This is a genomic window from Actinoplanes aureus (genome assembly GCF_015704865.1).
GTDB lineage: Bacteria > Actinomycetota > Actinomycetes > Mycobacteriales > Micromonosporaceae > Actinoplanes > Actinoplanes aureus.
Genome location: NZ_JADQTO010000026.1, coordinates 111,376 through 154,890, shown reverse-complemented (window position 1 = coordinate 154,890; position 43,515 = coordinate 111,376). Strand labels below are relative to the sequence as shown.

General features: G+C 69.1%; 34 protein-coding genes. 19 read left to right on the top strand and 15 right to left on the bottom strand.

The window, feature by feature from the left end; all coding sequences use genetic code 11:
• The coding region (locus tag I4J89_RS38660) for a hypothetical protein (protein ID WP_196419151.1) at positions 1–848 on the bottom strand (848 nt) is incomplete at its 3' end.
• 151 nt (positions 849–999) lie between these two features.
• Complete coding sequence (locus tag I4J89_RS38655; protein WP_230860320.1) at positions 1,000–1,659, bottom strand: TetR/AcrR family transcriptional regulator; 660 nt, start codon at positions 1,657–1,659, stop codon at positions 1,000–1,002.
• Between the two features lie 202 nt (positions 1,660–1,861).
• On the opposite strand from I4J89_RS38655, the gene I4J89_RS38650 reads away from it, so the two are divergent.
• Complete coding sequence (locus I4J89_RS38650; protein ID WP_196419149.1) at positions 1,862–4,636, top strand: TIM barrel protein; 2,775 nt, start codon at positions 1,862–1,864, stop codon at positions 4,634–4,636.
• 110 nt (positions 4,637–4,746) lie between these two features.
• Here I4J89_RS38650 and I4J89_RS38645 read toward each other — a convergent pair whose 3' ends face one another.
• A complete protein-coding gene (locus tag I4J89_RS38645) occupies positions 4,747–5,559 on the bottom strand; it encodes a citryl-CoA lyase (protein WP_196419148.1) in 813 nt (270 codons plus the stop codon).
• Positions 5,556–6,734 carry a CaiB/BaiF CoA transferase family protein gene (locus I4J89_RS38640; protein ID WP_196419147.1) on the bottom strand — a complete coding sequence of 393 codons (1,179 nt, stop codon included), beginning with the start codon at positions 6,732–6,734 and terminating at the stop codon, positions 5,556–5,558. The genes I4J89_RS38645 and I4J89_RS38640 overlap by 4 nt, the downstream gene beginning before the upstream one ends.
• 191 nt (positions 6,735–6,925) lie before the next feature.
• Here I4J89_RS38640 and I4J89_RS38635 point away from each other — a divergent pair, with 191 nt between their 5' ends.
• The 4 genes from I4J89_RS38635 to I4J89_RS38620 are packed head-to-tail and all read left to right on the top strand — an operon-like array spanning position 6,926 to position 11,718.
• Positions 6,926–8,416, top strand: a complete 1,491-nt coding sequence (locus I4J89_RS38635; RefSeq protein WP_196419146.1) for an aldehyde dehydrogenase family protein — start codon at positions 6,926–6,928, stop codon at positions 8,414–8,416.
• Entirely contained in the window at positions 8,413–10,170 is a 1,758-nt protein-coding gene (locus tag I4J89_RS38630; RefSeq protein ID WP_196419145.1) for a thiamine pyrophosphate-binding protein, read from the top strand. Before I4J89_RS38635 ends, I4J89_RS38630 begins: the two co-directional genes overlap by 4 nt.
• A 49-nt stretch (positions 10,171–10,219) precedes the next feature.
• Positions 10,220–10,678, top strand: a complete 459-nt coding sequence (locus I4J89_RS38625) for a type II 3-dehydroquinate dehydratase (protein WP_196419144.1) — start codon at positions 10,220–10,222, stop codon at positions 10,676–10,678.
• Positions 10,669–11,718 (top strand): Gfo/Idh/MocA family protein, encoded by a 1,050-nt coding sequence (locus I4J89_RS38620; protein ID WP_196419143.1) that lies wholly within the window; start codon positions 10,669–10,671, stop codon positions 11,716–11,718. Before I4J89_RS38625 ends, I4J89_RS38620 begins: the two co-directional genes overlap by 10 nt.
• Positions 11,719–11,732: 14 nt before the next feature.
• On the opposite strand, the gene I4J89_RS51125 is transcribed toward I4J89_RS38620, so the two are convergent.
• Positions 11,733–12,542, bottom strand: coding sequence for an IclR family transcriptional regulator (locus I4J89_RS51125; RefSeq protein ID WP_309238663.1), 810 nt, complete (start codon positions 12,540–12,542; stop codon positions 11,733–11,735).
• A gap of 378 nt (positions 12,543–12,920) precedes the next feature.
• Here I4J89_RS51125 and I4J89_RS38610 point away from each other — a divergent pair, with 378 nt between their 5' ends.
• The 4 genes from I4J89_RS38610 (at position 12,921) to I4J89_RS38595 (ending at position 16,769) form a co-directional block, all read left to right on the top strand.
• Positions 12,921–13,487, top strand: coding sequence for a TRAP transporter small permease (locus tag I4J89_RS38610; protein WP_196419141.1), 567 nt, complete (start codon positions 12,921–12,923; stop codon positions 13,485–13,487).
• Positions 13,484–14,764 (top strand): TRAP transporter large permease, encoded by a 1,281-nt coding sequence (locus I4J89_RS38605; RefSeq protein ID WP_196419140.1) that lies wholly within the window; start codon positions 13,484–13,486, stop codon positions 14,762–14,764. Before I4J89_RS38610 ends, I4J89_RS38605 begins: the two co-directional genes overlap by 4 nt.
• Before the next feature lie 33 nt (positions 14,765–14,797).
• Positions 14,798–15,832: a TRAP transporter substrate-binding protein DctP gene (dctP, locus tag I4J89_RS38600; protein WP_196419139.1), complete on the top strand. Its 1,035-nt coding sequence runs from the start codon at positions 14,798–14,800 to the stop codon at positions 15,830–15,832.
• A 61-nt stretch (positions 15,833–15,893) separates the two neighbouring features.
• Positions 15,894–16,769 carry a shikimate dehydrogenase gene (locus I4J89_RS38595; RefSeq protein ID WP_196419138.1) on the top strand — a complete coding sequence of 292 codons (876 nt, stop codon included), beginning with the start codon at positions 15,894–15,896 and terminating at the stop codon, positions 16,767–16,769.
• A 115-nt stretch (positions 16,770–16,884) separates the two neighbouring features.
• On the opposite strand, the gene I4J89_RS38590 is transcribed toward I4J89_RS38595, so the two are convergent.
• From I4J89_RS38590 to I4J89_RS51120, 6 genes are all read right to left on the bottom strand, one after another.
• Positions 16,885–18,075: an FAD-dependent oxidoreductase gene (locus tag I4J89_RS38590; RefSeq protein ID WP_196419137.1), complete on the bottom strand. Its 1,191-nt coding sequence runs from the start codon at positions 18,073–18,075 to the stop codon at positions 16,885–16,887.
• Between the two features lie 40 nt (positions 18,076–18,115).
• On the bottom strand, positions 18,116–18,916 hold the full coding sequence (locus tag I4J89_RS38585) for an oxidoreductase (protein WP_196419136.1): 801 nt from the start codon (positions 18,914–18,916) through the stop codon (positions 18,116–18,118).
• A gap of 33 nt (positions 18,917–18,949) precedes the next feature.
• On the bottom strand, positions 18,950–20,374 hold the full coding sequence (locus tag I4J89_RS38580; RefSeq protein WP_230860341.1) for an alpha/beta hydrolase domain-containing protein: 1,425 nt from the start codon (positions 20,372–20,374) through the stop codon (positions 18,950–18,952).
• Positions 20,375–20,593: 219 nt separating this feature from the next.
• Complete coding sequence (locus I4J89_RS38575; RefSeq protein ID WP_196419134.1) at positions 20,594–22,498, bottom strand: alpha/beta hydrolase family protein; 1,905 nt, start codon at positions 22,496–22,498, stop codon at positions 20,594–20,596.
• Positions 22,499–22,628: 130 nt separating this feature from the next.
• Positions 22,629–25,304 carry an outer membrane protein assembly factor BamB family protein gene (locus I4J89_RS38570; protein WP_196419133.1) on the bottom strand — a complete coding sequence of 892 codons (2,676 nt, stop codon included), beginning with the start codon at positions 25,302–25,304 and terminating at the stop codon, positions 22,629–22,631.
• 19 nt (positions 25,305–25,323) lie between these two features.
• Positions 25,324–26,388 (bottom strand): ThuA domain-containing protein, encoded by a 1,065-nt coding sequence (locus I4J89_RS51120; protein WP_309238662.1) that lies wholly within the window; start codon positions 26,386–26,388, stop codon positions 25,324–25,326.
• Between the two features lie 663 nt (positions 26,389–27,051).
• Between I4J89_RS51120 and I4J89_RS50300 the strand changes: the two genes are divergently transcribed.
• From I4J89_RS50300 to I4J89_RS38530, 7 genes are all read left to right on the top strand, one after another.
• Positions 27,052–27,615: a sodium:proton antiporter gene (locus I4J89_RS50300; RefSeq protein ID WP_309238664.1), complete on the top strand. Its 564-nt coding sequence runs from the start codon at positions 27,052–27,054 to the stop codon at positions 27,613–27,615.
• On the top strand, positions 27,566–28,876 hold the full coding sequence (gene nhaA, locus I4J89_RS38555; protein ID WP_196419131.1) for a Na+/H+ antiporter NhaA: 1,311 nt from the start codon (positions 27,566–27,568) through the stop codon (positions 28,874–28,876). Before I4J89_RS50300 ends, nhaA begins: the two co-directional genes overlap by 50 nt.
• 105 nt (positions 28,877–28,981) lie before the next feature.
• Entirely contained in the window at positions 28,982–29,878 is an 897-nt protein-coding gene (locus tag I4J89_RS38550; RefSeq protein ID WP_196419130.1) for an ABC transporter ATP-binding protein, read from the top strand.
• 47 nt (positions 29,879–29,925) lie between these two features.
• Entirely contained in the window at positions 29,926–31,509 is a 1,584-nt protein-coding gene (locus I4J89_RS38545; RefSeq protein ID WP_230860319.1) for an efflux permease Rv1217c-related protein, read from the top strand.
• A 78-nt stretch (positions 31,510–31,587) separates the two neighbouring features.
• Positions 31,588–32,568 (top strand): integrase core domain-containing protein, encoded by a 981-nt coding sequence (locus I4J89_RS38540; RefSeq protein WP_309238661.1) that lies wholly within the window; start codon positions 31,588–31,590, stop codon positions 32,566–32,568.
• 878 nt (positions 32,569–33,446) lie between these two features.
• Positions 33,447–33,752, top strand: coding sequence for a hypothetical protein (locus I4J89_RS38535; RefSeq protein WP_196419128.1), 306 nt, complete (start codon positions 33,447–33,449; stop codon positions 33,750–33,752).
• Between the two features lie 720 nt (positions 33,753–34,472).
• Entirely contained in the window at positions 34,473–34,742 is a 270-nt protein-coding gene (locus I4J89_RS38530; protein ID WP_196419127.1) for a hypothetical protein, read from the top strand.
• 80 nt (positions 34,743–34,822) lie between these two features.
• On the opposite strand, the gene I4J89_RS38525 is transcribed toward I4J89_RS38530, so the two are convergent.
• The 3 genes from I4J89_RS38525 to I4J89_RS38515 form a co-directional block, all read right to left on the bottom strand.
• Positions 34,823–36,079, bottom strand: a complete 1,257-nt coding sequence (locus I4J89_RS38525; protein WP_196419126.1) for a PP2C family protein-serine/threonine phosphatase — start codon at positions 36,077–36,079, stop codon at positions 34,823–34,825.
• A 229-nt stretch (positions 36,080–36,308) separates the two neighbouring features.
• Entirely contained in the window at positions 36,309–36,524 is a 216-nt protein-coding gene (locus tag I4J89_RS38520; RefSeq protein ID WP_196419125.1) for a hypothetical protein, read from the bottom strand.
• Positions 36,525–36,565: 41 nt separating this feature from the next.
• Positions 36,566–36,742, bottom strand: a complete 177-nt coding sequence (locus tag I4J89_RS38515; protein ID WP_196419124.1) for a type 1 periplasmic-binding domain-containing protein — start codon at positions 36,740–36,742, stop codon at positions 36,566–36,568.
• A gap of 61 nt (positions 36,743–36,803) precedes the next feature.
• Between I4J89_RS38515 and I4J89_RS38510 the strand changes: the two genes are divergently transcribed.
• The 3 genes from I4J89_RS38510 to I4J89_RS38500 all read left to right on the top strand — a co-directional run bounded on the left by I4J89_RS38510 (position 36,804) and on the right by I4J89_RS38500 (position 42,525).
• Complete coding sequence (locus tag I4J89_RS38510) at positions 36,804–38,177, top strand: alpha/beta fold hydrolase (RefSeq protein WP_196419123.1); 1,374 nt, start codon at positions 36,804–36,806, stop codon at positions 38,175–38,177.
• A 273-nt stretch (positions 38,178–38,450) separates the two neighbouring features.
• Positions 38,451–39,983 (top strand): MFS transporter, encoded by a 1,533-nt coding sequence (locus I4J89_RS38505; RefSeq protein WP_196419122.1) that lies wholly within the window; start codon positions 38,451–38,453, stop codon positions 39,981–39,983.
• Positions 39,984–40,812: 829 nt separating this feature from the next.
• Positions 40,813–42,525 (top strand): sensor histidine kinase, encoded by a 1,713-nt coding sequence (locus I4J89_RS38500; protein ID WP_230860318.1) that lies wholly within the window; start codon positions 40,813–40,815, stop codon positions 42,523–42,525.
• Here I4J89_RS38500 and I4J89_RS38495 read toward each other — a convergent pair.
• Positions 42,522–42,956, bottom strand: coding sequence for a sigma factor (locus tag I4J89_RS38495; protein ID WP_196419121.1), 435 nt, complete (start codon positions 42,954–42,956; stop codon positions 42,522–42,524). The two genes, I4J89_RS38500 and I4J89_RS38495, sit on opposite strands and share 4 nt — an antisense overlap.
• Positions 42,957–43,515: the final 559 nt, after the last annotated feature.

The window sequence follows — 43,515 nt, the reverse complement described above, 5'->3', positions numbered from 1 at the left end:
GGGGTGATCGTGGACTCCGACGATCCGTGGACCCGCTTCAGCGGTACGTTGGGCACCTTCAAGCGCATGCCGGTGTCCGGGTCGATCACCGTTAGGTCGCGGATGTCGCAGTTCGTATCGGCACAACGCGTGTGCAGACGCCCGGCGGCGGGGATCTCGGCGACGTTTCGTGCCGCGGAGTCCGGTGCCGACCGCCACGTACGACCGGCGTCGATGCTCACCCACCACTGTCCGCGGTCTTCGATCACGACGGTCTGTGTGGTGACGGCGTGCAGGTCGGCGCTATAGCCCTCAAGCGGTGGAACCTTCGCCAACGGGAGCGCTCGATTCTCGTAGGTGCGACCACCGTCGATGCTGACGGCCAGTCCGTACGAGCAAAGCCGCTTACCGCCGGGGCACGTCGCGGTCAGCGCGAATCCGTGTTCCGGGTCGACGAACTGGACGAAGACGGCATCGAATCGCGCCCCATTCACCTCGCCGGCGTCTACTCCGGTAACGGCATCGTGGAAGTACGTCGCGTCCGCCGGCACCGCGCCGCTGCCCCGGCTGATTCTCCCGCCCGGTGCCACGTGGGTAACCGAAACGCCGATCGCCGCCAACAACGCCACCGCGATGAAGGCGCTACCAGCTCGGCGGCGCCACCTACCTGCGGTCTGCGGCCGCCGGCCAGGCGATAGCCCATCGTGGGGCGGGTTCGCTTCGCTGCAGACGATCAGCTCGCGGCGCGGTGTGGCGGGCATACGGCCACCTCCTCCCGGTCGGGTCTGAATGATCGACACCGCCGGGACGAGAAGGGTTCCGAACCAGAGCCCCAACAACCACATGACACGCCCCAAGAGCGGTTTCACGCGGGCAGGGCAGAGCCCTCCGCGCCTGCGGGTTGGTAGTGGTGGACAAACTCTGGCGATTTGGCCGCCGGGTTGCGGGCGGCGAAGTCAAGGTACGCGCGCGCGAGGGCGGCGACCCGCTCGCGCGGGCCGTCCACGGCGGCTGAGCAGATCAGCCGGAGGCGGTCAGGTACTCCAGCACGAGGTCACCGATCATGGTCCGGTAGTGGTCCCGGCGGGCGGGGTCGAGCATGTCCCGTTTGAAGATCGCGTTGAAGGTGTACCGGTTGGCGGTCCGAAAGACGCAGAACGCGCTGATCATCATGTGCACGTCGATCGGGTCGACGTCGTCGCGGAACCGGCCGGCCGCACGACCACGGTCGAGGATCCGGGTCAGCGCGTCCAGCGCCGGATTGGCCAGGCCCGCCAGGATCTCGGACCGGGCGATGTGCCGGGCGCGGTGAATGTTCTCGATGCTGACCAGCCGGATGAAGTCCGGGTGCGACTCGTGATGGTCGAACGTGAGAGCGGTGAGCTGCCGGATCGCCTCGGCCGGGTCGAGGTGCTCCACGTCAACCTGTTGTTCCAGGGCGCGGATCCCGGTGTACGCCTGCTCGAGTACCGAGATGTACAGGCCCTCTTTGCCGCCGAAATAGTAGTAGATCATGCGTTTGGTGGTCCGGGTCTTCGCCGCGATCTCGTCGACCCGGGCGCCGGCGAAGCCTTTGTCGGCGAACTCGTGCGTCGCGACCGCGAGGATCTCGGATCGAGTCCGTTCGGGGTCGCGTGCGGCGGATGCCGCCACTGGCGAGTCCGGCGTCTGCGTGGCCAATGACCCTCCTTCGGATCGAAGATTCACCTTAGTCCCGGGTTCGCGGACCTTCCTCATCCGACGCCCGGCGAGTATAACTAACTATCTAGTACATACATTGCGGCCGGCAGTGCCCGGCGGCAATCACCTTCCGTCGTCCCATCGGCGCATCGCTGAGCCCGTTCTCGCAGCCGGGCAGAGCCATCGAGGAAGGCAGTGCACCATGCTCATCGCCGATCATGATGCTGCTCAGAGCCCGGCCGCTGGATCGTCCACCGGACCGCACCTGACGATCGCCACCGCCTGCCTGTCCGGGACCCTGGAGGACAAACTCGCGGCTGCCGCAGCAGCCGGCTTCCACGGGATCGAGCTGTTCGAGAGCGACCTCATCGCGTCGGCATGGTCGCCGGCGAGGATCCGGCAGGAGTGCACGCGCCGTGGCCTGACCATCGACCTCTACCAGCCGTTCCGCGACTTCGAAGCCGTCCCGCCCGACACCTTCCGGGCCAACCTGCGCCGCGCGGAACACAAGCTCAGCGTCCTGGAACAACTCGGCGCGGCCACGATGCTGGTCTCGTCGTCCGAGTCGGCCGACGCCGTCGACGACGACGACCTGGCCGCCGACCAGCTGAGAGAGTTGGCCGAGCGGGCCGCGGAGCGCGGGCTACGGATCGCCTACGAGGCGCTGGCCTGGGGCCGGTTCGTGAACACGTACGCCCATGCCTGGCGGATCGTGCGGCGTGCCGACCACCCCGCCCTCGGCCTGTGCCTGGACAGCTTTCACATCTTGTCCCGGGGCGACGACACGGCCGGAATCCGGGTGGTACCGGGATCGAAGGTGTTCCACCTGCAACTGGCCGACGCGCCCCGATTGAAGATGGACGTGGTGGAGTGGAGCCGGCACCACCGGCTCTTTCCCGGCCTCGGCTCGTTCGATCTGACCGGCTTCGTGAGCCGGGTCCTGGCCACTGGCTATGACGGCCCGCTCTCGCTCGAGGTGTTCAACGACGTCTACCGCCAGGCCGACCCGCGGCACGCCGCTATCGACGGGATGCGTTCGCTGCTCGCCTTGCAGGAGTCGGTCAGCGTCGGCGTCCCGCCTGCGCGGCGGCTCCGATCACCCGGCCTCCCCCCGGCTCCGCGCCTCGGCGGCCACATGTTCACCGAGCTGGCGGTCGACGACGTGTCCGGCCCGGTCGTCGCCCGGACCCTGACCGCCCTCGGCTTCGCCCGGACCGGGCTGCACCGCTCCAAGCCGGTGCAGCTGTGGCAGCAGGGCGACGCCCGGATCCTGCTCAACTTCGCGCCGCAGCGGACGGTCCCGCCCGGCACCGCGGCGATCTGTGCCCTCGGAGTGGAGAGCAGCGATCCCGCCGGCTCCGCCCAGCGTGCCGACCGGCTGCTCGCTCCGGTGCTGCCACGCGTACGTCAACCGGGGGAGGCGGATCTGAGTTCGGTGGCCGCACCGGACGGCACGGCCGTCTTCTTCTGCCGCGCGGGCGCGGACGGCAACAGCTGGCTGGCCGACTTCGAGCCCACCGACAGCGGGACCCGCACCGACAGCCTGGTGACCGGCACCGACCACATCGCCCTCACCGAGCCGATAGACGACTTCGACCAGGTCGCGCTCTTCTATCGCACGGTGCTAGGTCTGCAGGCAGGCCAGACGACGGAACTCACGGCACCCTTCGGCCTGCTGCGCAGCCGGTCGGCCACCGACACCGAGCACACTGTCCGGATCACGCTCAATACGGCGCCGCTGCGACGCGGCTCCTGGGCGCCGGTCGTGCCGAGCCCGCAGCATATTGCCTTCGCCAGCGGCGACGTGATCGCCGCAGCCAAGGCCATGCGCGAGCTCGGTGCGCCGGTACTGCGCATTCCGCGGAACTACTACGACGACCTCGACGCCCGGCTCGCCCCGGAGCCGGAGTTGCTCGCGACGCTGCGTGAGCACTCGATTCTCTACGATTGCGATGAGGGCGGGGAGTACCTGCACTTCTACACCGAGATGCTGGGCTCGCGGCTCTTCTTCGAGGTGGTGCAGCGCATCGGCGACTACGCCGGCTACGGCGCCGCGAGCAGCGCACCGGTGCGGATGGCCGCGCACCGCCAACGTCGCCTGCGGCGACTCAGGGACACCCCACAGCAGGCGTACGGTCGTGAGCACGACTATTCACTGGCCCACCTGACGGCGCTCAGCCTGTCCCCACCGGAACTGGTCGATGCCGCCGCGGACGCGGGATACCGGTACGTGGGCCTGCGCCTGACCCGGGTGACGCCGATCGAGCCGCATTATCCGCTGGCCACCGATCCCGCGCTGATGCGCACCACGAAGGTGCGCCTGGCGGCCACCGGCGTCGAGGTGCTCGACATCGAACTGGCCAGGATCGGCCCCGACGAGGATCCGCGTGATTTCCAGCGTGTCCTGGAGGCCGGTGCGGAACTCGGCGCCCGCCACGTCATCACCCAGCTGCCCGATCCGGACCGCAACCGCAAGATCGACCGGTATGTGCAGTTGTGCCAGATGGCTCACCCGCTCGGCCTCACCGTGGACCTGGAGTTCCCTTCGTGGACCGAGACACCGGATCTCACCGAAGCGACCAGGGTGCTCCGGGCGGCCGATCAGCCGAACGCCGGCATCCTGATCGACCTGCTGCACTTCGCCCGATCCGGCTCCAGCATGGCCGACCTGCGGGAGCTGCCGGCCGAATGGTTCCACTTCGCGCACGTCTGCGACGCGCCCCCAGGAGTGCCGCCCACCAAGGAGGAACTCATTCACACCGCGCGGTTCGAACGGCTCTATCCCGGTGAGGGCGGCATCGACGTCGACGGGATCCTGGCAGCCTTGCCGGCTGGAATCCCGTACGCCCTGGAGATCCCCCGCGCGCAGCTGGTGGCGCAGATCGGAGCCAAGGAGCATGCCCGCCTGGCGGTCGCCGCCGCACGCCGCCGCCTCGACGGTGCGCCGGCGAACCGGAAACCGGCCGACGCCGCATAGCCGCGCCGACCGGCGCCGGGGTCAACGGCAGGAGGTTGCGGACCATGGCCGATTCGATGCCGTCGAGCGCGGTGCAGGTGTCGCGGCGGCTGACCGTCTCGACGACGCTGTCAGGCGCCTTCCGTGAAGGTGGGCAGGATGGACGGCGGCATCGGGCCTTTGTTGCGGCGGCCCTGGCCGGTCTCCTCCCAGGCGTGGGCGAGGATGCCGACACTGCGGCTCAGGACGAACAGTCCCCGGGCCAGTGGGGGCGGGAAGCCCAGCTCGGCGTAGACGACGGCGGTGCAGCCGTCGATGTTGATCGGCACCGGCCGGGTGCGGCCTGCGGCGAGGACCCGTTCGATCGCTTGGGCGGCGTGCAGGTAGGAGCCGTCGACGACGCCGTCGGAAACGGCCTGTTCCACCTGCCCGAGCAGTGGATCGCGGCGGGGGTCGACGGAGTGGAACCGGTGCCCGAAGCCCGGCAGGTATTTCGAGCGGGCCTGCCAGGCGCCGACAGTTGTCTCGGCAGCGGTGGCGAGGCCGGCGCCCTGCTGGTGCAGGCGTCGCACGTCGGCCAGCAGGGCCATGCATTGTTCGCCGGCGCCGCCGTGCACGTCGCCGAGCAGGTTCACGCCGGTCGCCACGGCGTTGTTGAGGCCGATTCCGCATGTTGCCGCCATGCGTGCCACCGCGATGGACGGCGCGTGTGGCCCGTGGTCTACCGAGGAGACCAGGGCGGCCTCGAGCAGTCGCTCCTGGCCCGGCGTAGCGGTCTCGCCGCGGAGCATGAGCCAGATGATCCCGGCGAAGCTGATCGAGCCGATCAGGTCCTGCACCGGGCGCCCGCGCAGTTCGATGCGGTTGGGTTCGATACGGGAGACGCTCGTCGACCACCAGTCGGAGACGTCGCGGACAGTCGGGTCGGGCCGGGCATGGCTCATGGCGTCGTCACCTCGTCCGCAGTGGCCTTGAATTCGTCGTTGTGCTCACCCAGCAGCGGTGGCGGCGCCTGGGGGCGCAGGGCCTCGCCGTTGACCAGCACCCCGTTGCCGGTGACCCGCAATGTCCGGTCCGGATCGCCGGGAAACTCCAGGTCGGTGAGGAAGCCGCGGACCTTCAGCTGGTCGAGCTCCATCGCCTGCGGGACGGTGAGGATGCGGGCCGCCGGCACCCCGGCCGCCGACAGGGTGCGTTCCCACTCGATAGCCGGCCGGTTTCGCAGAGCTGTGTTTATCTCGTCGTTGAGCGCGGCACGGTGTCGTTTGCGCGCCTCGCGTTCGGCGAATCGCTCGTCGGTGAGCAGGTCCGTGCGCTCGATGATCCGGCACAGGGTCTCGAACTGCTCCTGCCGATTGGCGGCGATGTTGAGCGGTCCGTCCGCGGCGTGGAAAGTGCCCGACGGTGCGGCGGTGGCGTTCTGGTCGCCCATCGGCTCCGGTGGGACGCCGCTGACAAGGAAGTTCGACGCGGCCCATCCCATCGCGGACAGGGAGGTCTCCAACATGGAGACGTCCAGGCACACACCTTTGCCGGTTCTCGCGCGCCCGGCCAGTGCGGCGGCGATCGTCATGGCGGCGACCAGACCCCCAATGGTGTCGGAGACCGGGAAACCGACTCGCAGCGGAGCGGTCTCGGGTGTGCCGGTGACGCTCATCATGCCGGACAGGCCCTGGATGATCTGGTCGTACGCGGGCGCCTGGCGCATCGGCCCGGTCTGCCCGAACCCGGAGATGGCGCAGTACACAAGGCGCGGGTTGATCCGGTGCAGCACCTCCCAGCTGTATCCGATCCGGCTCAGAACGCCGGCCCGGAAATTTTCCAGCAGGACGTCGGCGCCGTTGAGCAGCGTCTCGAAGGTCGCGCGGTCGGCGGTGTCCTTGAGGTCGAGTTCGACGGACTTCTTCCCCGCGTTCTGGGCGAGGAAGGAAGCGCCGATCGCCGCCCGGTTCAACCCGGGTTCCGGGCCCAGCTTGCGGGCCAGGTCGCCGTCGCCGGGTCTTTCTATCTTGACGACCTCCGCGCCGAGGAGCATCAGTTGGTAGCTGCAGTACGGGCCGGCCAGGACGTTGGTCAAGTCCAAGACCCGGACGCCGTGCAGTGGTCGCTCGTCATCCATGAGACGTGCCCCTCGGTCGTCATTGGGCGAGAAGCCCGGCATGGCGGTCAGGCGGCGAATCAGTGCGGCTTTCATGTCCCCGCAACAACTGCGAACCAGGCATTGCCAGGGAACCTCGCGGCCCGTACGTTACACCTAGTCCACAGAGCGGTCCATATGGACTGCCAAGCGGTTCTGCCGGAGGAGTGGCGATGACTGACAGCCCGGGCCGTGCCGTCCCGGAGGACGCGCTGACCACGGTCGGATGCCTGATCGGCGGCGAGTGGGTGAGCGACGGACAGCGGGCGGACCGTGTCGGCCCCTGGACCCGTGCCGTGGTCAGCTCTGCCCGGCAAGCCACCGATTCCGACGTCGGGTCCGCTCTGCGGTATGCGCGTCGTGGCGCCAAGGTGGTCGCCCGGATGTCGCCGGCGGCGCGCGCCGATGTGCTGGAACGCGCCGCAGCCGTCGCCCTCGCCCGGCGCGACGAGCTGGCCCGGCTGCTCGCTCTGGAGCTCGGTAAACCGGTCAAGGATGGCCTCGGTGAGATCGACCGGGTGGCCGACACCTTCGCGGTCTCCGCCGCCGAGGCTCGCCGCATCGGCGGGGAGGTCCTGCCGGTGGCGGGCTGGGCCCGCGGGGTGGGCAACACGGCCCTGACCCACCGCGCCCCGGTCGGTGTGGCTCTCGCGATCACGCCGTTCAACGCGCCGGCCAACCTGCTCGCCCACAAGCTGGCCGCCTCGTTCGCGGCCGGCAACACGACTCTCGTGAAACCGCCGCCGCAGGCCCCGGCGTCGTCTGTGGCGGTGGTGCGGCTGTTGCTCGACTCCGGGATGCCACCCGAGGCGGTCCAGGTGCTGCACGGCGGCGGCCCGGTCGGCGCGGCACTGAGTTCCGCACCCGAGGTCGGGGTCATCAGCTTCACCGGCAGTCCCGGGACGGGTGCCGCTGTGGCCCGGTCGGCCGGAGCCAAACGCCTGGTCATGGAACTCGGTGGCAACGCCGCGACGATCGTCTGCGAGGACGCGGACATCGCCGCGGCCGCCCGGATCTGCGCCGCCACCGGCTACAGCAACTCCGGTCAGAGCTGCATCTCGGTGCAGCGCGTCTACGTCCACCGCAGCCGGTACGAGGAGTTCCTCGACTTGTTCACCCGCGCGGCCGAGAAGCTCACGGTCGGGGATCCTCTCGATGCGGCCACCGACGTCGGCTCGATGGTCGACGATGACGCGGCCGAACGCGTCGTCTCGTGGGCGCACGAGGCGGCCGCCGCCGGCGCGACCATCACGACCGGCGGCCGCCGCGACGGAGCGACCGTGATCCCGACAGTCGTCGCGTCCCCGCCGGCCGATGCCCGCCTGATCCGCGAGGAGGTGTTCGGTGCCGCCGTCGCGGTCCGGCCGTTCGACGACTTCGACGAAGTGCTGGCCACCTGCAACGACAGCCGCTATGGGTTGCAGGCCGGACTGTTCACCCACGACGTGCGGCGCATCGTCACCGCGTGGCGGGAACTCGAGGTGGGCGGGCTGATCGTGAACGGGTCCTCCAACTTCCGGCTCGACCATGTCCCGTTCGGCGGGGTCAAGGATTCCGGCTTCGGCCGCGAGGCGCCGCGCTGGATGATCGACGACTACACCGTCGTCAAGACCCTCGTGCTGCGCGGCATCTCCCTCTTCGGCGACCAGGAGGACGCCCGATGACCATCGAATCGGACGAGAAGACCGTGACCGCCGCCGAGGCGATGGTCACCCAGCTCGAGTCGTACGGCGTCGAGTACATCTTCGGCACCTGCGGGCACACCAACATCGCCCTGCTCGACGCGATCGGGCGCAGCAGCATCCGGTTCGTCATCGCCCGCCACGAGCAGGCCGCCGCGCACGCCGCCGACGGGTATGCCCGCGCCAGCGGCCGCACCGGCGTGGTGCTCATGCATGTCGGTCCCGGCCTGACCAACGGGGTCACCGGGGTACTCACGGCCGCCCTCGACTCGGTCCCGCTGGTGGCGATCGCCGGCGACATCCCGTCCTATTACCACGGCCGGCACCCGCATCAGGAGGTGAACCTGCACGCCGACGCCGACCAGACCGCCATCTACCGGCCCTTCGTCAAGCGCGCCTGGCAGGTCCACCGTGCCGCCGACCTGACCCGGTTCACCGAACGCGCCTTCTGGACCGCGGCGTCCGGACGGCCGGGCGCGGTGCTGCTCAGCGTGCCGATGGACCATTTCTCCCGCCAAGTGATCGCCGAGACCGGTAGCGCCTTCCCGCTCGCTGTACCGCAACGCCCAGGTCTGGCCGCCGACGTCGCGGACCGCATCGCCGACATGCTGCTCGCCGCCGAGAAGCCTCTCCTCTACATCGGCGGAGGCCTGCGCCGCGGGCCCGGACTGGACGCGCTGCGCTCGTTGATCGAGCATCTCGACATCCCGGTGGTGCACTCGCTGATGGCCAAAGGGACGCTGCCGGACAGTCATCCGCTACTGCTCGGCATGCCGGGCTTCTGGGGCCTGGAGATGACCAACGAGTACACCCGCGAGGCCGACGTCGTCCTCGCCCTGGCCACCCGGTTCGCCGAGACCGACGCCAGCTCGTGGGATTCCCGCTACACCTGGCAGTTCCCGCCGGGCCGGCTCATCCAGATCGACATCGACCCGGCCGAGATCGGCCGCAACTACCCGGTCGATGTCGGCGCGGTCGCTGACGTCACGCACGCCGTACAGGCGATCGACGCGGCCGTGCGCGCCCGCCAACCGCAACCCCGGCACCGGCAGGGGCTGCGGGAGACCATCACCGCGACCCGGCGCACGCTGTTCACCGACAGCCGCGAGCGCGGCGCCAGCGACAACTTCCCCCTGCGCCCGGAACGCATCCTCACCGACCTGCGGGCGATCCTGCCCGCCGACGCGGTGCTGGTCACCGACGTGGGCTGGAACAAGAACGGTGTCGCGCAGTGCTACGAACTGCCCGAGGAGGGCCGGTTCATCACGCCGGGTGGCGCCTCGACGATGGGCTTCGGCCCGGCGGCGGCGGTCGGCGTCCAGATCGCACAACCCGACCGCACCGTGGTCGCCCTGATCGGTGACGGCGGCATGAGCGCCCAGCTCCCGGCGCTGCCGATGGCTGTGGAACAGGGTGCCCCGGTCATCTTCGTGGTCATGAACAACCGATCGCACGGCACCATCAGCGACCTGCAGGCCGCCAACTTCGGGCAGAGCTTCGGCTGCGACTTCACCGGCCCGGACGGCACGTCGTACAGCCCGGACTTCGCCGCTCTCGGGCGTGCCTGCGGCGCCGATGGTCACGCCGTGACCAGCGCCGGCGACTTCGGCGACGCGCTGCGTGCCGCCATCGCCGCGCGCCGGCCGGCGGTCATCGACGTGCCGATGGTCAACGAACCGGTGCCGACGCCGGGGCACTGGAACATCAAGGACATCTACCAGGGCATCTTCGAGTGATCCCCGGGTGCCCGGCCCCGTCCGCCGGGTCCAGAAGGCGAGGCCGTCCGTGGCGGAGCGGTTGTTCATTCTCAACGGTCCCAATCTCGATATGCTCGGCCGGCGCGAACCGCGCCTGTACGGCCGGGTGACGTTGGCCGCCATCGAGAGCAGATGCCGGACGGCCGCCGAAGAACTCGACTTCGACCTGTTCTTCGCTCAGTCCAACGCCGAAGGGCAGCTCATCGACTGGGTCCACCAGGCATATGAGGAGGCGGCCGCGGTCATCGTCAACCCGGCCGGCCTCTCCACTCGCTCCGTGGCCCTCTACGACGCGCTGCGGATGCTCGACCGGCCGATCGTCGAGGTGCACCTCACCAACGTGTTCGGCCGGGAACCGCTCTACCGGGACCTGCTGACCGCAGCCGCCGCGTGGGGATTCCTGGCCGGCTTCGGCGCGGAGGTCTACGAGATGGCAATGCGAGGCCTGGCCGCCCACCTGTCCGGAGGTAGCCGGCCGTGCGGATAGGGATCATCGGCTGCGGCCGGATCGCGCGTAACCACGTGAGCGCCCTGCGCAGCACCGAGGGCGTTCACGTGGCAGCGGTGGCCGACATCGACCCGTGGCGGGCCCGCGCGTTCGCCGCGGAACACGGTGTCGACCGGTCCTTCGGCGACGTGGACGACATGCTTGATGGTGGCCTTGACGCGGTCACCATCTGCACCCCGCACGCTGAACACGAGGCCGGGGTACTGGCGGCCGCCGCTCACGGCACCCACGTGCTCTGCGAGAAGCCCATCGCTCTTCGGGTCGAGCAGGCCGAGCGGATGATCGCCGCCACCGCCGCCGCCGGGGTGCGCTTCGGGGTCCTCTTCCAGCGCCGGTTCTGGCCGGCGGCGGCGCGCATCCGTGCGGCGATCGACGACGGGCGGATGGGCCTGCCGATCTGCGGTGGCGTCGTGGCCCGCCTCAACCGGGGCGCGGACTATTACCGGGCCGAGCCGTGGCGCGGCCGCTGGGCGACGGAGGGTGGCGGGGTCCTGATGACCCAGGTGATCCACCACATCGACCTGCTCCAGTGGTTCATGGGTCCCGCGCGGCGGGTGACCGGCCGGTGCGCGACAGTCGTCCACCAGGGGATCATCGAGGTGGAGGACACTGCCGCCGCCCTCATCGAGTTCGCTTCCGGTGCCGTCGCCACGGTCCAGGCCGGCACCACCTTCCAGCCCGGGCTCGGCGTGCAGGTGTGGGTCAGCGACGCTCATGGCCGTACGGCGAGCGTGATGGAGTTCCCCGAGGGCGTCGGCTTCACCGATGTCCGGACCCTGCCCGGCGAGGAGGCGTTCGCCAGCGGGTACCGCGCCGGTCAGCCCTTCGACATTCCGCTGGCCGAGATTCACGACCACCTCGCGCCGTACCACGCCGCGCAGATCGCTGACTTCGTCGCGGCACTGCGCGACGGCCGACAGCCGGCCGTGACCGGTCGTGACGCGCTGCGGTCGCTGGCGATCGTCGAGGCCGTTTACGAGTCGTCGCGCACCGGCTCGGCCGTGGAGCTGCCGTCGTGACAGCGGGGGAGTGGTCAGCCCCGGCTGCCGAATGGCCGATCGAAACCTCGCTCGGCCATCTGCTGGGCCATCTGCTGCAGGTCGGCGGCGAACTCGGTGACCAGCTCGGGGGTGAAGCGGACGGTGGGCCCGCTCAGAGCCAGTGCGGCGACGACACTGCCCGATTGCCCGAGAATCGGGACGGCCACGGCCGACAGGCCGTCCTCGCGTTCGCCGTGACTCTCGCCGTACCCCTTGGCGGCCGTCTCATCGATCCACTGGCGCATCGTCGCCGCGTGCTGCGGGCCGTGCGGCGATTGCTTGGCGATCCGCTCCAGAAGCCCGGAGGTGGCGTCGCGCAACAGAACCTTGGACGAGGCGCCCGCCCACATCGGCAGCTCGTCACCGACTTGGACGACGTGCCGCAGCGGCTGAGGACTTTCCTGCTGGGCGACGCACACCCGGTAGATGTCCCGGACCACATACAGGTTCACGGTCTCTCGCCGGCGCGCGGCGAGCTCACGCATCCCGCGCTGCGTCTCCGGCGGCAGCTCCCAGCTGCGCCGGGCGAGATGTGCCCATCGCCAGAGCCCCGGACCAGCCATGTATCCGCTGCCGGTGGCCCAGAGCAGGCCGCTCTGTTCCAGAGTCGACACCAGCCGGAGCACGGTGGTCTTGGCCAGGCCGGTCTCCTCCACGATCTCCCGGACCGAGACTCTGGGCCGGTCATCGGTCAGCAGGCCGAGGATGCCCAACGCGCGCTGGACGCTTCGCACCCCCTGCTGATCGGCGGACTCCGTCGCGGACGGTTTAGCCGCGGCATTGCGGGTGGGGGGCGCGTCCACGGTTCTGCACTCTCCTCGTGTCCCGGGAATGGTCCGCTGACCATCCTTCCTGAAGCGCCACGATTCTCGCGTCCGGAGCTCACCTTTCACATATCCGTAACGGTCGGAGCTGAAGCCCTTGCCAGGAACCTGGGCCGCCCGTACTTTACACCTAGTCCATCCAGCGGTCCAATTGGTCCGGCCAGTGGTCGAGCGGCATTCCGACGGCGCCCCGGGTGGATCGCGAAGTTCGATTCCGGTCACCGCCGTGGCGGCAACCCGCGACACCTCGTGTCGCGGCAGACATACACCTGAGAGCGAGGGCGCATTGTTGACCACCCCGTCCCGCATCGCCGGCCCGCTGCCGGCGGCCGGAGCATGTGCCGGGAGCGATGGCCGATGACCGCTGACCCCGTCGCGTCCCCCAGCGGCCCGCAGCCTCTCGTGGAGCCCGGGCCGCAACGACAGTGGCGTGAGCCGAGAGTCCTGCGCATCTGGGCAGCGATCGAGCTCTGGATCGCCTGCCTCGCGGTAATGACGATCTTCCTCAGCGTCCTCTGGCAGGTGATCAGCCGGTACGTGCCGGCGCTCAACTGGCAAGGCGTGAGTGAGCTGGCCAACTACTCGCTGATCGTCCTGACGTTCATCATGGTCGGCTACCTCATCGGCAACAACGGCCACATCGTCATCCAGATCGTCGACTACCTCGTCAAGGGCCGGGCCCTGACCGTCGTCAAGGCGATCTCCGCGGCGTGCACCGCGGTGATCTGCGCACTGATGGTGTGGGAGGCCTACGAACTGATCCGGGCCTATCCGGACCGGCGTACGGCAGCCCTGGAGATCCCACTGTGGCTGCTGTACACGTTTCCGCTCGTCGGCTTTCTGTCCGGTGCCGTGCGGGCGATCGTCCGCATCTTCCTCGCCGGGCAGCCGGACGAGTTCTTCGACGCCGCGGAGGCCCGATGATCCTCGAACTCTGGATGATCGGCCTCGCCATCACCCTGCTGCTGCTGATCCGCGTGCCGGTCGGGCTCGCCTTCATCGGCCCCTGCATGTGGTGGGCGCTCGCCGACGGCAACTCCAACGGCTTCGCCCTGAAGACGACTTTCGACGGGCTCAACAGTTTCCCGCTGCTCGCCGTCCCGCTGTTCATCCTGGTCGGCGTCATGGCGAACGGGCTCGGTATCGCCGACCGCCTGTACGACTTCTGCCTCGCCGTACTGGGCCGCATCCGGGGCAACCTCGCGTACGTCAACATCGGCACCGCCGTGGGCTTCTCGTGGATGAGCGGTTCGGCGCTCGCCGACGTGGCCGGACTCGGCAAGATCGAGGTCCCGCACATGGTGAAGGCCGGCTACCCGTACCGGTTCGCCGCCGGCCTGACCGCGTCGTCGTCGCTGATCAGCCCGGTCATGCCGCCCAGCATCCCAGCCGTCATCTACGCCGCCACGGCGGCCGTCTCCACCGGAGCACTGTTCGCCGCGTCGATCATCCCGGCACTGCTCATGGCGGCCGGCCTTGTCGTGTACGTCTTCATCTGGACCCGGCGCCGCCCCGACATGACCTCGGTGCCGTTCGACCGTACGCGGCTGCGGGCCACCGCGATCGGCACCATCGGCCCGGCGTTCGTCCCGGTCATCCTGCTCGGTGGCATCCTGTCGGGCACCTTCACCCCGACCGAGGCCGCGTCGGTGGCCGTACTCCTGATGATCGTGCTGGGCCTGTTCTACCGCACGCTGACGCCCCGGGTGATGCTCCAGTCGCTGCGCGAGACGGCCGTCATTACCGGATCCATCGGGCTGATCCTGGGCTCGGCCGCGCTGCTCGGCCTGATCCTGACCCGCGCCCACGTCTCGCGGGACGTCGCGGAGCTGGTGACCTCGGTGTCGAGCGAACCGTGGGTCTTCATGATCATGATTAATATCGTCCTGCTCGTCCTCGGCACGGTGGTCGACGCGACGGCCGCCATCCTCGTGCTCGTGCCGGTGCTGCTGCCGGTCGCCATGAGCCTCGGCGTCGACCCCATCTACTTCGGGGTCGTCATGATCATCAACCTGATGATCGGGCTGCTGACGCCTCCCGTCGGCAGTGTCCTGTTCGTCACCGCCTCGGTGACGGGACGACCGGTCGAAGAGGTGTTCCACGGGATCATCCCGTTCCTGATACCGCTCGTCGCCGTGCTGATCCTGGTCACGGTACTGCCCGGCCTCGTGCTGTGGCTTCCCCACCTCCTCGGATTCTGACCGCATCGCCGCCCCAACCAAGAGGGAGACACCATGCGCCAACGTCCAGTTGGGTGGCGCCGAATCACCGCGGCGCTCGCCCTGCCCTTGTCCATCGTTCTCGCCGCCGGATGCTCCACGTCCAGCAACACACCTGCCGCCGAGGGCGAGAATCCCACCCTGTCGCTCAAGATCGGCAGCTCGCAGCCCGAGGCCCAACCGAACTTCTACTGCGGGATGAAGCTGCTCAAGGAGCGGGTGGAGGCGCAGAACCTCGGCCTGACCATCGACATGTTCCCGAACAGCCAGCTCGGACCGGACGCGGAACGCTTCGCCAGCGTGCAGACCGGCGACATCGACATCGACCTGCAGGGCGGCTCGGCGATGTCCACCGCCTTCCCGAAGATCGGTGTGCTCGACGCCGCGTACGCCTTCAACGACATCGACCACTTCTTCAAGTGGATCGACCAGAACGGCAAGGAGTTCTTCGCCGAGTTCAACACCGCCACCGACACCACCATCGTCGACGCCTGGTACTTCGGCATGCGTACCTTCACCGCCACCAAACCGATCCGCAAACCGGAAGACCTCGCCGGCTTGAAGATCCGCTTCCCGAACACCCCGCAGTTCCTGGCCAACGCCGAGGCTCTCGGCGCCAACGCGGTCGCCATCGCCGTCGAGGAGCTCTACCTGGCACTGCAGCAAGGCGTCGCGCAAGGGCAGGAGAACCCGGTCACCGCCACCCACGCCCAGAAATTCGACGAGATCCTCAAGGTCGCCAGCCTGAACAACCACCAGGTCGGCGCGCACTATGTGGTGGTCTCCGACAAGACGCTGGACAAGATGAGCCAGCCGCAGAAGGACGCGCTGTTCAAGGCCATCCACGACATCCGCGCGGAGAACCGCAAGTGCGTCGACGAGGAGACCGAGAAGGTGCTCGACGGGTGGCGGAGCGACTCCAGCCGTACCGTGGTGGAGCCCGACCAGGTCGACCGGGACGCCTTCATCAGCAAGGCGGAGGCCTACTTCAACACCCACTTCACCGGCGCGAACCTGGAGCTCTACAAGAGCATCCGGGCGTCCGCCTGACCGAAGCGAGCGGGCCGGCATCCCGCCGGCCCGCTCAGCCGAGCCCCTGGAAGAGGTACGGGTGACCAGCCCTCAACAAGCGCATGTCCTGGTCGGGCTGATCGGTGCGGGCATCGGGTCGTCGCACTCACCGTTGCTGCACCAACGTGAGGCGGACCGGCAGGGGATTCGGCTCCTCTACACGGTCATCGACTCGAGCGCGTACGGGCTCACCGCCGACGACCTTCCCGGTCTGCTCCGCTGGGCCCGCACACTGGGCTACCGGGGCCTGAACGTCACCTACCCGTTCAAACAGCAGATCGTCCAGCACCTCGACCAGCTCTCGGCGGAGGCGAAGATTCTCGGGGCGGTCAACACCGTAGTCTTCGCCGACGGCGCCACCTGCGGCTACAACACCGACGCCGTCGGCTTCGCCCGCAACTTCGATCGGAACTTCCCCGCCGTGCCCAGGAATGAGGTGGTGCAACTGGGCGCCGGCGGGGCGGGATCCGCGGTCGCGCACGCCATATTGAAACTGGGCGCGCGCCATCTCACCCTCATTGACGTCGACGCGGCCAAAGCGCGCCGGCTCGCCGGCCTGCTCGCCGGAGAATTCGGGACCGACCGCATCACGGTCGGCGCGCACGAGAACCTGACCAGGCTGTTGGCGGGCGCCGACGGAGTCATCAACACCACCCCGATCGGGATGGCACACCATCCGGGTTCACCTGTCGCACCCGAAAACCTGCGCAAGGACATGTGGGTGGCTGACATCGTCTACCGGCCCACCGACACCGCCCTGCTCCAAGCAGCGCGCGCGGCCGGCGCACCGACCTTGTCCGGCGCTGGAATGAGCGTCTACCAGGCGGTTGCCGCGTTCGAGCACTTCACCGGGGTTCCCGCGGCCGCGGAAACGATGCTCGCGGACTCCGAGGAACTGCTGCGGTACGGCCGCTGATCATGTCCACGACGCTGCGGGCCGTCGCGGTCCTACTTGGCGTGGGGGGCAGCGTCGGCGCCGACCGCGCGGAAGGGATACTGCCGTTTCCCTATCGCCCCTCGGGAGGTGGGGGTTATCGGATCGCCTGGGCTGCGGCAGCGCCCTGAGCGATGGCGGCGTCGGCGGAGGCGCCGAAGCCGGCGTCGCCCACCGTGAACCGTTGCCAGCTTCCTGATCCGAGCACGACCGGTGCCGGCACCGTGCCCTGCGAGACCAGAACCGGACCGGACTCGTCGATCCATTGGCGGGCTCCGTCGCGTCCGACGAGGAGGCGATTCGGCTCGATCGCCTCCAGAGTGGTGCCGAGCAGGATCCGCACCGCGGGGTTCGTGGTCAGCCGGGGCACCACGAGGATCTTTTCGCGGCGGCCGGCTTCCGGGGCGAGTTCCTGCTGGGCGCCGAGCAGAAGAACGCGGACTCCGGTAGCGGCGATGGCATCGGCGACGGCGAGTCCCGCCCGGTCGGCGCCCCAGACGGTCACGCTCGTACCGGCGGGCCCGGGGTCGTTTCGCGCAAGCCAGTCGCGCACACCGGCGACCCTCGGCAGGTCGATACCGGGCACCGCGGGCAACGCGTCAACGCCGCCGGCTGCCACGATCACAGCGTCCGGCGCGACGTCGGCGACCACGGCCGGATCGGCTCGTGTGGACAGCCGCACGTCCACGCCGGCGCGGGCCAGTTCGCGCAGGTACCAGGCCATCAACCGACCGAACTCCGGGCGGCTGGGAAGGCCGGCCGCCAGGCGAAACTGACCACCGACGGCGGCAGCCGCCTCGAGCACCGTCACCCGGTGGCCTCGCGCCGCCGCGCGTAGCCCCGCCTCCAACCCGGCCGGTCCCGCCCCGATCACCAGTACGCGCCGGCGCGCGGTCGTCGGCGGGGCGAGCTCCGACTCTCGCGAGGTTCCAGGGTTGACCACGCACCAGATCGGCTGCTGTGTGTGTACGACGTCGATGCATCCCTGGTTGCAGGCGATGCACGGCCGAGGGGCGCCGCCGTCCAGGACGATGCGGGCCCAGTCCGGGTCGGCGTGCAGCGCACGACCGATTGAGACGAGGTCGGCGGCGCCCCCGGCGAGCACGGCCTCGGCGGCGTCACCGGTGGAGATACGGCCTGCGACCGCGACCAGCGGCCCGAACCGCCGGTAGCGCGCGGCGTGCGGCGCCAGCACACCGCGAGGGAACTCACCCGGCTGGACGATCCATTCGCCGGCCTCGTAACTGCCGGCCGAGACGTCGATGACGTCGACCAGGTCCAACCGCATCCGCGCGGCCGCAGCGAGCGTCGCCTCGGCATCGAGCCCGTCAGGTACCCCCCTCCATCGCGGAAATCCGCAGGACGAGCGGTGCGTCCGGAACGGCGTGACGGACCGCGACGATCACCTCGTTCACGAACCGCACCGGGTCGGCGTACCGGTCGGTTCGGTGGTTGGTCCGTGGCGAGAGGAACTGGTGTATCAGGTAGCCGTGAGCGGCATGCAGTCCGACGACGTCGGCGCCCGCATCCACGCAGCGGCGTGCCGCAACGGCGAACGCGTGCACGATCTGGGCGGTTTCGTCGGTGGACAGCTCGCGGGGAACGCGCCCGGCGTAGGGGACAGGCGAGGGCGCCACCGGCTGGTAGCCCGACACGTACGGTTCAGCGACCCGACCGGCGTGATTGAGCTCCACGCCGAGCAGCGCCCCCTCACCGTGGACCGCGTCGCACAGAGCCCGCAGACCCGGGGCCACGTGATCGGCGTGGGCGCCGAGTTGGAATAACCTGCCGCGCCCGTCGGGCCGGACGTAAGTCGCCTCGGTGAACAGCAGAGCGGCACCTCCGGCCGCGCGGGCTCGCAGGTAAGCGATGTAGCGCTCGGTGACCCGGCCGTCGCGCGTGCCGTAGTTACGCTCCATCGGCGCGGCGACGATCCGGTTGCGCAGTAGCAACCGGCCGACCCGCAGCGGCGATGCGAGCAGTACCGGCCTGTTCGTGGTCGCGGAGATGACGTCCTCCCTCGGATCCGCGGGCCGACGCGGTGTGCGTTCCAGCGCCAGGACGGTCTGCTGACCTCCACCTGTCCGATGGGGCGTGGGCCGGTGTGGGAACCGCGTGGTCGCGGTCACCCGGCGAGTGCCGTTCTCATGGACGATGGCGGGTCAGCTGCCAATGCGCGACTGTTCGGCTTCGAGGATCGTGGTGCGGGCGTCCGGCTGCAGGAGGTAACCGGCTCGAACGTTGCGCTGCGTCACGCGGACGACCTGAGCGACGTAGGCCCGGTGCGACGGGTACAGCGTGGCGAGAGTGGCCTGGTCCAACGGCCGGTGCCAGCCGTAGGTGCTGCAGCCGGTCGCGTCGTTGGTCGCGGTGGCCACTTCGTGTTGCGAGAGCCGGATGCCGCCCAGCGCGTTGCCGTACTGGTCGCGGGTGATGTCGGTGGTTCCCGGGACGGTGCTGATCCGCGGTGCGGTGGGGGGCGGTGTGCCTTTGCGGATCCATTGGATCAGGTGCTGGGCGGCTGCCGCGAACACGTAGCGGCTCGGGATGAGCGAGATGGGCTCGGCATCGGGCGGCAGGCCGGTACAGAAGGTGATGGGTGCAAGGTCGTCGCGGGCATTGTTCGGGATTCGGTACTGCACGTTCTGGTAGGTGGTGTGCGGCGCTCCCGCTATCTGCCACGTGCGCAGGGTGCGGCCGTCGGGCTGATCGTTGCTTTCCACGGTGCCGACCGTCAGATCCCACTCGGACATGACCTTGAACACGGGAGTTCCCAGGCGGTCGAACGCGCGGTCGCGGCGGATCACGTGGTCGAAGATCGGGATGGCCAGGAAGAATCCGTCATAGACACGTGCCATCGGGTGCACGGAGTTGACGTAGGGGATCAACCGGGCAGCCGACTGTGAGGCACCCGTCGCGATCAGCGTGGTTCGGGCGAGCCCATGCAGTGGGTCCACCCCGGCCGGCTGCCGCAGCGCCTGACCGACCTGCGACAAGATGTCGTACGCCAGGTTGTTGACCTTGACGTTGCCGGGAGTGAGCGGCGTGTCAGCCGAAGCGGGGCAGCTGCTGCCCGGGAGCGGCTCGACGTTGAGCGCGCCGTACCGGTGGGGACTCCATGCGCGCAGTTGCTGGACGACGTTGTTCTGCAGCGACAGGCCCACCCAGGTGGCGCCGGCGCGTATGTATGCCTCGTAGCTGGTCGCCGCCCATGTTGAGTCGATCTCGTAGCCGCTGGAGGCGTTGAGCCACTCAACGACCACGACGCCGTTGGACTTGTCGCGATCCAGCGGGCGGCGCACGATCATGCGCGTGTTGTACGGGTTGCCGCTCTCGATGACCGTGCCGGTCTGTAGCCGGGGTGTCTCGTAGCAGCTAGCCGTTCCCGAGACGAAGAACTCCTCCTGCACGTAGCCGTGACTGGACAGCCAGGCCGGATCCGTGGATGCGAACGGGTAGTCGTGCGTCTCGTTGCCGACGAGCCCATGCGTCACCGGACCTGTCACCACCGGGTTCGCCACCTCGGTCGGAGCGGTCGACGATCGGCCGTGCGCCGGCGCGGACACCGTAACCTCCGCGCCGGCCATGACGCGGGCCGGCTGTGCGATGCTCGCAGCCGGCGGGAGGCCCACCAGCAGAGCGGCAGCCGCCAACCCGGCCAACGTGCTTGGCACCCGAAGCGATCGGTTGTCCGACATGCGATCCTCCCATCGTCGGAAACTGCCTCGATCACCACTCGGCAAGCGCTGCAGCCGTGTAGCGCTAAGCCGAGAGACTCGAGGCGACCAGGTCGTGAGGTGATTGGATCAGAGCCGCTTCTTGTCCCAGGGGTACCGGAACGCGGAACGGCTGTAGTACCGGACGACGTTTCCGTCGCGGTCGACTTCGCTGCTGTAGTGCTTGAGGAAGTCCCACAACAGCGGTGACTCCTCGGGCATGGTGTTGTGCGAGCGGTACAGGTTCTTGGACAGCTTCAGTACGGGGACTCCGGTGTCGTCGTCGCGCCAGGTCCAGGTCTGGAAGCGGTTGTGCCAGCCATGGCGTTTGCCGGCGACGGTGTCCACGTCGGCGAGTGTGAGCCCGTGGGCGCGCAGGTGGTACTGCGCCCAGCTGTCGAGCGAGTTCTGCGTGTCGTCCCAGAGACCACCGGCGAGGAAGCCGAGGTCGCCGTACCCGTAGATCTGGTAGTTGGGGATCGGCCGGCCGCTGGCCGGAACCTGGACACCGTCGATGCCGACGGTGCCTGCGGCGTCCGGGGCGGTGGTGAACGACGTCGAGGCAACCGCGGCGAAGTACTCCGGGTAGGCGATCGCGAAGTTCTGGGTCACCGCACTGCCGGCGGACTGCCCGGTGGAGTAGAACCGCGTCGCGTCGACCGCGAACTCGTCGATGATCAGGTCGCGCAGCTGCCGGTAGAAGGTGTGCGAGTCGCGGTGGCTGACCGAGACGGAGGTGTTGCTGTACTGCTCGCCGATGACGACCAGAATGCATCCTTCGCGTTCGGCGACCTTCCACCACTGGGCGGCGTCGAAGAACACCTTGGCGGTCTGGCTGTTGCCGGGCCAGACGAACACGACCGGCGCCCGATCGCGCCACAGCCGGCGCGCGGACTCAGGGACGTAGATCAGGTACTCCCGCAGGTAGCTCTCGACCATCATCGTGCGTACCTCGACGCCCAGCTTTGCGTAGTCGGCGCGCTCGAAGAGCTGGTTGCCGTAGGCGAAAAAGTTCTCGTACCGGGTGTACCGGGTCAGGAAGTCGACGATGCGGTGCGAGCTCATCGGGCGCTGCTGGACGGCCACCTTCGAGATCGGGCCGGCGTACGACGTCATCCACCGGCCGGAGTCGTGCCGCTGCGGGTACACGGTGCCGAGGATCCGGTCGTCCCGGGTGCGGTGCCCGGTGTCGTTGGCCCGCTTCCAGTAGGACAGGCTCGCGCCGATCGAACTCCGGTCGGGGTGGATGTACCAGGTGGGCAGGACCGTCTCGTCGTACCTGATCAGATCGAAGCCTTCGGGAAACTCGACCGGGGTGTAGCTGCCGTCGGTCTCGCCGCCGAACTCGCGGCCGGCGTAGGAGCTCAGATAATCCGCACTGAGCCCCGGCGAGTCGACGTACACCTGGCTGATGACCCGCAACGGGTGCGCGACCGCCCATGCCTCCAGAGCCGCGGCGCCGGCACCGTAGCCGACGAGGTAGTGCAGACCGAAGATCGAGAAGTAGCGGTTGTTCTGGAAGAACGCCATCGCGGCCTCGATGTAGGCGGCTTCCTCCCGGGCGCCGTCCCAGCCGTCCGGGCCGGGTTCCAGGACGAACAGGCCCTCCTCTCGCCGGTCCGCGATGCCGGCCCAGCCGGCCCGCTGCAGGAACTCGCCCGTCTCGACGCCGTCGGGAACGGCGATCACCGTGTAGTAGGAGCGGATCGGTGTCTCGGGGGAGATGTACACCTTCGCTGTGCGGGTCGTGCCGGCGATGTCGAAGGACTTCGTCCAGTACCCGGTCATCTCCCGCGGCAGCTTGTTGGCGCGCGAGTAGTCGTACGCCGGGAACGGGCGGCCGTCGAGCGGTTGCGGTTCACTGACCTCGCCCCGGGTCCGCCCGCCGGGGCGGGCACCGGCGGCCGGCAGGGCAGTGGTCTGGCTCGCCAGAGCCGAGGTCACCGCGAGGGCGGCGGTTCCCTGGAGCAGGCGGCGTCGATCGATCGTGCTCATGGCGATGGTCCTTTCGCCGATGATGGTTGGGTGTCCATGCCTGACGGGCGAGGGGGTCATGAGGGCCGGCGGCAGAGACCGAGCCCGGCGAGGCTTGCGTTGCCGCCTCGCCGGGCGCGGCGGCGGTGTCCTACTTGCGGACGCCCACCGTCGCCGTCGACGTGAGCTGCTTCTGGTCCCCGTCATGCAGGAAGTTCGCCACCAGCGTCAACGGCACGGCGTCCCCCTGCGGCACGTTGTTGTCCAGGTCGGCCTTGTCAAACACCACGACCAACGTGCGGCCGATCGCCTTGGCTTGCCTGGCCTTGACGGGTGCCTGCGACAGCGGCGTCCGCAGCTCGACGTCGCCGTCGAGCCGGTAGCCGGCCGGTAGGCGCAGCGTCGCCGTCACCACGCCGTGCACCGCGGTGAAGATCCCGGTCCGCGAGCCCAGGTCGATGGTCGCGGGCACGAACCGCAACGCATCCGGCAGATCCTGTGGTGCCGGATACACCTCGATCTTGCCGGTCGGCCGCGGGTCGGTGCAGTCGTTGAAGTAGTACTCACCAGCGCGGTCGAACGTGAACTCGAAGCGCTCCCCAGGGTCCAGCCGAGGGTTGAAGAGCCCTTCGAAGAACTGGGTCGCGCAGTGCGGCAGCTGGTTGGGGAAGTTCGGGAAGGTCTCCGCTCCCGGGTTCAGGAATGTGACGGTGGTTCCGACCGGCACCCGCAGGTGAGTCGGAGCCATGCCGCTCTGTGAGGTGCTGTCCCGCGCCGCGGCGGTGTCCGCCGTGCGGTTCTGGCGGCCCAGGTAGACAGTGTTGTTCACCGTCGCTCCTTCGACCGGACCGCCTTGGACGGGACGGCGGATCGTCAGCGGAGCAGTGTCCGGCCCCTCCTGGCTACCCGACTCGGTCGTGTAGGTGCCGCCGAGCTTGAACGCCCACAGCGAGTCGCCCTGCGTCACCGAGCCGCCGTACGGGTTCGTGGAACCGGCGGCGAGAACGGCGACGTACTGTTCGCCGTCGACCATGTAGGTGATCGGAGCGCCGGAGATGCCCGACCCCGTCTGGAACTCCCACAGGACGTCACCGTCGCGGGCATCCATCGCCAGGAGGCGGCCGTCGATCTGGCCGGCGAACAGCAGGTCGGTCGCGGTCGTCATCGGGCCCTGGCCGTGCGACATGTCCGTGCCGAGGTGGTTGCGCCACTTCACCTTGCCGCTCGAGGCGTCGTAGGCGAGGATGCCACCGGTCTGGTACTGACCGATCGCCCGCTGCCCGTTGGCCGCGGCACCGTTCCAGTGCGCCACCGGGTTGGTGCCGTACGGGTAATAGACCAGGTTCGTGCTGTGGCTGTAGGAGTTGTTCGACCAGTCGGCGCCGCCGTTCTGGCTGGTCGTCGACAGGATCGGCAGGTTCCACTGAGGGTCGTACATGCAGCCGCGGCGGTGGTCCGAGGGGTAGCCCTGCGGGTACGTCAGGAACGGCTCGTCCGCCGCGACATAGCTGTCCGGGTTGAAAACCAGGTCGCCGTCCGCGTCAGGTTGGTAGCCGTTGTAGTTAGGCACGGCGCGCCACGGGTCACCCGGGACGTTGCGCGGGTCCAGCTTCTGCCAGACGACGCATTCGGGCAGCAGGCGCTCCGTCGGGAAGGGCTGGGTTTCGGCGTTGTGCTGCCGGGAGTCCTGGATCATCGGCTTGTCGACGACCGGAAGCACAGGCTTGCCGTTGGTCCGATCGAGCACGAACTGATGCCCCGACTTGCTGCCGTAGAAGACCACCTTGCGCTTCTGGCCCTTGATCCTGATGTCGGCCAGGGTCGGCGGATGGACGTTGTCCATGTCCCACACGTCGTGCCGGATCGACTGGTAGTGCCACTTGTACGCACCGGTCTTCATGTCGACCGCCACCATGGTGGTGGAGAACAGATTGTCGCCCGGGCGCAGGGAGCCGTCCTGCGAGCTGTTGCAGCTGCGCGGATTCCCGAAGGTCATGTAGTAGTGGCCGAGGTCGGGGTCGACGGCGCCGTGCATCCACGGCGTCGCACCTCCTTCGAGGTTGCACTCTGTGCCGTCGGGCAGCACGGGCCCCCAGGTGGCGCCGGCGTCGACGGAGTTGCCGTTGACGTCGGTGTAGATGGCTCCGCGGTCCGGTCCGCCGAAGAAATGCCACAGGTAGCCGCCGTCACTGGCGCGGACCGCGACGACCGCGGCGCGGTCGCCGTTAGCGGCGTGGGCGTACACCACGCCGTCGTTGTACACCGTCGCGACCCGGTCGAGATTACCCAGGTCGACCCCGGCCTGGATCGCCGGCTGCACGACCCAGACCTGCTCACCGGTGTCCTTGTCGAGGGCGACGATGCGATCGCCGTCGGCGAGCGTGTAGATCTTGCCCTGGCCGATGGAGACGCCGCGTCGCGTGTCCGCCGTCTCGAAACCCTCCGGTGCCCACTTCCACTTCGGCTCACCGGTCGCGCCGTCGACGGCGATCACTTCGCCGCCGGGCGTGTCTAGGTAGATGACCCCGTCGGCCACGATGGGCGTCGTCTGCTGGCCTACGTCGTCGCTGGCCGGCGCGACCGCCGAGACGTGCGTACGCCAGACCGGGCCGAGCTTGTCGAGGTTGCGCTTGGAGATCTGCTTCAGCCCCGAGTAGTGCTGGTTCGCGAGGTTGCCGCCGACGGCCGGCATGTCCGCCCCCGTCGGCTCCAGACCTGGCGGTTCCATCTGTTCGACGCCCTGTCGGGGGCCCTGGGCGACTGCTGCCGACGGCCCGACGGCGACAGCGACGGCGAACAGGATCGGTGCGAGAATTCGTGGTTTCATCGATCGCCTCCCGCTATGGCTACTTGCGCTTGGCCGGTGTGCAGAACGGTTCGAGGCCCATGGCGGACTTGATGCCGTGCTGAAGGTGCGCCTGGAACTCGGCTGCGCCGGGGAAGGTCGAGTTCTGCTGGAAGGCAGCCCCCTCGTGTCCGAGGGTCGTGACCCAGGAACGGCCACCGTCGTAGTACTGGCACCAGGTGACCGGATGGAAGTCGCGATGTCCGGGGTGCGACCCTTCGCCGCCCGCGCCGTCGGCCAGCGTCCGCTCGTCGACGGTGGCGAGGAAGTTCACGTTGGTCGGGAACGGGACGAGGTTGTACCACTCGTCGGAGAATCCCCAGCGTCGCGGAAGGGCCTTGGTCGACACGTCCCGGTCGTTGACGACGACGACGTCACCGGGCTGGCTTCGCCCGTGGTTGTAGTAGTTCGCGTTGCCGAGCAGCCCTTCATACCACTGCCAGCCGTACTCCGTACCGAAAGCGTTGTGGACGCCGACGAAACCGCCGCCGCCTTGGATGTACTTGCGCAGCGACTCCCGGGCCCAGTCGAGGCGGGTGCCTCCCACCGCACCCCGCGCGTGGTTCCACAGGGTGTCCCGGGTGGGGCTCATGAAGATCACGGCTCTGTAGCTGGAATTCAGCCGCTCCATCGCCTGGACGTCCTCGGTGACGTGCACCTCGATGCCGTCGGCCTCCAGCATTCTGACCAGCCCGGCCTGCGCCACATTGGAACTGTCCAGGGGCCGTGGCCAGGCCGCCGGGTCGCTGTGATCGTGCGTGATCACGTAAGGCCGGGGAAGTGCAAGGCCTTGAACACTCGTGTTGTCGGGATCCAGGACGCGCCCGAGGTTCGCGTGCCGCGGTCCCGCCGTCCGGGAGTACACCAGCACCTTGTTGTCGCGCTCAGTACCCCAGTCGCTGTAGCAACCCGGGTCGACTCCGCGGCACACGCCGTACACCGGGTCGATGCGGGTCGGCTTCCCTTGGTGCTCTGTCGGCGAACCCTTGAACGCGAGAGCCGAAGCCGGCGCGAGGATCGCAAGCGCCGCGAGAGGCACCACCGTCTTGAGCCAATTGTTGTTCACGCTGGGAACTCCCGTCTGGAGGCGGATTCCAGTTGCATGCGATCTTGTTCCCCTCATCGACGCCGGACATCGACCGTTTATGTGGAAGCGGCCTTGTCGCGCCAAGCTGACGCACCTGCTTCCGGGCAACGCTGTGCTGGCTGGCGAACTGCGTGCGGTGGGTGGTCCTTCCGCTCGGCGTGCAGGCGGCATCGCCGGACGCCGAGATGTCCTCGGTCCGCATAGTGGACTCGTTGTACCGCTGGACAGACCATAATGGCGAGTGGGCCTTCTCACAAGGTGGCGGCGCACGCCCTTCAGGTATCGATGGGCGCCGTTGGGGTGAGGCGAGACGCGGGCGCTATGGGGGCGGTGCGCGTTGACGCCGACTCTTTCCAGTTCGGGCCGGGTCGGCTATAACTAACCAGCCGGTACATTATTTCGGGTTGAGTTGACCGCCTGGTGGACCAATGGTTGGCGGGATGGCTTCACGATCGACCGGCAGTTCACCCATGCCGCGCAGGAAGGCAGAGCGGTCGTGCTCATCGCCGAACATGATGCTGCGGCAAGCCCGTCGGCCTGGCTCGCCCCCACCCACGCCTCGTCGATTCCGCGGAGCTGCCGCGAATCGGCGGCTGATCCCGGCATGGAGGCTCGCGACGGCCGTTTGCCGGTGTCGCTCTCATCCTCATCATCGCGAACGCCGGGGGCCTGCTCACCCCGATCGGCGACCCGCCGCTCTACCTCGGCTTCCTCAAGGGCGTCCCGTTCGAGTGGACCTTCCGTCTCTGGGCACCACGGCGGCGGCGGTCCGTGCGGGACGGCCGCAGGTGGTGTGTCCGTTCGTCGGCGATCAGCCGTTCTGGGGTGCGCGGATGCGCGCTGGGCGTCGCGCCGGCACCGATCGCCCAGCGGCACCTGAGCGCCCCGAGATTGGCTGCCGCGATCCTCCGGGCGCTCGATGATGCGGCGATGAGCACCGCGGCCCGCCGGCTCGGTGAACAGGTCCGAGCAGAGAGCGGCACCGCTGTCGCGGTCGACGCGCGTTGGAGCGGATCGCGGCCGGACACTGGTAGGAGGTTAGGGCGGCGGGTAGGTGTATCGCTGCAGCCACGGGCCGGGCACGGTAGGTTCATCGGTAGGTGTGCCGGGAAGCCTGGTCGGCGATGTCGTCGCCGTGCCTCGCTGAAGGAGTCCCGTGTCCGGAACCCCGTCTCGTCCCGCCCGCCACCTGTTCGGCCGGGGTAGCTGGCCTGAGGTCAACCGCATCGGTGACATCCTGCGTACCGAGACCGTGGGTGGCGCGCTGCTGCTCGGCGCCGCGGTCCTGGCGCTCATCTGGGCAAACTCGCCGTGGTCGTCGGGATATCAAGATTTGATCGCGTTCAAGGCCGGTCCGCACGCCCTGCATCTGGATCTCACGCTGGCGCAGTGGGCGGCGGACGGGCTGCTAGCGATCTTCTTCTTCGTTGCCGGGCTCGAATTGAAACGCGAGTTCGTCGCCGGCGACCTGCGTGATCCGCGGCGGGCGATGCTGCCGGTCGCCGCCGCGGCCGGCGGCATGGCGGCACCCGCGTTGATCTACACGGCGATCAACGCCGGTATGGCGGGTGGGGCGTTGTCCGGGTGGGCGGTCCCGACCGCCACCGACATCGCGTTCGCCCTCGCGGTCCTCGCGGTGATCTCCACGCATCTGCCGGCGGCGCTGCGCACGTTCCTGCTCACCCTCGCGGTGGTCGACGACCTGCTGGCGATCCTGATCATCGCGGTGTTCTACACCAGTTCCCTGCACCTGCTGCCGCTGGCCGCTGCTCTGCTGCCGCTCGGATTATTCGCGCTCTTGGTGCAGCGGCGGGTCCGCTCGTGGTGGCTTCTGCTGCCGCTGGCAGCCGCGACGTGGGTACTGGTGCACGCGTCGGGCGTGCACGCCACGGTCGCCGGGGTTCTGCTCGGATTCATGGTCCCGGTGATCCGCCGAAGCGGCGGGGAGGGCCCGGGTTTGGCGGAGCACTTCGAGCACCGCTGGCGGCCGTTGTCGGCCGGCTTCGCGGTGCCGGTCTTCGCGTTCTTCGCCGCCGGGGTGTCGGTCGCCGGGGCTGGCGGGCTCGGCGAGACGCTGCGGGATCCGGTCACGATCGGCATCGTTGTCGGTCTGGTGGTCGGCAAATGCGTCGGTGTACTGGGGTCGACGTGGCTGGTGCAACGGTTCACCCGCGCCACCCTCGGTGATGGGGTGAGCTGGTGGGACGTGCTCGGCCTGGCGCTGCTGGCCGGAATCGGGTTCACCGTGTCGCTGCTGATCGGCGAACTCGCGTTCGGGGTCGGCAGTGAGAAGGACGAGCACGCCAGGATCGGCATTCTCGCCGGGTCGCTGATCTCCGCACTGCTGGCCATGGTGGTCCTGCGGGCCCGTAACCGCCATTACCGGCAGTTGTGCGCGGCGGAGGAACGGGACACCGACGCCGACGGCATCCCGGACTTCTGGGACGACGACACCGTGCGGCGCTGAGCGCGCCGGGCCTTCCCGCTGGGGGCGAGCGGGCGTACGGTGAGCGGTAGGTGTGCCGGGAAGTCTGGTCGGCGGTCATGTCCGCACGACCGCGAAGGACCTCCCATGAACAGCGACTTTGCGCTGCGCACCGCCGGCCTGACGAAACGGTACGGACGCCTCACCGCCCTCGACGACCTCACGCTTGAGGTCTGCGCTGGTGAGGTATTCGGGTTCCTCGGCCCCAACGGCGCCGGCAAGTCCACCACCATCCGCCTGTTGCTCGGCTTGGCGCGCCCGACGGCGGGCCAAGCCTGGGTGTTCGGCGTTGGCGCCGCCGATGTCGCCCGCGCGCACCGGCTGCTGGCCTACGTCCCGGCGGACGTCGCATTGTGGCCGCAGCTCACCGGCGCGGAAATCCTGCACCTGCAGGCGTCCACCGGCCCCGGCGTCGACTACGCCTATCAGGCCGAACTCGTGGAGCGGTTCGAGCTCGACCTGTCGAAACCGGCCCGCACCTACTCGACCGGGAACCGGCAGAAGGTCGCGCTGGTCGCGGCGTTCGCCACCCGGGCGCCGCTACTGGTACTGGACGAGCCGACCAGCGGTCTGGACCCGCTGATGGAACGCGTGTTCCGTACCGCCGTCGCCGCTGCCCGCGATCGCGGGCAAACCGTGTTCCTCAGCTCCCACCAGCTGGCCGAGGTCGAAGCGGTCTGCGACCGGGTCGCCATTCTGCGGGCCGGCCGGCTGATCCAGGTCGCGCCGATCGGCGAGCTGCGCGGCCTGCACCGCTCCGAGGTGACACTGACCTACACCGGCCAACCTCCAAACCTGGACACGATCGCCGGAGTGCAGGACGTGCGGCAGCCGGGGGAGGGCCGGCTGCGGTTCACGCTGACCGGACCACCCGGGCCCGCGCTGACAGCGCTCGCCGACGCCGACATCACTGCCCTCGCCGTACGCGAACCCAGCCTGGAAGAGATCTTCCTTGACTACTACGGCACCGAGGCCGTCCGATGACCACCGTCACAGCGCCGGCCACGACCGCCGGTTCCTCAGTGCCTGTAGTGCCCGGAAGGGCCGTCACCCGGCTCGGGGTGCGGCAGATCCGTCGCGGCGCCCTCATCGTGGTCGCCCTGGCCGCGGGCATGACGGCGTTGGTCGCTGCCACCTATGACAGCATCATGGCCGACCCGGCGGCCGCGGGCAGCCTGCAGGCGCTGGCCGGCAACCCCGCCATCCGCACCCTGTTCGGTGAGCCGGTCGCGCTCGACACCACGGGCGGGTTCACGGTGTGGCGAGTCGGCACCGTGATCGCCGTCCTGCTCGGTGTGTGGGCGATTCTTGCCACGACACGTATCACTCGCGGCGAAGAGGACGCTGGCCGCTGGGATGTGCTTCTTTCCGGTCGTGTCACCTTGCGTGCCGCGGTGATCCGGCACGTCGCAGCCGTCATGACGGCCACTGTTGCCGCCGGTGGCGCGGTCAGTGTGGTGCTGCTGCTCGTCGGTGCGCCGTCTGCCGGGGCGCTGGTTCACGGCGCGGGTGTCGGCCTGCTCGGCCTGTATTTCGTCGCGGTTGCCGCGCTCGCTGGGCAGGTGTTTCCGGCCCGTGCGGCGGCGACGGGAACCGCTGTGGCTGTCTTGGGCGTCGGTCTGCTGCTGCGTATGGTCGGCGACGGCATCATCGACCTGGGGTGGCTGCGCTGGCTGTCCCCGTTCGGGCTGCTCGCCCTCAGTAGCCCCTTTCACCAGGACCGGATCCTGCCCCTGCTGGTCCTGCTCGCCGCGACGGCGTTGGTGACCGCCACCGCAGTCGGGGCGGCCGGTCACCGCGATGTCCGCGGCGGCCTCGTCGCGACCAGCTCGGGGCGGCAGGCACGGCTGCTTCTGCTGGGCAGTGTGGAGGCGTTCGCCGTGAGGCGCCTGTCGCGGCCGTGGACCGGCTGGGCGCTCGGTATCGGCGCCTACTACCTGCTGATCGGCGCGACCGCGGTGTCGATCACCGAGTTCCTGGCCGACAACCCGGCCCTGGCCGGCGAGGCGGCGAATGCGGGCTTCGCCGAGCTCGGCGCGGTCGAAGGGTTCACCGCCACCCTGTTCGCCATCCTTGCCCTGCCCGTCGGCGGGTTCACCGCCGTCCGCATGGGCGCGTTCATCACCGCCGAAACCGACCGTCAGATGACACTGCTGTCCGCCCAGCCGGTCAGCAGACTGCGCCTGCTCGGCGCCGAACTGCTGGCCACCGCCGCAGGCGCGGTCGCTCTCGCCACCGTCGCCGGTGCGCTTACCTGGGCCGGTGTCGCCGCCGTCAGTGGCCGGCTTGGGCTGCTTGCCGCGGCGCAGGGAGCGTGGAACATCCTGCCCATCGTGCTGCTCAGCCTCGCCGCGGCCGCCCTGGCGGCCGGCTGGGCTCCGCGGGCGACCGCGGTTGCCGGGGCGCTGCCCGCCACCGGTGGCTTCCTGCTGCTGGTGATCGGTGAGAGCGTCGACGCGCCGGGATGGGTTCGAAACCTCTCGCCTTTCGCGCACCTCGCCCCGGTACCCCTGCACACTGTTGACTGGCCGGCAACGTTGATGATGACCGGAATCGCTGGAGCGATGATCGCCGCAGCAATGATTGGCTACCAGCGGCGAGACCTACGGTCCTGATCCGTGTAGAGCTCGCAAACTCGTTCCAGCAGTCTGACGTGCGCGTGGGACTCCCGGCGGCTGTCAGGCTGCGGGGTCGTGACCGCCGCGTTGGTGTACCTGGTACTGCGCCAGCGACTGCAGATGTTGACCCAGCTCGCCCGAGACGACGGCGCCAAGGACGTCGAACTGCTCGTCTTGCGCCATCAGGTCGCGGTGCTCCGCCGGCAGGTACACCGCCCGAAGCTCGAGCCCGCCGACCGGGTCGTGCTGGCCGCCCTGTCGCGGCTGCTACCCCGGCCACGCTGGCCGATCTTCTTCGTCACGCCGGCGACGCTGCTGCGCTGGCACCGTCAGCTGATCGTGCTGCGCCTCGCCAGGGAGAACCTCGCCTGGGGGCATCGTCGGATCCAGGGCGAGCTGGTCGGCCTGGATCACACGATCGCCGCCAGCACGGTCTGGAAGATCTCGCACCAGGCCGGCGTCGACCCAGCACCGCGCCGGACCGGACCCACCTGGCAGCAGTTCTTGACCACCCAGGCCCACGCCATGCTGGCGTGCGACTTCTTCACCGTCGACACGGTGTTCCTCAAACGGGTCTACGTGCTGTTCTTCCTGGAGGTCGCCACCCGGCGGGTGCACGTCGCCGGCGTGACAGCTCACCCCACCGGCGCCTGGGTTGCCCAGCAGGCGCGGAACCTGCTGATGGACCTCAACGAGCGGGCTGACTCGGTGCGGTTCCTGCTACGCGACCGCGACGCAAAGTTCACCGCGGTCTTCGACACGGTGTTCACGGCGGCCGGCATCGACGTGATCCGAACGCCGCCGCAGGCTCCGCGCGCGAACGCGTTCGCCGAACGGTGGGTGGGCACCGTTCGGCGGGAGTGCACCGACCGGATGCTCATCGTCGGCGAACGGCACCTGACTGCCGTCCTGGCCAACTACACAAGGCACTACAACGAACATCGGCCCCACCGCTCGCTGGGCCAACGGCCACCCGAGCCGCGTTCGGCCGCCGCCAAGGTCAACCGCCGTCCCGTCCTCGACGGTTTGATCAACGAATACGCGCAGGCAGCGTAGTAATCGACTTTGCGAGCCCCACAGGCCGAGCTGTACGCCCGGCTCGGGCTGCGGCTGACCTATCAACCTGGCCCGGAGTCAGTGATCGCCGAGGTTGTCACCCCGGCGGATCTTCGTGTCTTTGATATGTGTCCGGAGCCCGACTTGCACCTTATGCACACGCTAGTTGGGCAGCTTGGCTGCCGCTCGAGTTGTCCTGAGCGGAAAGACCCGAGGCTGCATTTATGGGGTGCGCGGCACAATGCGAAGGGATCACCCCCGCGTACGCGGGGAGCAGTCGGCCTGGCGAAAGAGGGCTCCATCTCGGATCGGATCACCCCTGCGTACGCGGGGAGCAGGCCTGGACGTGCAGGCCGACCCGTCATTGCTGCGGATCACCCCAGGCGCACGCGGGAAGCAGCGAGCGGCGCCGTGCCGGTCCCCGCAGCACAGCGCCTGTCCCGGATGATGCGTACCCGCCCGTTCGAATCTTCGCCCACCCGTGAGCACGCTCGTGCTGATCGGCGTGGCCATCGCCGCGCCTGCCACCTTCGCCCAGTATCTCTGTGCCACGGCGACGGGTCCGGATCAGCGGGACGCCGCGACGTTGATGTACTACGGCGGCGACCTCATCGAACTGCTCCTCGCCTTTGCGGTGATCCAGTCCCGCCGCCCACCGCCGGCAAGCCGCGCGTGTCGACCGGCCCGGAGTGCACAATCCGGCAATCGCGTTTGCGTTCCGTCAGCCCGGGTAACCATAGCCAGGCAACAGCGGGCGTTGTCTGAGCCGGGCTCCAACGTCCTGCCCGCCGGATGTGCTGCGGCATACCGCATGAAACACGCCTCCGCAGTCAATAGACCACGAAGGCCCACGCACGTCAGCCGCAATAGAGGATTGAATGTCTACTCAGATCAGTACAGCTTCTCGGCACGATGCCACCTCTGCGGACGGCGTCATCCGGCGCCGGTCGGCAGAGACCAAGGCCGCGTTCAAAACCACAGAGTTCATCGCGTACGTAGTAATGGTGCTCGGCGTGTTGATCGCTTCCATCGTGGTCGACGGGAACGGCAACGGCGACAACGGTGCTGGTGGCGATTACTTCCGCGCTGACCAGGCCTGGTTCTATGTGGTGCTTCTGACCATCGGCTACATGGCCAGCCGTGGACTGGCGAAGGCCGGCACCCGCGACTCGTCCGACGCCTGACAGAACTGACGACCGCCGCCCGGGACCCCTCTTCAGGGCCGGGCGGCGGTCTCGCTGTGTCGCAGAAACACCTCGGGGCGAGCCGCTAAGCGCCCTTCTCGGCTGCTCTCTCCAACCTGCGGTTTCCTTGCGGCCGGTCGACGTGACGCCCGGACGCATGCGGTTCTGGAATAGATGGTGTTTGCCGCTTCCCGCCACGGGCACACAAATGGCCGAGAGCACGCCACCGGAGTGTGTGACTCCGCGGCCGGAAAATGGTGGGCCGTCCGGACTCCGCGGCGGATCTCACCAGTCCAACCACTTCTCTTCGGCCGCCTCCAGCTGGGCATCGGACTGCGTCGACCACCGTTCTAGGTGGCATGCGCTGAACGCACGGACTTTCCGGTGGGGCCAGTTGACGCCTGATCCGCCCGTACCCCGGCCCCTGAATTGATCCGCCGAGCATCCAGGGTCGGCGGCAGGGGATGCCGGCAAGTGCGACACAGCGGAACCCGTCAGGACCGTCATAGAAGAGGAAGCCGTTGACTAGGGTGGCGGCCCGTCATGGTGAGGGCCATTCCGCTACCCACGCTGGTTGTGCGGATGAAGGACGGCGGCCACGCAGCCAGCATCGGGATCCGATCCGGCGGTCAGCCGTAAGCCGTTTGCCGTTTGTCGTCACCGCCTCCGCGGGGTGATGAGGTCTTCGGGATGTGCACGCCGGTGGTGGAGGCAGCGCGGATGCTGCTCGACCACATGGGCATCACCGCAGAGGACCAGCTGCAGGCACCCGGGATGCGATCTCGGGTACCGACGTTCGCCGAGTACGTGCCGTGGTGCTCGCTGCGGTTGGGGACGGGGCCCGGCGGACGTATTGTTCCGTATCTGCGCCACGCTGCCGGGTACACCGCGGGCATGCGCGTCGGACGTACCGAAATTCATCCCCTCGGCGGCCTCGCCATGGTGCTGCTCTCGGTCATCGGCACCGTCGCGTTGAACCTGATCTTCTGACCGATGCTCGGGCGGGCGCTCACCTGCGGCCTCAGCGAATGAGGTTCTGTTCCACACCGCGGCCGTGGGGTGACCGGTAGTCAGTCCGGTACCGCCGCGCTCGTCCGTGCCTGGTCGGCGCCGGCACTGGCGTCCCGGTCGTCGCTGTGTCCGTCGTGCCAGTCGAGGATCAGCAGGGTGGCATCGTCGGCCAGGACCGGTCCGGCGACCTCGAGTGTGGCGTCGGCCATCGCCCGGACGGCCTCGCGGGGGTGCAGGGCGGTCATCTCGGACAGCCGTGCCGACAGATCCAGGTGGGTGGCCTTGCGTTCGCGCATGCCGTCGGTGAACAGGGCCAGGCGGTCTCCGGGGCGAAGCACGATCTCGCCGTCACGGAAGCCGACCTGGGCGAACATGCCCAGGGCGAGGTTGCGCGGTAGCGGCACCTCCCGGGTTTCGCCGTCGCGTACCAGAAGTGGTGGCACGTGCCCGGCGTTGAGCAGCGAGCATGTGCCGGTACGCAGGTCGAGGCGGCCGAGTATCGCGGTGATGTAGCTGCCGGGCACGACGGCGTTTTCTTTCAGGTCGGCATTGGCGGTCGTGGCCTGCTCCACCAGGCCGGCGTCGCGGCGCCGGCTGTTGCGCAGGCTGCCCACACCGAGGGTGGCGGTCAGCGCGCTGGCAACCCCGTGCCCCATCGCGTCGGTGATGCTGAAGTGCAGCACGTCGCGGCCCAGGCTGTAATCGAAGGTGTCGCCGCCGATACTGGCGGCCGGCTCCAGCCAGCCGGACAGGGTGAACGCGCTGGCCTCGCAGGTGAAGGAAGCCGGCAGCAGACGTCGCTGGATCTCCGCCGACAGGGTGAACGGGGTGGTGCGTTGCCCCCACTCGAACAGGTCGGTGTGCCGCCGGTTGGCGATCACCACGAACGCCAGCGCGTGCGCCGTACGGGTGATATCCCGCAGCACGTCAGGAGAAGGCTCGTCCGGCAAGATCATCTCAAGGAGGCCGATCACCTCACCACGCTCGGTCACCGGCGCCAGCACCGTCCACCCGTCGGCCAGCGCCAGAACCTGCACCGTCTGGGTGCGCAGCGCCTGCTCGGCCGGGCCGCCGTCGAACGGCACCACGGTAGCGGCCTCCTTGCCCTGATGCCGCGTCCCGCCGGCGACGCCGAACGGCACGTGGGCGAGCCGGACCAGCGCCCGGCCGCTGAGATCGGCGATCAGGAACGAGACCGTACGGGCGCCGAGAGCCACGGCGACGTTCCGGGTGACCGCGTCGACGGTGTCCACCGGCGCTGCGTTCTCCGCCGCGTCGAGGATGTCGGCCAGTAGCGGGCCCTGGTCGCTTTTCATCTCCGCAGGGTACGAGACCTGCTGCCGCACGCACGCCGCCAACATTCGGCCGGCGCACCCGGGGGTAGCCGCACCCCATGACACCGGACGCCAGCGCGACCTTCATCGGCAACGCGACCATCTTGCTCCGGCTCGGCACGTTCGCCCTGCTCACCGACGCTGCCGTCGGCGCTTACCGGCCTGATCCGGCCCCGGCTGACCCTGCCGATCCACTACGACGACGACAAGGTCATGAAGTCACCCGGCGGGAGTAGATGCCGTATTCGAGGGCGGCCAGGATCAGGTCGGTGTCGCAGCGATCGGAGGTGTTCCAGCCAACGATCCGGCGGGAGAGCACGTCGCGGACCGCGGCGAGCCAGAACACGCCCTCGCCGAACGGGATCCGGGTGGCATCGGCGACCCACAACCGGGCGCGCGAAAGCTCAAGGTTGCGTGCTTCGAGCACCTCCCGCAACCGGCGTTCACGATCGACCGGCGCCGGTTAGCTCAGCGGCCGAGGTCGAGCAGGCGCTGCCCGGCGATGCGCCCGGCGTCGCTGGCCACCGACATGTCACGCGGGTCGACCGGCGCTCCGTACGCGTAGACCAGCGCGAAACCGTCGGGTATGCCTTGTAGCGGTGGCCGCGGATTGCTGCTGGCGCCAAGGATGATCAGTCCATCCACGTTGCGTTCCAGCCGCAGACGCAGGCAGCAGACGCAGATAGTGCGCCTCCTATTGCCTGGAGTGCGCCAACTGCGGCGCGCTGCGACAGGTCGGCCGGCACGTGGTCGCCCGCATGAGCGTGTGATCCCGAAGGGTTTTGCGGTGAACCATGCCGCCGCGGGGGTACTAGTAGGCGTGTTCCCAACCCGCACCGCACGCATGAGTCCTGCCCAGCGTCGCCTGACCCGTGCCGCCCCCGGCCCCGCCGAAGGGTTTACCAGCGCGACAGCGACGGTGCGCGGGGCAGACCTGCACGTCCGGCAACGCGTCGACTCCAACGCTGCTGCACCGATCTGGGTGCTGTTGCACGGCCTGGCGGTCTCCCACCGGTATCTCATGCCCACCGCTGCGGCGCTGCCCGGCTCGGTGTTCGTTCCTGATCTGCCCGGCTTCGGTCTCTCCGGCACACCGGCCCGTGTGCTGACCACTGAGCAGCACGCCGAGGTCGTCGCCGCCTGGATGGACGCGGTGGGTCTTGCCGGCGCTCACGTGCTGGGGAACTCGTTCGGCTGCCAAATCGCCGTCGAACTCGCGATCCGGCGGCCCGACCTGGTCGCCTCGCTCACCCTGGTCGGCCCGACTGTCGACCCCGCCGCGCCTACCGCCTTCGCACAAATCCGACGCTGGGCGCACGACCTGCTCAGCGAGGACCCGCACCAGCTCCCCATGATCCTCACCGACTTCCGCGACGCCGGACCGCGGCGCGTCCTGCGGACACTCGGGTACGCCGTCGGTCACCACATCGAACGCCGTATACCGCTCGTCGAGGCGCCGATTCTGATCCTGCGCGGCCAGTACGACCCCATCGCGCCGGCCGACTGGACCGCCCATGCCACGTCATTGGCCCGCCGCGGCAGTACCGGTGACCTGCCCGGCGCGGCGCACAACGCCGTGACCACCACCGGCGCGCTCGTCGCCGAGTTGGCCGCCGCCTTCGCCCTGACTCTCACCGCCGGCCATGGTCGCTCGATCGCCCACGCCTCCCAGCGAGCGGTGGAGGTTCCCCTGGATGAGCGTCGAATGCCGGTGGAGCACACCACTTCGGCCGCCGAAGCCAGGCACGTCGCCGAGCAGTTTCTGCACGACTGGAACATGACCGACCGGACCGACGATGTCCTGCTGGTCACCACCGAACTAATTCAGAACCTCACCCAGCACACCGACGATGGCGGCGAGCTGCATCTTCGCCTTCGAGACGATGCGATCCTGATCGAAGTTACCGACACCAATCCGCAACCACCGCATGTACGGCCTCTGTCTCCTGCCGTACCGGGTGGGCGCGGGCTCCTCCTGGTCGCCGCGACCGCACGCCGATGGGGCAGTCGACCCGCTGGGTGGGCCGGCCGGACCGGCAAGGTTGTCTGGGCGGAGATCGCCCGACGACTACCAAGATGATCGCGGCCGGGGATTCCTGCGGCGGCCCGGCCCCACGAGACGGCGGCGCACCGGCTTGGCCGACGAAGATCTGAAGCTGACGCTTGTTCACGAAAGGCGCCGGCCCGTCCGCACCGCCTGCTCGGCGACTACATTCGACCAGCAATCTGAGGTCGTCGGCACAAAAGTGCGAGGGTCGCAAGTGGCGTAGACCGATCGGCCATCCGGGAATTGGGCGTTCGTACCGTCGCCAGGGCACATCGATCAAGCGTTTGAGTCAGTACGGTGATCATCATGGCTGGATCGGTTTCGGGGACTCTACGGTCGCGCAGGACGTTGATCGGTGCCTGTCTCGGTAACGCCGTGGAGTGGTACGACTTCGCCATCTACGGCGCCTTCGCCCCGGTGCTCGCGCGCGCGTTCTTCCCGGACGGCGGCCGGGCGGCGCTCGCGACGACGTTCGCGATCTTCGCGACGTCGTTCATCGCCCGGCCGATCGGTGCGATCGTTGTGGCCAGCCGCTCGGATCATCTTGGGCGGCGTGCCGCGTTCAGTCGTACGATCGCGTTGATGACGTTGGCGACCGCCGCGATCGCCCTAGTGCCGACGTGGTCGGCGATCGGCGTGCTCGCCCCGGTCGTGCTGCTGCTCCTGCGTCTCGTGCAGGGATTCGCGGTCGGCGGCGAGGTGCCTACCTCGGTGGCGTTTCTGATCGAGTCAGCGCCCGACGGGCATCGTGGATGGTACGGCGGGTGGCACATGGGCAGCATCGCCCTCGGCTTGGCGACCGGGTACGCCGTTGCCGCGTTGATCGCTGCGACCCTTTCCGTCGGCGCCTTGCACACCTGGGGTTGGCGGTTGGCTTTTCTCAGTGCCGCGCCGCTGGGGTTGGTCGCCCGCTACATTCGGCGCCGGCTGGCGGAGACCCGGCGGTTCGAGGCGCTTGACGAGCCGTCCCGCCCTCACCTTCGCCGGGACGTCTTGCGCGGGCGCGGTACGCGGGTGGCGCGCGGCGTCGCGCTGGTGGCTCTGCTGTCCATCGCGTTCAACCTGTGCTTCGTCTACCTTCCCAGCCGGCTGGCAACCTCCGGCTCGGTTCCGCTGGCTCAAACCCTCGGCGCGGGCGTCCTCGGCCTGCTGACCGCGGCAGTGGCCGCACCCGTGCTGGGCCGGCTCTGCGACCGCGTCGGGCGGCGCCCACTGCTGATCGCCGGGACGGTGGCCGTCGGCATCTTCGCTGTCCCCGGCTTCGCTCTTGCGGGCGACTCGGTCGGCGGCCTGTTGGTGTCCAATGTCGTGTTCGGTGGTCTGCTTGGGCTGCTGGTAGTGACGGTGTTCGTCGCCGAGCTCTTCCCGACCGCGGTCCGGGCCACCGGGGTCGCCGTCACCTACGGCGTCGCCACGGCCGCGTTCGGTGGCACGGCGCCGCTGATCGCTACCCTTTTGGCGAACGCGGGAGCCGCCTGGGCCGCGCCGATCTATCTCGTCGTGGCAGCCGTGCTCGGCCTGGCCGCCGCGCTCACCGCTGCCGAGCCGGCCAGCGCCGGACCCGCCAGTGCCAAAGCCGCCGCCGGTGCGCTCAGCCGCAGCAGTAGCCGCCCGGTCCACCGGTCGGCCAGCCGGCCGGCCACCGGCATGGTCACGAGCGCACCGACGTCGAGGGCCATGAGGATCGCGCCGACCCGGGCCGCACCGAGGTCGAGCTGGGCGTCGAACGCGGGCAGCGAGGCGCCCCAAGACGCGGTCAGCGCGCCCGCCGCCGCGTACTGCAGTGCCACCGCGCGTCGTGCACCCATCGCGAACCACCTCGATCGTCGTTGTCGGTGATCCGATCGTGGCCTGGCCGGCGGTCCGAACTCCAACACCTGTTCGAGGCCGATTGACGCGCCGTGTGTGTGAATCGAGTACAACGGACGTGTGTCCGAGGATCTCGACATCCGCCTGTTGCGCCACTTCGTCGTGGTGGCGGAGGAGCTGCACTTCAGCCGCGCCGCACAGCGGCTAGTTGGTCCCGGAAGTCCGGATCTTGGCCGAGCGCGTGGCGACCGCTGCGGGCGGGGCGGGCGCGATGTGTCTCGCTCGACGACGGCATCGTGCGGGTCGGGCCGGTCATCGCCTCGGCGCCGCCGACCACCTCCGTACGGTAGGCCGCCCCTGTCTCAGTGCCGGTGGAAACCGGCCGATTAGGAGAGGACGGCTGTCGAGCGGGAGGTAGCGGTGACAACTGGTTACGGGCGTTCCCTGGCCCGGACCATGATCTTCGCCCTCACCTACGCCGCCGCGTGCTACGCAGGCCGGAGCTTCTGGCTGGGCAGCCGCCTGAACCTGGTCTGGCCGGCCGTCGGCGTCGCCGTGGTCTGGTTCTGCGCGCAGCGCCGGGCACCCACCCGCCGCCTCGACATGCTGCTGCTCGCCCTGATCCTGGGCGGGATGGATTGGCTGACCGGAGAGCCCTTGGCGCTAAGCGTGGTCGCCGGGATCGTCGGGCTGATTCAGATCACGGTCTTCCTGTGGCTGCTGCGCCGGTGGGGCCCGCACCTCTGGGGCGCGGGCGGCAACGCGTCGCTGTGCTGCCCCCGCGACCTGTGGGCCCTGCTCGGGGCCGGGTTCGTGGGCGACCGTCGCCACCGGCGTCGTCTACTTGCTGGGCTTCTGGTTGCTCATCGACTTGTTCCCGGTCTTCGCCCTGACCCTGATGGCGGTGCGGCACATGGCCAGCATCCTGCTCATCGGATCCGCCGGGATCTGCGTGGGCGCCGCGCTCACCCGGCTCCGGGCCGAGGACCGCTCGATCGCCGGTTGGTGGCGTCACCGCAGCCCCACCCCGCCCTGGCGGATCGGCGAGATCGCCGGAATCAGCACCCTCGGCATCGTCGGGTACCTGGCCGTGTTCGCGTCCGAAAACCGCTTTCCCATGTCGTTCGCCCTGCTCGGCTTCACCGTCCTGGTGGCCACTCGCCTCAGCACCCCGTGGGTGCTGCTGCACAACACGGTGGTCTGCGCCATCGGGTTGTGGTACACGCTGGCCGGCTCCGGCCCGTTCGCCCTGATCAGTGACGTGGCCCAGCGCTCGGCCGTCGTGCAGGTCTTCGCCCTCCTGGTTGCCCTGGTCGGGTTGGCCCTGGCGCTGGGCCGCGACGAACGAAATGCGCTGCTGAGCGCCCTGGCCGAGGAGAAGGCCGAGCTGGCCGCCCGGCAGATCGAACTGGCCGTACAGAAGGCACAGGTCACGCACCATGCCGACCTTCTCGCCGCGATCATCGACTCGATGGCCGACGGCCTCGCCGTGATTGGCCCGGAGCGCCGGGTGACACTGCACAACCCGGCCGTCACCGACCTATTCGACGGCCGGGACGACGTCCTCGGCGGCACCGACGGGTCCGGCCTCTACCACCTCGACGGCACCCGGAACACCGAGGGCGAACTGGCCTACCTGCAAGCACTCGCCGGCGAGGACGCCCCCGGAGTCGACATGCTGATCCACCACCCGGGAGGGCCGCAAGATCGGGTGGTCCGGGTGACCGCCACCGCGCTGCCGCACCCCGACGGCACCCTCAGCACGGTGGCGCTCTTCCACGACGTGACCGCCGAACGCCGGCACCGCGACGAGCTGACCAACTTCGCCGGCGTGGTGGCCCACGACCTGCTCAACCCGCTTGCCAGCGTGGACGGGTGGACGACGGCGGCGCGGGACTCGCTGGAGGGCGTACCGGAGCATCCCGATCTGGACCAAGCCCGCGCCGACCTGGCCCGTCTGGCCCAGGCCTCCGCCCGGATGCGCGGGCTGATCGACGGCCTGCTGTCCTACGCGACGGTGCGCGAGGCGACGGTCGCCCCGGCCCGGGTGGACCTGGCCGAGGTGGTCGCCGACATCGCCCTCGCCCGCACCGACGCGGCGGTGGCATCCGGCAAACCGGAGCCGCACTTCACCATCGGCGAGCTGCCGCCGGTCCAGGCGGACCCGGTGCTGGTCCGGCAACTGATCGACAACCTGGTCGGCAACGCCATCAAATACACCGCACCAGACGTCGTCCCGGCTCTGCGGATCGGCGCCACCCAGGACGAAACGATGGTCACCATAAGCATCGCGGACAACGGCATAGGCATCCCCGAAGGCCAACACGAAGCCATCTTCGGCAACTTCCACCGGGCGCACGTCAACAGCGGCTATCTCGGCACCGGACTCGGGCTGGCGATCTGCAGACGCATCGTGGAACGCCACGGCGGCACCATCACCGCCAGCGACAACCCCGCCGGCGGCTCCTGCTTCACCTTCACCCTGCCCAAAGGCGCCAAGCCGCCAAATAGCCCCGCCACCGTTTCCGCGACATCGAGCCCATCAGAGCCGATGCGGAAAAGCGCGAATTAGACGCGAATTAGAAAGGTGCGGACAACGACATCGTCGTCCGCACCTACACCTACCCGGCGACGCCGCATCGACCGCGCACCGCACGTCGATCTGTCCGGCGGCAGCCGACCAAGCGCGAGCCCGGCCAGCCCGGCAGCCGGCGAGCCGAAACCGCGCCCTGCTGTTCCTCGGCGAGCCGGTCGTGCTAGCGCGTCCCACCGCCGCTCGGAACGCCGCTGGTTGGCGCTGACGCGGCGGGCTACCCCGAACAACCAGGGCCGGGCCGCTACCGGGACCTCAGCGAGCCGCCGCCACGCGACCACGAACGTCTCGGCCACCACCTCATCGGCCTGGGCCTCATCCACCCGCCGCCGGGCGTAGGCGAGTACCGCGGCTGCGTGCTCATGCCACAGCCGGTTAAATCTCTCCTCGCCGGGCGCGTCGTCGCCCATCCATCCCTCCCCATCGCCGTGGACACCCTCTCACCGATGACTGTGTCCATCAGAGAGCCGAGGATTACCGGCTTCCAACGGCAGCTATGCCGGAGCAGCGCACCACCCGATAGGAAATGGCGATCCACTTCCGCCTCGCAACGTTCACCCGCCGCAGGACCTGGAGCCATAGCGCGCCGACCATTCCACCAGCCCGGTGTCAGAACATCCGCTCGTCGGCAAAGTAGTGCACCAGCCAGAAGCGAGTGCGCTACGGAGCGTGACGTTGTGCCGGGTTGCGCGCGCCGGTCACGCACCGGCAAAGAGCATATTATTTAGCGGGTTGGGACAATTGGAAAGGTGCCGCGTACATCGGCACCCCGACGTACGTCAGACTCAGCTGTTCGCCAGCGAAATCCCCTGCGCAGCGGCTGCACTGTCATCGGATCCTGAAACCCGGTCTGTGTCGCTGGCCGGGCACGGTCGGTGGTGGGTGGCGGACCGGTGGCCCGGCTGCTGGTTCGGCCCCCCGAGTTGGTCCCCTGCGGTTTGCCCCGACGCGATTCGCCCCAGGTCCGGA

What these genes read in the sequence shown, in the direction of transcription:
- I4J89_RS38530 (WP_196419127.1), top strand. Translation starts at nt 34,473, where the DNA reads ATGCTGCTCGACCACATGGGCATCACCGCAGAGGACCAGCTGCAGGCA.
- I4J89_RS38570 (WP_196419133.1), bottom strand. Translation starts at nt 25,304, where the DNA reads ATGAAACCACGAATTCTCGCACCGATCCTGTTCGCCGTCGCTGTCGCC.
- I4J89_RS38535 (WP_196419128.1), top strand. Translation starts at nt 33,447, where the DNA reads ATGTCTACTCAGATCAGTACAGCTTCTCGGCACGATGCCACCTCTGCG.
- I4J89_RS38635 (WP_196419146.1), top strand. Translation starts at nt 6,926, where the DNA reads ATGACTGACAGCCCGGGCCGTGCCGTCCCGGAGGACGCGCTGACCACG.
- I4J89_RS38580 (WP_230860341.1), bottom strand. Translation starts at nt 20,374, where the DNA reads ATGGCCGGCGCGGAGGTTACGGTGTCCGCGCCGGCGCACGGCCGATCG.
- I4J89_RS38495 (WP_196419121.1), bottom strand. Translation starts at nt 42,956, where the DNA reads ATGGGCGACGACGCGCCCGGCGAGGAGAGATTTAACCGGCTGTGGCAT.
- I4J89_RS38575 (WP_196419134.1), bottom strand. Translation starts at nt 22,498, where the DNA reads ATGAGCACGATCGATCGACGCCGCCTGCTCCAGGGAACCGCCGCCCTC.
- I4J89_RS38590 (WP_196419137.1), bottom strand. Translation starts at nt 18,075, where the DNA reads ATGCGGTTGGACCTGGTCGACGTCATCGACGTCTCGGCCGGCAGTTAC.
- I4J89_RS38550 (WP_196419130.1), top strand. Translation starts at nt 28,982, where the DNA reads ATGAACAGCGACTTTGCGCTGCGCACCGCCGGCCTGACGAAACGGTAC.
- I4J89_RS38645 (WP_196419148.1), bottom strand. Translation starts at nt 5,559, where the DNA reads ATGAGCCATGCCCGGCCCGACCCGACTGTCCGCGACGTCTCCGACTGG.
- I4J89_RS38650 (WP_196419149.1), top strand. Translation starts at nt 1,862, where the DNA reads ATGCTCATCGCCGATCATGATGCTGCTCAGAGCCCGGCCGCTGGATCG.
- I4J89_RS38505 (WP_196419122.1), top strand. Translation starts at nt 38,451, where the DNA reads ATGGCTGGATCGGTTTCGGGGACTCTACGGTCGCGCAGGACGTTGATC.
- I4J89_RS38525 (WP_196419126.1), bottom strand. Translation starts at nt 36,079, where the DNA reads ATGAAAAGCGACCAGGGCCCGCTACTGGCCGACATCCTCGACGCGGCG.
- I4J89_RS38610 (WP_196419141.1), top strand. Translation starts at nt 12,921, where the DNA reads ATGACCGCTGACCCCGTCGCGTCCCCCAGCGGCCCGCAGCCTCTCGTG.
- I4J89_RS38640 (WP_196419147.1), bottom strand. Translation starts at nt 6,734, where the DNA reads ATGGATGACGAGCGACCACTGCACGGCGTCCGGGTCTTGGACTTGACC.
- I4J89_RS38630 (WP_196419145.1), top strand. Translation starts at nt 8,413, where the DNA reads ATGACCATCGAATCGGACGAGAAGACCGTGACCGCCGCCGAGGCGATG.
- dctP (WP_196419139.1), top strand. Translation starts at nt 14,798, where the DNA reads ATGCGCCAACGTCCAGTTGGGTGGCGCCGAATCACCGCGGCGCTCGCC.
- I4J89_RS38605 (WP_196419140.1), top strand. Translation starts at nt 13,484, where the DNA reads ATGATCCTCGAACTCTGGATGATCGGCCTCGCCATCACCCTGCTGCTG.